The organism is Serratia bockelmannii (genome assembly GCF_008011855.1).
GTDB lineage: Bacteria > Pseudomonadota > Gammaproteobacteria > Enterobacterales > Enterobacteriaceae > Serratia > Serratia bockelmannii.
The window spans coordinates 228,403-277,478 of sequence record NZ_VOUX01000004.1; the positions used below are offsets into that span (position 1 = coordinate 228,403).

The following is a 49,076-nucleotide window of genomic DNA, read 5'->3' on the forward strand; positions in this document are numbered from 1 at the left end:
TTACGGCCGGAGGCGATGAAGGTACCGTCCTGAAAATATTTTTTAAGCCAGGCGATGTGGCCTTCAAGGTGGCTGTCGACGTCGGCGATCGGGCGATGGTAGGTCAGGCTGACAATGTACATAACGGCTCCAGGGTGGGCGGCAAAGGCTTTACCATCCCACCCTCGCCGTCGATTCTCAAGAGGCGCGCAATAAAAAACCCGCCGGTGGCGGGTTGGCTTGATCAGTAGAGCGAAGGCTCGCCTTCCGGGCGGGTCTTGAAGCGGCGATGCAGCCACATATATTGGTCCGGCGCCATCAGGATCTCTTTCTCCACCACTTTGTTCATAAAGGCGGCGGCCTCGAGTTCGTTATCCAGCGGGAAGTTTTTCACCGCCGGTTGCATGATCAGCTCATACCCTTTGCCGTCCGGCAGGCGGCGCGGGGTGAACGGAACGATCGCCGGTTTACCCATCCGCACCAGCACGTAGCTGCCGGTGGTGGTGGCAGCCTTGTCCACCGCGAACAGCGGCACGAAAACGCTGCTGCGCGGGCCGTAGTCGTGATCCGGCGCATACCAGATGATATCACCCTGTTTCAGGGCGCGGATCATGCCTTTGATGTCTTTGCGGTCCAGCATCGATTTGTTGGAACGCATGCGGCCCCAGGTTTGCAGCCAGTCCATCAGCTTGTTGTCGTGCGGGCGGTAAACGCCGATGCCCGGGTTGTGAATGCCGAAGATGCGCGCGCCCAGCTCCAACGTCAAAAAGTGCAGGCCAATCAGCAACACGCCCTGCTGGTTGTCGCGCGCTTGTTGGATGTGCTCCAGGCCACTGACCTTGAACCAGCGCTCGATGCGCCAGTTGGGCCAGAACCACGCCATGCCGGTTTCAAACAGCCCCATGCCGACCGATTCGAAATTCTTTACCACCAGCGCATCGCGTTCGGCCTGCGGCATGTCGGGAAAACAGAGCTCGAGGTTGCGTTGGGCGATAGCGACGCGTCGCTTGAGAAAGCGCATGGAAAATCGCCCAATCGAGGTGCCGAGCCAGTAGATGACGGGGTAAGGCAGCAACACCAGCAGGTACAGCAAGCCGATGCCGACCCAGGTCAGCCAATAGCGCGGATGCAATAAGGAACGATTGAAAGTAGGAACTTGAGTCATGGGTTCTCTGTTTGAATACGGTTGTTTAAGTGTAATGACAGAGTCATCGCATGGTCTGGCAGCCGGGTGAGCTCGGCGGCAAGGTTCGTTTCTGCCGTTTGTTTGCGACTATTGTGGCATTTTTCTGGCGATCCGGGAAAACACAACGCATTAAAATCCCTCTTTGGGCGTTAAATATGCATCGAATGCCGAATTTTTCCACAATCTTTCCTGCCAAAGATAATGGCGATATTATTACTGGTAATTATTCAGAGGGTAAATATTTTGGCACCATGGATCAGTGCGGGGCTGCTGGTTTTGGGCGCGACGGTCGGCAGCGTTGGCGCGCATCTGCAGGTGAACGCGATATTGGCGCTCGCCGGCGTGATGATGGCGCTCGGCATAGTGGCTTCTGCGTTTACCGAAGGCGACGGACACTGAACGGGGCGCTGGCGCCAGGGCTGCGCGGCGGCGGTTTTTCGGGTATGATATGCGCCGCGCGCGGGCCGGCAGGCGGCGCGCGATAATCAGTCACCTCCCGAAAGACAGGAAAGTACACCATGCCAGTGTTACATAACCGAATTTCTAATGAGGAACTGAAGGCGCGCATGCTGGCGGAAACCGAGCCGCGCACCACAGTTTCTTTTTACAAATACTTCTCCATCGACGATCCCAAAGCGTTTCGCGACAGCCTGTACGTTCAGTTCGAAAAACTGAAGGTGTTCGGCCGCATCTACGTGGCGAAAGAGGGCATCAACGCGCAGATCAGCGTGCCGCAGCATCACTTCGACGCGTTCAAAGCCGCGCTGTTCGCCTCGCACCCGGCGCTGGATCAGGTACGCCTGAATATTGCGCTCGAAGACGATGGCAAATCCTTCTGGGTACTACGCCTCAAGGTGCGTGAGCGCATCGTGGCCGACGGCATCGATGACGAGAGCTTCGACCCAAGCAACGTCGGCGAGTATCTGCAGGCCGATCGCGTCAATCAGATGATAGACGATCCGAATACGGTATTCGTCGATATGCGCAACCACTATGAGTACGAAGTCGGCCATTTCGAAAACGCCATTGAGGTGCCGTCGGATACCTTCCGCGATCAGCTGCCGATGGCGGTGGAGATGCTGCAGGACAGTAAAGACAAGAATATTGTCATGTATTGCACCGGCGGCATTCGCTGTGAAAAAGCCAGCGCCTATATGCTGCACAAAGGCTTTAAAAACATCTACCACGTGGAAGGCGGGATTATCGAGTACACCCGCAAAGCGAAAGAACAGGGGTTGCCGCTGAAGTTTATCGGCAAAAACTTCGTGTTCGATGAGCGTATGGGTGAGCGCATCTCCGACGATGTGATCGCCAACTGCCACCAGTGTGGAGCGCCGTGCGACACCCATACCAACTGCAAGAACGACGGTTGCCATCTGCTGTTCATTCAGTGCCCGAGCTGCGCCGCCAAATTTGAAGGGTGCTGTAGCGAGATTTGCCGCGAAGAGCTGAAGCTGCCGCGCGAAGAGCAACGCGCGCGCCGTGCCGGCCGTGAAAACGGCGTCAAGATCTTCAATAAGTCAAAAGGCTTGTTGCAGACTACGATGCACATTCCGGCACCGGAAGAAGAAGGCCCAGCCCGCTGAGTCTGAGGAAATGAGAAGCCCGGCCGCCAAACCGGGCTTTTTTTTATTTATTTCTCGCGTACGCCTTCTACGGAGATAATCAGCTCAACGTCTTGCGACGCCGGGCCCAGATCGGTGGTGATGCCGAAATCTTTCAGCTTGATCTTACCGTTGGCCTCAAAGCCGGCGCGGTAGCCGCCCCACGGATCGTTGCCCTGGCCAATCAGTTTGGCGTCCAGCGTAACGGGCTTGGTCACGCCGTTCAGCGTCAGGTTGCCGACCACCGCATAACCGTCGCCGCTTTTTTTCACTTCGGTGGATTCAAACTTGGCTTGCTTGTTCTTCTCCACGTTGAGGAACTCGGCGCTGCGCAGGTGCTTGTCGCGCTCGGCGTGGTTGGTGTCGACGCTGGCGGTATTGATGGTCACGTTGACCTTGTCCTTGGACGGATCTTTTTCGTCGAAGGTGAAGCCGCCGTCGAAGTCTTTAAAGCTGCCATACAGCCAGCTGTAGCCCAGGTGCTGGATGCGGAACTCGATAAAGGCGTGCTGGCCCTGTTTGTCGATCTTGTAGTCCGCCGCCAGTGCGGAACCGGCGCTCAGCAGCAGGGCGCCTGCGGTCAGGCCCAATACGGTCTTTTTCAACATAGCAATCTCCATAAATCCAAAGGTTAATCGGCGCTGCTACCCAGCATCCGTTTCAAAGTGACATCACGATCGATAAAGTGATGTTTAAGCGCGGCCAGCCCGTGCAGTACCGAAAGCACTACCACGGCCCAGGCCAGGTAAAGGTGTATGGCGCCGGCGGTGTCGGCCTGTTCCGCCATGCCGGTGACGGTGGCGGGCACGTCGAACCAGCCGAATACGCTGATCGGTTGGCCGTCGGCGGTCGAGATCAGATAGCCGCTGATCAGAATGCCGAACAGCACGGCATACAGCGCCAGATGCGCGAGAATAGCGCTGACGCGAGTGAGGCGACCATAGCTGGCCAGCGGCTTGGGTGGCGGCGAGACAAAGCGCCAGATCACGCGGATCACCATCACGATGAACAGCAGCGTGCCAATGCTTTTGTGGATCTCCGGCGCCTGATGGTACCAGACGTCGTAATAGCCCAGCGTAACCATCCACAGACCGAGTGCGAACATGCCGTACACCGTCAGCGCCACCAGCCAGTGGATTAACACTGACACATGGCCGAAACGATCGGCGGTATTTTTCCAGAGCATCCTGTTTCCTTCGATTACCGATTGGCTGGCTGCAATAATTAAACTTTAGGAAACATAAAATCAATAATAAATTTAACTATGTTACTTCTTAGAAATATTAGTCAGTGAATTTGTTTGAGATGTTCGGGCTTCATCAGATAAATCGTTGAAGATGATATTATTTCCCTCATGGGGTGGTTGTGCTAGTTGTTGAAAATTAGGCTTATTATCTATTAATGTCAGCTTTTGTCATTTTACGTAAATCGTCCATGAGTTGCTCGGTGGAATTATTTGTTGGCAAACGTTATGACTATTTCTTGCGGCAAAGAGCAGGGCGGAAAGATTAATTTTTTCGAACGGTTAGGCGAAATCCTCTGCGGCGTGACGGTGGACTTTGCTACCATTAGCGCCAAGAGTCGGCTCTTGGTGGCCGGTTAACCCAGTGAAATAACAAGGAAACGTCATGGGCCGAACCCGTGTGACCGACAGTAGCCTGCGTCTGGCCGTCCTGCTGGCGATGTTGGTGATCATTTTGGCCGGGGTGAAAGCCGCCGCCGACATCGTGGTGCCGTTTTTGCTGGCGGTGTTCCTCGCCATGGTGCTGAACCCGCTGGTGGCGATGCTGGAACGCCGACGAGTGCCGCGTATCGTCGGGGTGACGCTGCTGGTGACGGCGGTGATCGTGGTCGTGATGCTGTTTATCGGCATGCTGGGTGCTTCGCTGAACGAGTTCGCCCGCTCGCTGCCCCAGTACCGCGGCATGATGATCGAGAAGCTGCGCGAGCTGCAGCATTACGCCGATCGCTTCAATATCAGTCTCTCCAGCGAAGCGATGCTGCAGTATGTCGATCCCAGCGCGGCGATGAATCTGGTCACCCGCATGCTGGGGCACCTGTCTGGCGCCATGACCAACGTCTTCCTGCTGCTGATGACCGTGGTGTTTATGCTGTTCGAAGTGCAACTGCTGCCGTATAAGCTGCAGCAGGCGCTGGATAAGCCGAACGAGGGGCTCGCCGCGGTGCGGCGGGCGCTGGACGGCGTGACACGTTATCTGGTGATTAAAACCATCATCAGCCTGGCCACTGGGGTGATCGTCTGGATCTTCCTGGCGGCGGTCGGCGTGCGTTTTGCCTTTATCTGGGGGCTGCTGGCGTTTCTGCTTAACTACATTCCCAACATTGGCTCGGTATTGGCCGCCATTCCGCCGCTGATTCAGGCGCTGTTGTTCAACGGATTGGGTGATGCGCTGGTGGTGGCGGGTGGCTTTATCGCTGTCAACATGGTGATCGGCAATATCCTCGAGCCGCGCGTGATGGGGCGCGGGCTGGGGCTGTCGACGCTGGTGGTGTTCCTGTCGCTGATCTTCTGGGGCTGGCTGCTCGGCCCGGTGGGCATGCTGCTGTCGGTGCCGCTGACGATCGTGGCGCGCATCGCGCTGGAGACCACCGAAGGCGGCTATCGGCTGGCGGTTATCCTGGGGGACGGTCGCCCGCCGCACCAGCCTCCGGCGGCGCCGGAGTGAGGAATATTTTGCCACTTACGCCGGGCTGGGCGGCGTGGTGCAGCGCCGCTGCGTACTGAGGCAAAGGATAAATCGCGGCGGGTGGGCGCAGCGCCAGCTGGCCGCGCCGCAGCAGCTGGAATAGCTGATAAAACGCCGTCTGCCATTGCGCCGGTGCCGCCTGTGCGTTCCATTTGCGCAAGTGGAACAGCGAAGCCCGCAGCTTTAACTCGTCCACCACGCGCTGCCAGTCTACCTGGCGGCCGCTAAGCAGGCCCAGCGCCACAAAATCGCCGCCGGTGCGGACCGCCCGCGCCAACTGCAATCCGTCTTCGCCGCCGATGCAGTCGATGGCCGCACGGGCGCCAAAATTCGTCATTTCCACCAGCTGCGACGCTTCGATAACGCGCCAGGCGCCGGCGGCCAGTAACGCCTGGCGATGAGCGGTGTTGCGCACCACGACCGCCAGACGAATGCCGCGCAGCGCCGTCATCTGCGCCAACAGCAGGCTAACGGCGGAACCGCCGCCGTTGAGCAGCAGTAAGTCGCCGGCGTTGAGCGGCAGCCATTGCGTCAACAGCACCCAGCAGGTGAGCGGGTTGATATAGATTTGCGCTGCGCAGGCGTCGTCGATGTCGTCCGGCACCCAGATCACCCGATCTTCAGGCAGCGTGACGAACGTTTGCCAACTGCCGTTACCCGCTACCGCCAGCGCGCGGCGGCCCGTTGAATGCCCATTCTGCGGGTTGACGACGACGCCCACGCCTTCATATCCCGGCACCTGAGGAAGGGCGATGCGGTGCGCGTATTGGCCGTGGATCGGGATCAGATCGGAAGGGTTGATCGGGGCATAGCGCATCTGCAATAACCGCTGTCCGGGGCGCAGCAGCGGTCTGCTCATCTGCTGCAATTCCAGCACCTGGGCGGGATCGCCGAAGCGGTTGAAGCTCAATCGGGGAAATAACGGCGGCATGGATTACATGACGAAGAAGAAATAGACATCCAACGCCAGCAGCACTAGCCACAGACACAGGTACAGCACCAGGTGCTCACGCACGTTGTTGACGATAGCCGCCAGTATTCGGTTTAACATTTCAGCTGCCTGAAGAAAGGGACCTTTGATTATAGTCCTTTTCTCGGCGTCTTTTACAGCGCGCCGCGCGTGAGTGCGGGAAGAGAGGCGATAAAAAAGCCTGCGTTATCGCAGGCTTGAGGTTACACGGCCAGCAGCGCCAGCGGCGTCGAATTTGTTGGCGTGCTCGGCGGGTAGAAATAGCGCAGCACGTTATACAGCGAGTAGAACTCCAGCCGGTTGCGCGCGTTGATCTTCTCCGTGATGTGACGCTTGTGCACGTACACCGTATGCGAGCTGATTTGCAGCTTTTTCGCGATGCGGTAGTTGGGCATCTCCGCCATCCAATATTTCATCACCGTCAGTTCCTGCGGACTGAACAAGGAACGCTCTTCGCCGTCATCGGCCAGCGCCAGCGGATTTTCGCGCAGCGTGCGTAAAGTGAGTGGCAGAATGCTTTTATTGAACAGAAAGGCGTTATCGGCGATGCGCATTGGCGTTTCGCTGTAAGGGTAAGGCGTATCGAGATAGATAAACAGCAAGGCAGACTGGCTGGCTTCCATAAACGCCAGCAGCTGCGCGTCTGCTTCGTTATAACGGCACTGGTTGCTGAGGTTCACCAGAATGTGGCTCGGCTGAAAGCTGGCCAACAGCGGCGTAGCGTATTCAATGCTGTGGCAGCACTTGATCGTCGTAATCCCACTATCAGCAAAGTAGCTGGCTATACCGACCCGGGTGAAGCAGCATTCGTCCACGACAAGTAGTTTCATGGTGACGTCCTTGTTGAAAGCCGATGGAGCATATCTTCTGTAAAATAGGACTTACACTGCAAGTGTTCAATTCGGAAATTCAAATGCTGAATATAAGAAATTTCCGTTATCAGGATTTTTACTTGGTATTTAAAAGAGTTAGCAGGTTAATAAATTGTAACCGCTAAATTTTGCTGTCCAGGGCACGACGGCAACCTGGACAGAGAAATCCTTCGCTTAGCTAAATCGTTTCAGACCAAAGCTGGAGACGTCGACCGGCGGCGCTTTGTCCTGCGCGAACAGCGCGGCAATCTCACCCAACGCGCTGGCGAACTTGAAGCCGTGGCCGCTCAATCCGCTGATGACCATCAGGCGATCGCAATCCGGCAGCGTATCGATAATAAAGTCTTCGTCGGGGCTCATATCATAACTGCAGGCTTCGCCGTGTAAACATACGCCTACACCCGGTAAAAATTGCCGCAGGAAGGAGAAAACTTCCGTGCCGTCGCTGGCGTAGCTGCCGAAGGGTTTGCGCTGCTCGGGGGCATCCATCGGCTGGCCGCCGTCGTGCTTGCCTACTTTCAGGCCGTCGTTATCCGCCGGGAAACCGTAATAGTGCGTGCCGTCTTGCGCTTCGACGGTAAAGGCCGGGAAACGATTGTTCACGCTGTAGCGGCCATCTGCCTGATGCCAGGAGAAGACTTTGCGCAGTGGCGCGACGGGTAACTGCGGCAACAGCGCTTTGACCCAGGTACCGGCGGTGATCACCGCTTTTCGCGCCGTGAAACGCCCTTCGCCGGTGATGACCTCAACGCCGCCATCGATAGGCTCCACCGCGCTGACCGGGCAGTTGAACAACTGGCTGCAGCCGGCTTCTTTTGCTAGCTTGATCAGAGTGGCTATCGCCAGCTCAGCATGCAGGAAGCCGGCGTCGGGCTCGAACACGCCGACATAACCTTCCGGGGCCCGGAATTCCGGCCAGCGTTGAGCGATCTGTTCGGCGCTGAGGGTTTGCGCATTCAGACGGAATGTTTGCGCGCTCTGCTGAGCATTGCGAATGAAGTCGGAGTGCTGCGGCCCCAAATTGAGGACGCCGCACGACTGAAACAGTTCCTCGCCGGATTGTTGAATCAGCGCATTCCACAGCGCCTGGGCGCGTAGCACCAGCGGCACGTACTTTTCGCCTTCGCCGTAAGCGTGACGGATGATGCGGGTATCGCCGTGATGGCTGCCGTTGCGGTGCGGGGGAATGGCGCTGTCGATCATCAGCACTTTCAAGCCGGCCCGCGTGGCGTAATAGCCTGCCGCTGCGCCGACGGAACCGCTGCCCACCACAATCAAATCATATTCCACGTACCCACCCTCTCTGATAGCGATTTCTTATCGCCCCATGATAAAAGGTTGGCGGGCGCAATGCACTGATTGAACGATGAAAGGCAAAGAAAAAGGCGCCGGGAATGGTCGCGGCGCCTTAGGGGGTAGGAGACGATAAATCAATGTTTTCTGCGATCAAGATCCTGGTAATCCGTAGCTTCAATCTTGGCGATGCCGGCTTCTAAGATATTGATTAATTGACGGGCGACATCTGTAGTCAGCCAAAGCGTTCGGTCTACTTGGGCTTCTTCGGGCGTTTGGTCTAGTGAAGACAGGTAATGAAGGCGTATCATCATGGCGTCGTAAACGTCGACAGTACTGATATCCCAACCGACAAGCGGGTGCGTCTGAATTACTTCATCATTTCTGTCCATAAAGACCCCTTATTGAGTAGTAACTACCGTGAGTGACTAACGAGGATCAATGCGGCTCATCATCATGAGAGCAATTACAGTATACGCATCCGCTTTCATCGGTGGAGGGGGTTGTCACCGAAATTTGCAAAATAAATATTTATTTGAACAATTATTCTACAAATTTGCAGGTGCAGCAGTGGACGAGTCAAGCGCAGCGCGTTATTCCGCGTCGGCAGGTGGCGATGCACCATGCAGACATTTTTCCAGCTCTTCGGCCAAATGGGCGAAATGCTTTTGCGTTTCGGCATCACGATTCTGGCTGTGCGATTCCAGCTTCAGGCTGTGGATCAGCCGTTGGTTGGCTTTGTCATCCAGGCTGAAGGCCAGATAAGAGAAAGCTACTTCCAGTACGTTCAAGCGCCTTTTCTGATCGGCAATCAGCGCCAGCAGTTCGCCAAACGTCATTGCGTCTTCGGATTTCACCTTGTCCGGGGCCATGCTTACTCCTTTGCGTTAAATACAGCGCTGAGGCAGATTTTGTTTCAGAGTAAGGGTAAGCGATGAATGGGCAGGGCGCCAGAAACAAAAAAGCCGGAGAGCGACCCCCGGCAAAAACAGCATTGCAGTGTTATTCTGCGCTAAACCATTCGTCCGCGCTTTCCCAGGTTTCCTGAAGGATTTCCTCGATCAGATCCCGATCGGTTTTGGCGCCCCCCAGCACGGAGAGCCCGTTGGCGCCAGCATAACGTACATGAACGACGGCGTCTGGAAACTGGCGATTGACCCGTTTGCCCAGTTCACCGGTCAGCGCCTCAATGGCGCCCGACGGCAGCGGCCGGGTTTTATCTAGAGTGACTTCAACACGCATAATTGCCCCCGAAGCGATTTACTGTTTATTTATACAGTTAACCGAGTGCGAGGGCAAGAGGGCGATGCAAAAATATCAGTCTTTCAGCGACCAGTTCAGGGTTTCACCCGCCAGGAAGGGGATCACGGATTCATTGCCGAGGGTAATCTCTTCCGGTTGGGTGGTTGGCACGCGCTGCAGTTCGATGAAGTCTTCGTTGAGCGGCAGGCCATAGAAGCGTGGGCCGTTGAGCGAGCAGAAAGCCTCGAAGTGCTCCAGTGCGCCGAGCTGTTCGAAGACCGCTGCGTAAGCCGGGATGGCATTCGGCGCATTGAAGCAGCCGGCACAGCCGCAGCTGGACTCTTTGCGATGCTTGAGGTGCGGCGCGGAGTCGGTGCCGAGGAAGAAACGGTCCGAGCCGCTGGCAACCGCCTGACGCAGCGCTTCCTGATGGACGTTGCGCTTGAGGATCGGTAGGCAGAACAGGTGTGGGCGAATGCCGCCGACCAGCATGTGGTTGCGGTTGAACATCAGGTGTTGCGGCGTGATGGTGGCGCCGAGGAAACGGTTGCCTGCCTGCACGTACTGTGCCGCTTCTTTGGTGGTGATGTGCTCGAAGACGATTTTCAGCTCCGGGAAGTGACGGCGGATAGGCTCCATCACCTGTTCGATAAAGCGCGCCTCGCGGTCGAAAATATCGACGGCAGGATCGGTCACTTCGCCGTGGATAAGCAAAGGCATGCCGATTTTTTGCATCTGTTCGAACAGCGGATAAATGCCGGTCACGTCGCTGACGCCGTGGCTGGAGTTGGTGGTGGCGTTGGCCGGATACAGCTTGGCGGCGGTAAACACCCCTTGCTCGAAACCGCTGACCAGTTCACTGGCCGCCAAGGAGTTGGTCAGGTAACAGGTCATCAGCGGAGTGAAGTTGTGACCCTGCGGCACCGCCGCCAGAATTCGATCGCGGTAGGCGCGCGCGGCGGCCACGGTCGTCACGGGCGGAACCAGGTTCGGCATCACGATCGCCCGGCCAAATACCTGGCTGGTATAGGGCACCACCGTTTTCAGCATCTCATCGTCACGCAGGTGGATATGCCAGTCGTCTGGGCGGCGGATTTTCAGAACTTGAGGTTGTGCGGTCATCTAGCTAGGCTCCGGCGGTCAAATACGTCTAATGAAAAGCGAATAATGGGTTTATTCACGCCGGGGTGTAAGGATAAGCGGAAAGTGCCGCAGATGCATCTGTTTGTTGGCGACAAGTTGAAATCAACGGCGCAGCAGGCGCATAGTGACAAGGATTTCAACGATGCCGACGCCAATACCGTCGACTTTCATCAAGTGGAAAGGGAGAAAACAATGGAAGTACGCGTTATCGCCACCCTGCAAGCGAAAGCGGGATTTGAGGCCGCAGTCAGTGAAGCGGTGCACGACATTCTCGAGCCGAGCCGCCAGGAGCTGGGCAACCTGCAATATGATTTGCATCGCGATCTGGAAAAGCCGGGCACCTTCGTGTTCTTTGAGCGTTGGGCCAGCAGCGAAGCGCTGGATAAGCATAATGAGACGGCGCATTTTCAGCAGTTCGTCAGTCGACTTGACGGCAAGTTGGATGTTCTGGACATCAAGAAACTGAAAAAGATCGCCTGAGCTTTTTACAGGCAAGAAAAAACCCGCCGATGGCGGGTTTTTTTAGGGTTGCAGATTAACTTATTCGTTAACCGGCTGCGGCTTTGTGGCAGGCGCGGTGGCCTGGCTCACTGCCGAGTGACCACCGGCTGAACCTTTGCCTTCAAAGTTGAAGGAAGGGCGCTGCCAGTTGCTGTGCTTGCGTTCTTCCGGCACGTAGGCTGGCGCAGGCGCTTTAGTCATCGGCGCAGTGGCGATGTGTTTGTACAGCGCGTCCTGCACGGCTTTCACCGGCGCCGGCTGCTGCGCAACTGCAGGTGCAGGTTCTGCGGCGATTGGCGCTGGGGCTTTTTCGACCGGAGCAGCTTCCACGGAGGTTGCCGCAGGTGCGGCTTCTACCACTGGCGTTTCTTCCGCTGGCGTGGCTTCTACCACCGGTACAACTTCGACCACAGGCTCGTCTTCCGTTGGCGCAGGTTCAACCACTGGCTCTACAGCTACGGTTTCAGCTACCGGCTCGGCTTCCACTGCAGGGGCAGTCTCTTCCACTTTCGGCTGTTCAACTGCAACAGTTGCCGGGGTGGTTTCCACCGGCGCCGGGATTTCCTCGGCCGGAGTGGCTACAACCGGTGCTACGACTGCAGCTTCTTCCGTTACGGTAACGCTAGCAGTTTCAACGGCGGCTTCGGGTGCCGGTCCGTTGACGCTGGCCGCGGTCTGAGTGTCTTCCACGGTAACGCTGTGCTGTTCAACCGCTGCGGCGACAACCGGCGCCTGCTCTACGGCTTCGGTTTGCACTTCGGCTTCTTCAACCTGAGCGACCGGGTAGCTTACCCATACTTTGCCTGATGCCATTTCCGGCGAAGCGAACGCGCCCGCCAACGGCATTGGGGATTGCAGCGGGTAACGCTCATCGCGGTAACGACGGCGACGCTGGCCGCTGACGCGCAGGTGACGCGGTGAACGACGGGAACGACGCGGCATGCCTTCGCCGTTGCCGCGGCTTTCGCCCTGGGCATCGTCTTCCGGCTGTGCGGCAACGGTTTCCGGCAACAGCTTGACGCTATCGTCGGCGGTCGGCTGCGCGTCTTCGGCTTTCGCTACCGGCGCTTTCGGCGCCAACAGCTCTTCCGCTGCACGCTGCAGCTCTTCTTCCGCAGACAGGATACGCACTTTCTGCGACAGAGGGCGGCGCTGACGGCGCTGCATGTTCTGCTGCTGGCGCTCTTCCCGCTCTTCGTCGGTACTCTCGACTGCGTCAACGCTTTCCAGCGCTTTCACTTCCTGCTGAGCCTGACGTTTCTCTTCCTGACGACGACGCTGGCGTTCAGCACGCTGCTCACGGCGTTGCTGCTGATCTTCGCGCGGCGCTTTAGCACCTTCTTCCGAAGCGGTTTCCTCCGCTACCGGCGCGTTCTGCTGCTGGTTGCGGCGGTTACGGCGCTGTTCATCGCGGGATTCACGCGATTCACGGCCTTCACGGTTCTCACGCGGTTCACGGTTATCGCGCTCGCGATTGTCACGGCCTTCACCGCGCTCTTTACGCTCGCCGCGTTCCGGGCGATCGCCACGGTCGCTACGCTCACCGCGCTCTTTACGGCCGGTGCCTTGACGGCGCTGACCGCGACGATCCTGACGACGGTTCTCACCGTTGCCTTCCGCCTTCGGCGTTTCGGCCGGTTTGGCTTCTTCGACGGCAGGTTGTTCTTCACCGGCGAACAAGTTCTTCAGACCACCGAACAGGCGGCCCAGGAAGCCCGGTTTAGCGGCGGCCGGCGCTGCGGCTTTAGCCTTGGCGGCTGCAGCGACAGGTTTGGCAACGGCGACGGGTTCTTCAGCCGGCGGCGGCACATCGGCGGACAGGGAGAAGGAAGCCAGGGCCGGTTGCTCCGGACGCTTGCGTTCCATCGGCGCATCTTCCAGCGGACGCTCCATGTCTTCTTCGTGCAGTTTCGGCAGCAGGTAGCTGAGGGTAGAGGTTTCCTCGCCCTTGCGCACGCGCAGCACCGAGTAGTGCGGGGTTTGCATTTCATCGTTCGGCACGATGACGGCTTTCACGCCACCCTGACGTTTTTCGATCGCGCTGACGGATTCGCGCTTTTCGTTCAGCAGGTACGAAGCGACCTGAACCGGCACGATAGCGTGAACTTCTTTGGTGTTTTCCTTCAGCGCTTCTTCTTCGATCAGGCGCAGGATGGACAGCGCCAGCGATTCGTTGTCGCGGATGGTACCGGTGCCGTTACAGCGTGGGCACACGTGGTGGCTGGACTCACCCAGCGACGGGCTGAGGCGCTGGCGTGACATTTCCAGCAGGCCGAAGCGGGAGATGCGGCCGATTTGGATGCGCGCGCGGTCTTGACGCACGGCGTCGCGCAAGCGGTTTTCCACTTCGCGCTGGTGGCGTACCGGCGTCATGTCGATGAAGTCGATGACGATCAGGCCGCCGAGGTCGCGCAGGCGCAGCTGGCGAGCGATCTCGTCCGCCGCTTCCAGGTTGGTGTTGAACGCCGTCTCTTCGATGTCGCCGCCGCGGGTTGCGCGTGCGGAGTTGATGTCGATGGCGGTCAGCGCTTCGGTGCTGTCGATGACGATCGAGCCGCCGGACGGCAGGCGCACTTCGCGCTGGAAGGCGGATTCGATCTGCGATTCGATCTGATAGTGGCTGAACAGAGGAATTTCACCGCTGTACAGTTTGATTTTGCTGCTGAAATCCGGGCGGCCCAGCGCAGCGATGTGCTCTTTGGCCAGATCGAGAATTTTCGGGTTGTCGATCAGGATTTCGCCGATGTCCGGGCGCAGATAATCGCGGAAGGCACGCACGATAACGTTGCTTTCCTGGTGGATCAGGAACGGTGCAGGGCGGCCTTCGGCGGCTTTTTTAATCGCTTCCCAGTGCTTCAGACGGAAGGAGAGATCCCACTGCAGCGCGTCGGCGGATTTGCCTACGCCCGCGGTGCGAACGATCAGGCCCATGCCGTCTGGCAGTTGCAGCGAAGAGAGCGCTTCTTTCAGCTCGGTACGATCGTCACCCTCGATGCGGCGAGAAATACCGCCGGCGCGCGGGTTGTTCGGCATCAGCACCAGATAGCTGCCCGCCAGGCTGATGAAGGTGGTCAAGGCGGCGCCTTTGTTGCCACGTTCTTCTTTGTCTACCTGAACGATGACTTCCTGGCCTTCGCGCAGCACATCTTTGATGTTCGGGCGGCCATGGGAAGAGTAATTGCTAGGGAAGTATTCGCGGGCGATTTCTTTAAGAGGGAGGAAACCATGTCGTTCTGCGCCGTAGTCCACGAACGCTGCTTCAAGACTTGGTTCAATGCGGGTGATTTTGCCTTTGTAAATATTCGCTTTTTTCTGCTCATGACCCGGACTTTCGATATCCAAATCATACAGCCGCTGTCCATCTACGAGGGCAACACGCAACTCTTCCTGCTGAGTTGCGTTAATCAACATTCTTTTCATCTTAACTTACTCGTTATTTTTACATTATCGACAAAGCTGCGGGCAAAATAACCTCATGGCCGGAGTTAAACCGAAAGCCCCGTGTCTTCTCGCAAAGCCGTCAACCTCACGGTTGTCGCCTGCATAGGGGCGCATTATCTCGGTAAGCCTGCTTTTCTTTGTGAAAGACAGCACTTTTACTAGGGGAATAGCCTCTGATTTACGTCGACAGATCTGATTCCATTTGCCGGCCAAGCTGCAACCCGCAGCCCGCTAATTGTTTGATTTCGCATTACGTCTTACGCCATTGCTGCGTTTTTGCGCAATCAGACAAATTTTATAATTCCACCGTTTTCCCTGTTTAACGAGAATCAACGCGGAAAGTGACTGCATTATTCCACTGCTGATGCCGTTATAGCAAGGTGACTTTTCCTTAACTGCGGAAGAAATCGCAAACGTTCAAATCGGCTTGCTGCCTTATTGTCCGCTGGTGTTTCGCCCGCCGTCAGAGAGACAGTTAAGCACAGAAAAAGATGTGGCGCTATTCACGCGCTCTATTTAGAATCCCGCACCATGAAAACGAACAATCCAGCAGTACAATTCATCACGATTTCCGACGACGAAGCCGGTCAGAGAATCGACAACTTTCTGCTCGCTCGCCTGAAAGGCGTGCCGAAGAGCATGATTTATCGCATCGTGCGTAAAGGCGAGGTGCGGGTTAATAAAGGGCGCATCAAGGTCGAATACAAATTGGCGGCCGGCGACGTGGTGCGCGTACCACCGGTGCGCGTAGCCGAGCGCGAAGAGGCGCCGGTGTCGGCGAAGCTGGATAAAGTGGCCGCATTGGCAGACTGCATCCTGTATGAAGACGATCATCTGTTGATCCTTAACAAACCTTCCGGCACCGCGGTGCACGGCGGCAGCGGCCTGAGCTTCGGCGTGATTGAAGGGCTGCGCGCGCTGCGCCCGGAAGCCCGCTTCCTGGAACTGGTGCATCGCCTGGATCGCGACACCTCCGGCGTGTTGTTGGTCGCCAAAAAACGTTCCGCGCTGCGTTCGCTGCATGAGCAACTGCGCCTGAAAGGCATGCAGAAAGATTATCTGGCGCTGGTGCGCGGCCAATGGCAGTCCCACTGCAAGGCCGTACAGGCGCCGCTGTTGAAAAATATTCTGCAAAGCGGCGAACGTATCGTGCGTGTCAACAGCGAAGGCAAGCCTTCGGAAACCCGCTTCAAGGTGGAGGAGCGTTACGAATTCGCCACCCTGGTGAAGGCCAGCCCGATCACCGGGCGAACTCACCAGATCCGCGTGCACACGCTGCATGCCGGGCATCCGATCGCTTTTGACGATCGCTATGGCGACCGCGAGTTCGATCGTCAGCTGGCGGGTACCGGCCTGAAGCGGCTGTTCCTGCACGCTGCGGCGCTGCGCTTCGAGCATCCGGCCACCGGCGAAACGATGCGTATCGAAGCGCCGATGGATGAAGAACTGCGTCACTGCCTGCAGGTGCTGCGCCAGCAGGCGACCAAATAATCCGTGTCAGACCAGCGGGTTGATGCCTTCAGCCCGCAACATCTCCAACAGCGCGATCAACGGCAGGCCGATCAGGGTGTTCGGATCCCGGCCTTCCAGCCTGTCGAACAACGCGATCCCCAATCCCTCGCTCTTGAAACTGCCCGCGCAGTTCAGCGGTTGCTCTAGACGCACATAGGCGGCGATCTCCGCCTCGCTCAGCGCGCGAAAATGCACGTGGAAAGGCTCGCACAGGGCCTGCAGCTGCTTGCTGCGGCTGTTGTACAGCGCCAGGCCGGTATAGAAGGTCACGGCCTGGCCGCTGGCCTGGCGCAGCTGCGCCCGGGCGTTCACCTCGGTATGGGGCTTGCCGGTGATGCTGCCATCGATCACGCAGACCTGATCGGAACCGATGATCAGATGCTCGGGGTAGGCGAGGGCCAGCGCCTGAGCCTTCGCTGTCGCCAGGCGCAGCACCAACGCTTCGGCGCTTTCACCCGGCAGTGGGGTTTCATCCACCTGCGGCGCGGCGCAGTCGAACGGCAGTTGCAGCTTCTCCAGCAGCATTTTTCGATAGGGGGAGGTGGAGGCTAAAAGCAATCTCTGCATAATTTTTTTCGCAAACCGTAGCGTAAATGGGTACGGCATTTTAAACTGTCGGCCGCTGTGGAAGCGAATATTGGTGAAAGGAGCCGTTTTACGGCCTTTTTCTTTGACTCTATGTCGTTACAAAGTTAATATGCGCGCCCTATGCAAAAGGTAAAATTACCCTTGACCATTGATGCGGTACGTACCGCTCAGAAACGCCTGGACTATGCTGGTGTCTATGCGCCTGAGCAGGTTACTCGTGTTGCCGACTCCGTGGTCAGTGTGGACAGTGATGTTGAGGTGTCGTTGTCGTTTAATATCGACAATCAGCGCCTCGCGGTGATAACAGGGCATGCGGACGTCACGGTAACGTTGATGTGCCAACGCTGTGGAGTCCCGTTCGAACATCAGGTTCACACAACATATTGTTTTAGCCCGGTCGTCAATGATGAGCAGGCTGAGGCATTACCGGAAGCGTACGAACCGATCGAAGTTGACGAGTTTGGCGAAGTCGATCTGTTGGCAATGATTGAAGACGAAATTATTCTTTCACTGCCTGTCGTTCCGGTACATGAATCTGAACACTGTGAAGTGTCCGAAGCGGACATGGTATTTGGCCAACTGCCTCCCGAGGCGGAGAAACCGAATCCGTTTGCCGTATTAGCCAGTTTAAAGCGTAAGTAATTGAGGAGTAAGGTCCATGGCCGTACAACAGAATAAACCAACCCGTTCCAAGCGTGGCATGCGTCGTTCGCACGATGCTCTGACCACGACTACTCTGTCTGTAGACAAAGTATCCGGTGAAACTCACCGTCGTCACCACATCACTGCCGACGGTTTCTACCGCGGTCGCAAGGTTATCGGCTAAGTAGCGATACCTTGACTCGTCTAACCCTGGCGTTAGATGCAATGGGCGGGGACTTCGGTCCCTGCGTCACAGTGCCTGCTTCGTTGCAGGCACTGGCCTCTAATTTACAGCTTCATCTCCTGCTGGTCGGCAATCCCGACGTCATCTCCCCTTTGCTTGCCCATGCCGATCCGGTTCTTCTGGAGCGTCTGCAAGTCGTGCCCGCCGAGTCTGTGATCGCCGGCGACGCAAAACCTTCACAAGCGATACGCGCCAGCCGCGGCACGTCGATGCGCATTGCGCTCGAACAGCTCAGCAGCGGCAATGCGCAGGGCTGCGTCAGCGCCGGTAATACCGGTGCGCTGATGGGATTGGCGAAGCTGTTGGTCAAGCCGCTGGACGGCATCGAGCGCCCGGCGCTGATGACGGCGATCCCGAATCAGCAACGCAGTAAAACCGTGGTGCTGGATCTGGGCGCCAACGTTGAGTGTGACAGTACCATGCTGGTGCAGTTTGCCGTGATGGGCGCGGTGATGGCGGAAGAGGTGATCGGCATTGCGCAACCGCGGGTGGCGCTGCTGAATATTGGCGAAGAAGAGACCAAAGGCCTGGATAATATCCGCGAAGCGGCCGCTGTGCTAAAAAATACTCCGGCAATCAACTATATTGGTTACCTGGAAGGAAACGAACTGCTCACCGGCAAGACCGACGTGTTGGTCTGCGATGGCTTCGTGGGCAACGTCACCCTGAAAACCATGGAAGGGGTGGTCAGGGTATTCTTATCGCTGCTGAAATCGTCCGGCGACGGAAACAAGCAAGCGTGGTGGCTGAAATTGTTGGGCCGTTGGTTGCAAAAACGGGTGGTTAAGCGGTTCGGCCACCTGAACCCCGACCAGTATAATGGCGCATGTCTGTTAGGATTGCGCAGCACCGTAGTCAAGAGCCACGGCGCTGCGAACCCTCACGCGTTTGCAGTCGCAATCGAACAGGCTGTGCAGGCGGTGCAGCGGCAAGTCCCGGAAAGGATTGCTGCGCGCCTTGAGGCTGTATTACCTAAGAGTGACTGATCGTACATGTATACAAAGATTCTCGGTACGGGGAGTTATTTGCCCGTACAAGTGCGCACCAATGCTGATTTGGAAAAAATGGTGGATACCTCTGACGAATGGATCGTCACGCGTACCGGTATCCGCGAACGTCGCATCGCCGCTGCGGATGAAACCGTCGCGACGATGAGCTTCCAGGCCGCTGAGAAAGCGCTGGAAATGGCAGGTGTGGCTAAAGAAGACATTGGGCTTATCGTCGTGGCGACCACCACCACGACTCACGCATTCCCGAGCGCGGCGTGCCTGGTGCAGCAAATGCTGGGCATCAAAGACTGCGCGGCGTTCGATCTGGCTGCGGCCTGCGCCGGCTTTACTTATGCGCTCAGCGTGGCCGATCAGTACGTGAAAAACGGCGCGGTCAAACATGCGCTGGTTATCGGCGCGGACGTCTTGTCGCGCACGCTGGATCCTGAAGATCGCGGCACCATCATTCTGTTTGGCGATGGTGCGGGTGCGGTGGTGCTGGGGGCGTCTGAAGCGCCGGGCATTCTGTCTACCCATCTGCATGCCGACGGCAGCTACGGCAACCTGCTGACGCTGCCGTACAAGGATCGTCAGAATCAAGACAAGCCGGCCTATGTCACCATGGCGGGCAACGAAGTCTTCAAGGTTGCGGTTACCGAGCTGGCGCGCATCGTCGACGAGACGCTGCAGGCCAACAACCTGGATCGCAGCGAGCTGGATTGGCTGGTGCCGCACCAGGCCAACCTGCGCATCATCAGCGCAACGGCGAAAAAGCTGGGCATGGGGATGGACAAAGTGGTGGTGACGCTCGATCGTCACGGCAACACGTCTGCCGCCTCGGTGCCTTCCGCACTGGACGAAGCGGTGCGTGACGGGCGAATTCAGCGTGGCCAACTGGTGCTGCTGGAAGCCTTTGGCGGCGGCTTTACCTGGGGCTCGGCGCTGGTTCGTTTCTGATTTGGACAGGAAGAAAAAATGACGCAATTTGCTTTTGTTTTCCCGGGCCAGGGGTCGCAGACCGTTGGCATGCTGGCCGAGTTGGCCGCACAGTTCCCGATCGTCGAAGAAACCTTCGGCGAGGCTTCCTCCGCCCTGGGTTACGACCTGTGGCAGCTGGTGCAGCAAGGCCCGGCGGAAGAACTGAACAAAACCTGGCAGACCCAACCGGCTCTGCTGGCTGCCTCGGTGGCGATTTTCCGCGTTTGGCAGCAGCAGGGCGGTAAAGCGCCTGCGCTGATGGCGGGTCACAGCCTGGGCGAATACTCGGCGCTGGTCTGCGCCGGCGTGCTGGACTTCAAGGCGGCGATCCGTCTGGTCGAGCTGCGCGGCAAGCTGATGCAGGAAGCAGTGCCGGAAGGTACCGGCGCGATGTACGCCATCATCGGTCTGGACAACGACGCGATCGCCAAGGCGTGCGAAGAGTCTGCGCAGGGGCAGGTGGTTTCTCCGGTCAACTTCAACTCGCCGGGCCAGGTGGTCATCGCCGGCAACAAAGAAGCGGTTGAACGCGCAGGCGCCGCCTGTAAAGCTGCCGGCGCCAAACGTGCGCTGCCGCTGCCGGTGAGCGTGCCTTCGCACTGTGCGCTGATGAAGCCGGCCGCCGACAAGCTGGCCGTGGCGCTGCAGGACATCACCTTCAACGCGCCGCAGGTGCCGGTGGTGAACAACGTCGACGTGCGCACCGAAAACGATCCGGAAGCGATCCGCAGCGCGCTGGTGCGTCAGCTGTACAGCCCGGTGCGTTGGACCGAAAGCGTAGAGTTTATCGCAGCACAGGGAGTGACGTCGCTGCTGGAAGTGGGGCCGGGCAAAGTGCTGACCGGTCTGACTAAACGTATTGTTGACACCCTGACGGCTGCGGCGGTGAACGACACCGCCAGCCTGTCGGCGGCGCTTGAACAATAAAGAGGAAAATGATGAGCTTCGAAGGTAAAATCGTTCTGGTCACCGGCGCAAGCCGCGGTATTGGCCGAGCTATTGCAGAAACGTTTGTGGCACGCGGCGCCAAAGTGATCGGTACCGCGACCAGCGAGAGCGGCGCTGAAGCGATCAGCAGCTACCTGGGCGCAAACGGCAAAGGGTTTATGTTGAACGTTGTTGATGCGCAATCTATCGACAGCGTGCTGGCATCGATTCGCGCCGAATTTGGCGAAATCGACATTTTAGTGAATAATGCCGGCATTACGCGTGATAACCTGCTGATGCGTATGAAGGATGACGAGTGGGAGGATATCCTCGACACCAACCTGACTTCCGTATTCCGCCTGTCAAAAGCGGTAATGCGCGCTATGATGAAAAAGCGGTTTGGCCGTATCATCACCATCGGTTCTGTAGTCGGCACCATGGGGAACGCAGGGCAGGCGAACTACGCGGCGGCTAAAGCCGGCCTGATTGGTTTTAGCAAATCTTTGGCACGTGAAGTTGCTTCACGTGGCATTACGGTCAACGTCGTGGCACCTGGCTTTATTGAGACGGACATGACACGGGCGTTGACAGATGATCAACGCGCAGGCATTTTGTCATCAGTTCCAGCCAACCGGCTGGGCGATGCTAAAGAAATCGCCAGCGCTGTTGCATTTTTGGCCTCTGATGAGGCCGGCTACATCACCGGTGAAACGTTACATGTCAATGGCGGCATGTACATGATTTAAAAAATGTGAAAACCATTTGCGTTATTTGAGGCAAAAACCGCAAAATAGCGTAAAATCGTGGTTTGACCAGCCGGGATTTAGTTGCATCTTTTTCAGCATTTTATACACTACGAAAACCATCGCGAAAGCGAGTTTTGATAGGAAATTTAAGAGTATGAGCACTATCGAAGAACGCGTTAAGAAAATCATTGTTGAGCAACTGGGTGTTAAACAGGAAGAAGTTTTGAACAACGCTTCTTTCGTTGAAGATCTGGGCGCTGATTCTCTTGACACCGTTGAGCTGGTAATGGCACTGGAAGAAGAATTCGACACCGAGATTCCAGACGAAGAAGCTGAGAAGATCACTACTGTTCAGGCAGCTATTGATTTCATCAACGCCAGCCAGCAGTAAGAGAACATATCTAGGCGGTCGTTCGACCGCCTAAGTTTTTTCTATCCCTAGTGTCATATTTTTCCCTCCCTGGAGGACAAACGTGTCTAAGCGTCGAGTAGTTGTGACCGGACTGGGCATGTTGTCTCCTGTCGGCAATACGGTAGAGTCCACGTGGAACGCTCTTCTTGCCGGTCAGAGTGGCATCAGCCTGATCGACCATTTCGATACCACTGCCTATGCGACCAAGTTTGCTGGCCTGGTAAAGAATTTTAATTCTGAGGATTTCATCTCCCGCAAAGATGCGCGCAAGATGGATGCCTTTATCCAGTACGGTATCGCTGCCGGCATGCAAGCCATGCAGGATGCAGGTCTGGACATCACCGAGGCTAACGCCAGCCGTATTGGAGCCGCGATCGGTTCCGGCATCGGCGGCCTGGGTTTGATCGAAGAAAACCACAGTTCACTGGTTAACGGTGGCCCACGGAAAATCAGTCCGTTCTTCGTGCCCTCCACCATCGTGAATATGATTGCAGGCCACCTGACAATCATGTACGGCATGCGTGGCCCAAGCATTTCCATCGCCACCGCCTGTACTTCAGGTGTGCACAACATCGGCCATGCAGCGCGTATCATTGCTTACAATGATGCTGACGTGATGCTGGCCGGTGGGGCAGAGAAAGCCAGCACCCCATTGGGCGTCGGCGGCTTTGGCGCAGCGCGCGCCCTGTCCACCCGTAATGACAACCCGCAGGCGGCGAGCCGTCCGTGGGATAAAGACCGCGACGGCTTCGTGCTGGGCGACGGCGCCGGCATGATGGTGCTGGAAGAGTACGAACACGCGAAAAAACGCGGCGCGAAAATCTATGCCGAAGTGGTTGGCTTTGGGATGAGCAGCGATGCTTATCACATGACGTCACCACCGGAAAACGGCGCAGGCGCTGCGCTGGCGATGGAAAATGCCCTGCTTGACGCCGGTGTGACCCCGTCACAAATCGGTTACATCAACGCGCACGGCACCTCTACGCCGGCGGGCGATCAGGCGGAAGCGCAGGCGGTGAAATCCGTCTTCGGCGCTGATGCCCAGCGCGTGCTGGTGAGCTCGACCAAATCGATGACCGGCCACCTGTTGGGTGCGGCGGGCGCGATCGAGTCCATCTTTACCGTGCTGGCGCTGCGCGATCAGGCGGTACCGCCAACCATCAACCTGGATAACCCGGATGAAGGTTGCGATCTGGACTTCGTGCCTCACGAAGCGCGCCAGGTCAGCAATATGGAGTTCACCCTGTGCAACTCCTTCGGCTTCGGCGGCACCAATGGCTCGCTGATCTTCCGCCGAGTGTAACTCGCGCGGTTGTTCGCTGATGAAAAGCCCGGTTTTTTAACCGGGCTTTTTTACGCCTGGCGTCCGGCCGTCAGCAGGGCTGCGTATTGCCTCGTCGCCTGCTATTCTGCGAGCGTAATGAAATCACCCGGCAACAGGAGGAAGCATGTACTGGATCAACGGACAACGCCACGATGCGCTGGCGCCGAGCGATCGTGGCCTGCAGTTCGGCGATGGCTGCTTTACTACCGCCCGGGTTATCGACGGTAAAATCGAGCTGTTGCCCTGGCACCTGGAGCGGCTGCAGCAAACGGCACAGAGGCTGATGCTGCCCACTACCGATTGGGCTGCTTTCGAGCGCGAGATGGCTCAGGCGGCCGAATCAATTCCGCTCGGCGTGGTCAAAGCGATACTGACGCGCGGCAGCGGCGGGCGGGGCTACAGCCCGACGGGGTGCGAAAATCCAACGCGCATCGTCGCCCGCAGCAGCTACCCTGCGCACTATTTGCAGTGGCGCGAGCAGGGCATCACGCTTGCGCTCAGCCCGGTGGCGCTGGCGCGCAATCCGCTGCTGGCGGGGTTGAAGCATTTGAACCGCCTGGAGCAGGTGCTGATCCGCGCGCATCTTGACCAGACGGCCGCCGACGAGGCACTGGTGCTTGACACTGCCGGTATGCTGGTGGAATGCTGTGCGGCTAATTTGTTCTGGCGTAAGGGAAAAGCGGTGTTTACCCCGGACCTGAGCCAGGCGGGCGTCGCGGGCCTGATGCGGCGGCGGGTGATCGCGCTGCTGGCGGGCTCGGAATACCGTCTGCACTGCGTCAGCGAACCGCTGGAGACGCTGGCCGATGCCGACGAAGTCCTGGTGAGCAACGCGCTGATGCCGCTGCTGCCGGTAAACGTTGCTCAATCATGGCGTTATCATTCGCGCCAGCTGTATGATTTTTTGCGTCCACACTGTTAACCATGGCTGATTGATGAAGAAAAGAAAGCTGAAGGTCCTGTCTGTTATTGTTGTTCTGGTATTGGCGCTGCTGTTTTGGGGCTACCAGAAGATCGAACGCTTTGCCGATACGCCGCTGGCTATCCAGCAAGAAACCATCTTCAAACTGCCTGCCGGCACCGGCCGGGTGGCGCTGGAAGGATTACTGGTGCGCGATAAACTGGTGCGCAACGGCCGCTGGTTCCAGTGGCTGCTGAAACTGGAGCCGGAGCTGGCGGAGTTTAAAGCCGGTACCTACCGGTTCACGCCGGGCATGACGGTGCGCCAGATGCTGAAACTGTTGGCCAGTGGCAAAGAGGCGCAGTTCACCGCACGCTTTATTGAAGGCTCACGACTGCGTGATTGGCAGCAGGTGCTGCAGCAGTCCAAATACCTGAAACACACCCTGGCGGGCAAGAGCGAAGTGGAGATCGCTACAGCGCTCGGCATTCCTGCGGGAGAAACCCCGGAAGGGCATTTGTACCCGGATACCTATCAGTATACCGCCGGCATGAGCGATATCGCGCTGCTCAAACGCGCACATGTTCGTATGAACAAAGCGCTGCAGGCCGCCTGGGACGGCCGCGACACCAGCCTGCCGTATAAAACGCCGGAAGAGTTGCTGACCATGGCCTCGATCGTCGAGAAAGAGACCGCGGTGCCGGAAGAGCGTAGCAAGGTGGCGTCGGTGTTCGTCAACCGTTTGCGCATCGGCATGCGCCTGCAGACCGATCCGACGGTGATCTACGGCATGGGCGAAAGCTATAATGGCAACATCACGCGCAAGGATCTGGAGACGCCGACGCCTTACAACACCTATGTGATCGCCGGCCTGCCGCCAACGCCGATCGCCATGCCGGGCGAGGCCTCGCTGCAAGCGGCCGCCAATCCGGCCAAAACGCCATATCTCTATTTTGTCGCCGACGGCAAGGGTGGGCATACCTTCACCACCAATCTGGCGAGCCATAACCAGGCGGTGCGCGTGTACCGTCAGGCGTTAAAGGAAAAGAATGAAAAGTAAATTCGTTGTAATCGAAGGGCTGGAAGGCGCGGGCAAAACCACAGCGCGTGACACGGTAGTCAATGTGCTGCGCGAACATGGCATCAACGACATCGTTTTCACCCGCGAACCGGGCGGCACACCGCTGGCGGAGAAGCTGCGCGAACTGTTCAAACGCGGCATCGACGGCGAATTGCCGACCATCAAGGCCGAAGTCTTGATGCTGTACGCTGCGCGCGTGCAGCTGGTGGAAACCGTGATCAAACCCGCCCTCGCGCGTGGTGCCTGGGTGGTGGGCGACCGCCACGATCTCTCTTCACAGGCTTACCAGGGCGGCGGCCGCGGTGTGGACCCACAGCTGATGAGCTCGCTGCGCGACACCGTACTGGGGGATTTCCGCCCGGATTTGACGGTTTATCTCGATCTGCCTCCGCTGGTCGGCTTGCAACGCGCGCAGGCGCGCGGCCAGCTGGATCGCATCGAACAGGAGGCGCTGCCGTTCTTCGAACGCACCCGCGCTCGCTATCTTGAGCTGGCGGCGCAGGATGAAACGATCGTTACCGTTGACGCCGCCCAGCCGCTGGAACAGGTGACCGCGGCGATCCGCGACTGCGTCGGCCACTGGCTGCGGCAGCAGGAAGGCGCATAATGAACTGGTACCCGTGGCTGAATGGCCCTTATCGCCAGCTGATTGGGCAGTACGCCGACGGTCGCGGCCACCATGCGCTGCTGCTGCATGCGGCGGCGGGCAATGGTGACGATGCGCTGGCCTACGGCCTGAGCCGTTGGTTGATCTGCCAACAGCGCAACGGCGAAAAAAGCTGCGGCGAGTGCCACAGCTGCCGGCTGATGCTGGCGGGGAATCACCCGGATTATCACGTGCTGGCGCCGGAAAAGGGCAAGAGCAACCTGGGTATCGAACCGATCCGCCAGGTGATTGAAACGCTGTACGCCCACGCGCAGCAGGGCGGCGCCAAGGTGATTTGGCTGCCGCAGGCGGAACAGTTGACCGAGGCGGCGGCCAACGCACTGCTTAAAACGCTGGAAGAGCCGCTGGAGAAAACCTATTTTCTGCTGGGTTGCCGTGAGCCGTCGCGGCTGATGGCGACGCTGCGCAGCCGCTGTCTTTATTGGCATTTGGCCAGCCCGGATGAGCAGCTCAGCCTGCAGTGGCTGGGCCGGCAGGCGGCCGGTTCTCAGACAGACCGCCTCACGGCGCTGCGCCTGCACGACGGCGCGCCGCTGGCCGCCGAACAGCTGTTGCAGCCGCAGCAGTGGCAACAGCGCAGCGCCCTGTGCACCGCGTTGAGCGCCGCGCTGCCGCAGCGCGATATGCTGTCGCTGTTGCCGGTGCTGAACCATGAAGATGTCGCCGAGCGCCTGCACTGGTTGTGCGCGCTGCTGGTGGACGCGATGAAGTGGCAGCAGGGCGCGCATCACTATGTATTGAATCAGGATCAGCAACCACTGGTGCATCAGCTGGCCAGCGTGCTGAGCAGCGCCTCGCTGCAGCAGATCGTGCAGCAGTGGCTGACCTGCCGCCATCAGCTGCTCATCGTGGTGGGTGTCAATCGCGAGCTGCTGCTGACCGAACAGTTACTTCGCTGGGAACAGATGCTTGGCGCCGCCGGCTATTCCCACCCTCATTCGCTGTAAAGTAAAAGAGTTAAAAATTATGTTGTTAGTCGATTCTCATTGCCACCTTGACAGTCTGGATTATCAAACGCTGCATCAGAATGTGGACGATGCGCTGGCCAAAGCCAAAGCGCGCGACGTCGGCTATGTGCTGGCGGTCGCCACCACGTTGCCGGGTTACCGTTCCATGACCGAACTGATCGGCGAGCGCAACGATGTGGCTTTCTCCTGCGGGGTGCATCCGCTCAATCTGGAAGAGGGGTATGATTACGCCGAGCTGCGTCGCCTGGCGGCGGCGGAGCAGGTGGTAGCGCTGGGAGAGACCGGGCTCGATTACTTCTACCAGAAAGACAATCTTGAGCTGCAGCAGGACTCTTTCCGCGAACATATCCGCATTGGCCGGGATCTGAACAAGCCGGTGATCGTCCACACCCGCGAGGCGCGCGCGGACACGCTGGCGATCCTGCGTGAAGAGAACGCACAGGACTGCGGCGGCGTGCTGCACTGCTTCACTGAAGATTTGACCACGGCCGAAGCTTTGCTGGATCTGGGCTTCTACATCTCCTTCTCCGGCATCGTCACCTTCCGCAATGCCGAACAGCTGCGCGAAGTGGCACGCTATGTGCCGCTGGATCGCATCCTGGTGGAAACCGATTCGCCTTATCTGGCGCCGGTGCCGCATCGCGGCAAAGAAAACCAACCTGCCTATGTGCGTGATGTGGCTGAATACATGGCAGTATTGAAGGGCGTCAGCCTGGAACAACTGGCCGAAGCCACCACCGCCAACTTTTCACGCTTATTTCACCTCGATCTGTGATCTTTGACCTAGGCTATAGCTGTAGGTCATTGTCTGCGTAATTTTTTTTAAGCTCGTAATTAATCACTGAAACGGGTAAGGTTCCCTCCCGTTTCAGGGGGATTGATGCGTGTTTTTTGGCCTGTTTTGCCAAAAAACAGCCGGTTTATGCAAAGTTACCGCGGCTCGATCATCGAAACGTGATTGTCATCAAACATTGCGCAGGCTATTTATTTTACTCTGCGTAATAAATTCAAGGGGTGCTCAGACACCCTGAATTGCAGGGGTTTTTCTCCCCCCCTTGCAGCGCGAATCATCGCGACAAGAAGTAGCAAAGCATTATTACTCAGGAGCACACTCAACTATGTTCAAGAACGCATTTGCAAACCTGCAAAAAGTAGGTAAATCGCTCATGCTGCCGGTGTCCGTGTTGCCTATCGCAGGTATCCTGCTGGGCGTCGGCTCCGCCAACTTTAGCTGGCTACCTGCGGTAGTCTCCCACGTGATGGCGGAGGCGGGCGGTTCGGTCTTCGCCAACATGCCGCTGATTTTCGCCATCGGCGTTGCTCTGGGCTTCACCAACAACGACGGCGTTTCCGCGCTGGCGGCGGTGGTGGCCTACGGCATCATGGTGAAAACCATGGCGGTGGTTGCGCCGCTGGTGCTGCACCTGCCGGCTGAAGAGATTGCGGCCAAACACCTGGCGGATACCGGTGTGCTCGGGGGGATTATCTCCGGCGCCATCGCGGCCTATATGTTCAACCGCTTCTTCCGCATTCAACTGCCGGAATACCTGGGCTTCTTTGCCGGTAAGCGCTTCGTGCCGATCATTTCCGGTCTGGCGGCGATCGTTCTGGGCGTAGTGCTGTCCTTCATCTGGCCGCCGATCGGTACGGCTATCCAGACCTTCTCGCAGTGGGCGGCTTATCAGAACCCGGTCGTGGCCTTCGGCATTTACGGCGTGGTTGAGCGTGCTCTGGTGCCGTTCGGTCTGCACCACATCTGGAACGTACCGTTCCAAATGCAAATTGGTGAGTTCACCAACGCGGCGGGCCAGGTATTCCACGGTGACATCCCTCGCTACATGGCGGGTGACCCAACCGCGGGCAAACTGTCCGGCGGCTTCCTGTTCAAAATGTACGGTCTGCCTGCTGCGGCCATCGCCATCTGGCACTCGGCCAAGCCGGAAAACCGTGCGAAAGTCGGCGGCATCATGATCTCCGCCGCGCTGACCTCGTTCCTGACCGGTATCACCGAGCCGATCGAGTTCTCCTTCATGTTCGTCGCGCCGATCCTGTACGTGATCCACGCTATCCTGGCCGGCCTGGCGTTCCCAATCTGTATCCTGTTGGGCATGCGTGACGGCACCAGCTTCTCGCACGGCCTGATCGACTTTATCGTACTGAGCGGCAACAGCAGCAAAATCTGGCTGTTCCCAATCGTCGGTATCATCTACGGTCTGGTGTACTACACCATCTTCCGCGTGCTGATCGCCAAACTGGATCTGAAAACCCCTGGCCGTGAAGACAGCGCTGCCGAGCAGACTGCGCAGGGCGGTTCCGAAATGTCCGCCGCGCTGGTTCAGGCCTTCGGCGGTAAAGAAAATATCACTAACCTGGATGCTTGCATCACCCGTCTGCGCGTCAGTGTGGCCGACGTGTCCAAAGTTGACCAGGCGGGCCTGAAGAAACTGGGCGCAGCCGGCGTAGTCGTCGCTGGCTCCGGCGTGCAGGCCATCTTCGGCACCAAGTCCGACAACCTGAAAACCGATATGGACGAATACATCCGTAATCACTGATTCAGGCAGGGGAGTTATCAAGGGAGGCGAAAGCCTCCCTTTTTTATTGCCTGCCGTCAGGTACCAAGCCGCTGTTCGAGCTCGGCGAGAGAAGGAAGGAACCGGATCTGTTCGCCGCGATTGGCGTCACGCGCAGGCGGTAGTTGATGAATTTCTGCAATACGGCGCCGGCCACGCCGCTTCTTAGCTGGAAGAAGGCGGCGTCGAGGCGGTTGACGGGGAGGGCAATCATCCCGGCCTCGTGTTCAAAAGCGGGCGCGATAAACAGGCTGACGTCGTTTTCGTCTTTCAACAGCGGCCCGGCTTCGGCGAAAACCACCAGGCGCAGGCCATGAACGTGCTGCACGGCGTAGCTCATCGGCGCCCCGGGAGTCAGGGTTTGACGTGTTGCTGCAAGTAATGCTCGAACACCGCCAGCGTTTCGTCCGAGATATGGTGTTCAATCCCTTCGCTGTCCAGCTCGGCAGTTTCACTCGGCACCCCGAGGCACATCAGCAGATCGACCACGATGCGGTGACGGCGGCGCACCTTCTGCGCCAGCAGCTCGCCTTCCTCGGTTAAAAACACCCCGCGATAAGGGCGCGATTCCACCAGCCCGGCGCTTTTCAACCGCGCGATATTTTTGATCGCCGTCGGGTGAGAGACGCCGAAGCGGCGCGCGATATCGGTGGTTCTGGCTTCACGGGTGCTTTGCAGCAAATCGGCGATCAGCTCAACGTAATCTTCGATCAGCGCATTGGACTGCGCTTCGCGGGCGCGGCTAAAACGCAGGGCGTGCTCGGCCTCGTCCGGCATGTCGGTCTGGGCGGGGCGGTCGGCGTTATCTGGCGCGCGGGTAACCATAGCGTGGGGCGTCCTGTAAGCATAAAAATGGCATCTCCCGGCAATGCGGGAAGGGTTGCCCTAAGTTAGTCCAAATAGCACACATTATCAATTCGATGCCACGCATTGTGGTAGTTAGAAATATCTCTACACAAAGCCCATTAATTTCGCCTGTTGCATAAAGTGTAGCCGATGCTACATTGTCAGCATGATCGGTGGAAAAATAACCAGCAAAAGATTAAGGGTACTTCATGCGAGACGCGGCAACTCCCTCATCGTTAACCGAACGGACCAACATTGCGATTGGTGCCGCCCTTGCCGGGCGCAAGCGCGGCGCCTTTACGCCGCTGCTGTTCGCCGGCCCGGCGGTGATTGCCTCTATTGCCTATATGGACCCCGGTAACTTCGCCACCAACATCCAGGCCGGGGCGAAATACGGCTACAGCCTGCTGTGGGTGGTGGTGATGGCCAACCTGATCGCCATGCTGTTCCAGGCGCTGTCGGCCAAGCTCGGCATCGTCACCAACCGCAATCTGGCGGAGATGTGCCGCGATCAGTTTTCGCGGCCGGTAGTGATCGGCATGTGGCTGCTTAGCGAAGTGGCGGCGATGGCCACCGATCTGGCGGAGTTTCTCGGCGGGGCGATCGCGCTGGCGCTGCTGTTCCACATGCCGCTGCTGGCGGGGATGGGGGTGACGGCGGTGATCACCTATGCGCTGTTGATGGTGGAAAAGAAAGGTTTCCGCCCGGTCGAGCTGATGATCGGCGGCCTGGTAGGCATCATCGCGCTGTGCTACCTGGTGGAGATGTTCATTGTGCCGGTGGACTGGCAGGCGGCCGGGATCGGCATGGTGACGCCGCAACTGCCGGATGCCCAGGCGCTGACCATCGCCGTCGGCATTATCGGCGCCACCGTGATGCCGCACGCCATTTTCCTGCACTCGGGGCTGACCCAGCACCGCAGCCCGGCCAGCGACAACGGCGAGCGGCGCAAACTGCTGCGTTTCTCCAATATTGAAGTGGTGATCGCGCTGGCGCTGGCAGGGCTGGTGAATATCGCGATGGTGATCATGGCCTCGAGCGCTTTCCACGCCGGTAACAGCGACGTGGCCGAAATTGGCACCGCCTACCATACGCTGACGCCGCTGTTCGGCGCGGCCGCCGCCGGTATCTTCCTGGCGTCGCTGATCGCCTCTGGCATTTCCAGTTCGGTGGTGGGCACCATGGCCGGGCAAATGATCATGCAGGGCTTCGTCGGTTTCCGTATTCCGGTGTGGGTGCGCCGCCTGGTCACCATGGTGCCGGCGTTTATCGTGGTGGCGATGGGCGTCAACGCCACCGACGCGCTGGTCTACAGCCAGGTGGTGCTGAGCCTGGCGCTGCCGGCGCCGATGATCGCGCTGGTGATGTTCACCCGTCGCCGTGACATCATGGGCGAGTTTGCCAACGGCCGCTGGACCAGCCTGGCGGCAGTGGTCGGCACGGTGGTGATCGTGCTGCTTAACGTGGTGTTGCTGTTGCAGACTTTCGGCGTCGATATCCCTGGGTTAGGGTGAGACGCGGGATCGGGGCCCGGCGAATTTGTTGGCGAACAGTTCGCTGATGAAGTCGACGAAAACCCGAATTTTATGGCTGCGATCCCGCAGGCGTGGATAGAGAATATTGATCGGTGCCCCTGTGGGCGCCCACTCCTGCAGTATCGGTTCCAGTTCGCCTGCCTTCAGATAGTTTTCCAGCGTGCAGTCCAGCAAGTAAACCAGGCCGAGGTGGTTCCTGGCCACCTCGCACAGCGATTGTGAATGGTTGAAACTCAGCAGCGGGCTGGGCGCCAGACGGTAGCGCTCGTCACCACGAATGAACTGCCAGTCGTCCGCCGCCGCCGCGCCTGAACGGATAAATCCCAGCCGCTGATGCTGTTGCAGCTGTTCCGGGTGTTCCGGCCGGCCATGGCGCGCAAAATAATCGGGAGACGCACAGCACAAATAGCGTGGTTGCAGCAATTGACGGCTGACCATCTCGGGTATGTGGCCGGCGCCGATGCGAATAAATACGTCGGCGCGATCTTCCGCCGGATTGACCAGGCGATCGCTAACCGACACGCTGAGCTGCAATTCCGGGTATTGCGCCAAAAAAGCCGGGAGCGCCGGAGCGATATGCATGCTGCTGAGCATCGTGGCTATCTCGACCCGCAGCGGTCCTCGCGGTTGTTCAAAATCGCCCGACATGTCGTTTTTCAGCCGGTCAAACTGCTGCAGGATGTCTTGTGCGGTGCGATAGCAACGCTCCCCGGCGCTGGTCAGCGAGAAGCGCCGGGTTGAACGCTTGAACAGGGGTTGCCCGAACTGTTTTTCAAGCTGATTGATGCTGTATGTGACGCTGGCCGGGGAGAGCCCCATTTTGGTTGCCGCCTGGCTGAACTCCTCCATTTCCACCACCTGGCAGAATACGCGCAGCGCGTGCAGTTCATTCATGTTAACGGCTTCCATTATTTAAATTATTAAAAGAGTATTTTTAAATATGCCGGCTGTCAATTTGACGCAGCATTGGATAATTTATTTTCAGCGTTTTTATTTATCTGAAATCGCATCCTGTATTGCCATAATGAAATAATGCCGAAGAGGATATTTATATGAAAAAATTAACTGCCGTATTGTTATTGGCGGGCGCGGGCTTGTGCGGCCAAACTTATGCCGCAAGCAGCGAGGCCGCATCGCAAAGTTACAGGGTTTCCGCAGAGGCGGGCGTCGCGGCCGAACAGAAGGCGGTGTATGAGCTGATAAACCGCTACCAGACAGCGCTTAACGCCGGCGATACGCAAACGATTTTGTCACTTTTTGCGCCAGAAAGTTACTCACAATGGAACGAAAAACCGACGGCGGACAGCAATGAAAAGCGCCGCCAACAATATGATGACTTATTTAAAAACGAGAAATTTGAAACCGAGTTTGCTTATGACAGCGTCAGCGTCAGCGTGAACGGGAATATGGCCTATGTGCGCACGCACCATCATCGCGGCGCAACGGTTACCCGAATAAGCGACGGTGCTACCCTGATCGATTTAAACCGTGAAGTATTTGTATTGGAGAAACAGCAGGGCCAATGGAAGATCGTGGTCTACACCTTTAATACCAACCCGATTCAAGGGGTGAGCTGAGAGGGACAGATAAAGGCCGCGCAAGCGGCCTTCTTAGGGTGTCGCGCGCGGTTACAGGTTCCCCACGCCGCCATCCATCTGCAGCTCCGCGCCGACCATAAACGCCGACTCATCCGCCGCCAGAAACACCGCCGCTTTGGCCAGCTCCAGTGCGCTGCCCATGCGGCCGATCGGCACTAGCGCGCGGATATCGTCGCGCAATGCCCGTTCATCCGCTTCCGTCAGCCCCAATTTTCCCAGCGCCGGGGTTTCGGTCGGGCCGGGGCTGAGGCCGTTGACGCGAATGCCGCGCGCGTGCAGCTCGCCGGAGAGCGTTCTGGCCAGAGATAACAAACCGGCTTTGCTGGCGGCGTAGGCGCTGCTTTGCGGCAGACCGATATGGGCGCTGACCGAACCACACAGGATCACCGAGGAAGGGGTGGCCAGCAGCGGTAGCAGCGCCTGGATCAGAAAGAACGGCCCCTTCAGGTTGATGTCCATCAGCCGCTGGTAGCTCTGCTCATCCCACTCCTGCAGCGGGCGGTGCGTGACGTCGCCGGCGTTAACGTACAGCACGTCCAGCCGTGGCCACCGTTGCTCCAACTGCTGCGCCAGCGCACGTTGCTGTGGGATGTCGCCGGCGTCGCTCAGCAGCAACAGCGCGTTGCCCGCCAATGCCTGGCCCGCCGCGTCCAGGGCACGTTGGCTGCGGCCGGTGATCGCCACCGTTGCGCCCTCGGCGATGAATTGGCGGGCGGTTTCCAGCCCGATGCCGCTGGTGCCGCCGGTGATCAATGCGTATTTGCCTTGCAGTCGTGACATAACCGATTCCTCTTTAATGTCTGTTACGGCATTATTTGCGCTATAGTTCCTTTTGCATAGTAGGCACCTTTTGGATACTAAAGGACGAGGTGGGATGAAATGACGGCGCGCGCGCCCTTAGCGGCGAAAAATAATTTGTCGGCGTTGCCGACGGCGGGCGAATCCTGCCCGATGGTGGACTTCGTCAATCTGGTGTCGGGCAAATGGGCGATACCCATCCTGTACCGGCTGATTATGATCGATGGCCCGGTGCGATTCAGCGAGCTGCAGCGGGCGGTGGCGCCCATTGCGCAAAAAGAGCTGACGCGCCAGCTGCGGCTGTTCGAGCAGCGCGGCCTGGTGACGCGGCAGGTGTATCCCGAAGTGCCGCCGCGGGTGGAGTACCAGGTCACCACGCTCGGCAAATCGCTGCGGCCGACGCTGGACTCGCTGGCCGAGTGGATGCGCCGACATGCCCCGCAGCTGATCGGTAGCTAGTCGCCGATGCCCGGCGGGTTGATGGTTGAGCGCTCGACCTTTTCGTCGCCTTCGCCCCAGCGTTCCAGCACCTGCGCATATTCGCCGCTGACGATCGCGCCATTGATCGCGGCGTTGACGGCGTTCACCAACCCGTTGCCTTTTTTGGTGGTGACCGCGACGTAGGCCACGTTGGGGCCGATGCCGACCATTTTGGTTTTGCCGGTCAGCGCCGCCTTGTAGGCGCCGGTGGAGTGGGGGCCGAAGAACGCATCGGCGCGCCCGGACTGAATGCTGAGGTTGGTGGCGGCGTCGTCGGTCACGTAGATCGGCTGCACCGGCGGCAGCCCGGCGGCGCGATTCTGCTTATCCCATCCCAGCAGAATGTTTTCCTGATTGGTGCCGGATCCGACGATGATCCGCAGCCCGGCCACGTCCTGCGGGCGGTTGATCGAGGTGATGTGGCTGGTGGATTTGACGTAAAAGCCCAGCGTGTCCACCCGGTAAGTGGCGAAGTCGAATTTGGTTTTACGCTGTTTGGTGACGGCGATGTTGAAGATCGCCGCATCGTATTTGCCCGCGCTGATGCCCAAGGGCCAATCTTCCCAGGAGGTGGGCACCAGATTCAGCTCCAGCCCGAGGCTGTCGGCCACCAGGCGGGCGATGTCCGGATCGCTGCCGATCAGCGTTTTATTGTCTTCGGCGAACAGCGCCAGCGGCGGGGAGTTCTCGAATGCTACCGCCACCGTCAGCTTGCCGGGCACCGCGAAGTGAAAGTTCGCCGGGATCAGCGCGATAGCCGCCGGGTTTTTCTCCGTGCGTATCGGCTCTCGGTTAGCCTGCAGGTCGATACCGCCCGTCGTGGCCGCCTGCACGGCAGCGCTCAGCAACAGCGCGCACAGCGCCGCAATCTTCAGTGGCATAGTGCCCTCTATCCTTTGTTAATCATGGGGTTACTATTGGCGGCGGCGCGGGGCAAGTAAAGCAACAATAGTGAATAACCAAAGTGAAAAGATGCACAAGCGGGGCGACGGCCTGCGCGAATCTGCAGCACTCGACGTGGAAAGTGCGCAATCAGGTTGAAAGCAGTAGAATTTGTCACTCATACTGCGTACAGCTAATTGTGTAAAACAAGGAACGCCAGATGGCCGAAGAAACGATTTTCAGTAAAATTATCCGCCGCGAAATCCCTGCTGATGTGGTTTACCAGGATGAACTGGTCACCGCTTTCCGTGACATCTCCCCCCAGGCGCCTACCCATGTGCTGATCGTTCCCAACGTGCTGATCCCAACCGTCAACGACGTGACCGTCGAGCACGAAGCTGCGCTGGGCCGCATGATCACCGCCGCGGCGAAGATCGCCGAACAGGAAGGCATCGCCGAGGACGGCTACCGCCTGATCGTCAACTGTAACCGCCACGCCGGTCAGGAGGTCTATCATATTCATATGCACCTGGTCGGTGGCCGCTCGCTGGGGCCGCTGCTGTCACGTTAAGCGAGGAAATCATGCGCGGTAAAAAAACTCTGCGTTGTCTGATGGCGTTGGCGCTGCCCGCCGCGTTGCTGATGGGGTGCAGTTCGCCATCCGGCATCGCGGTTAACCGGGGGCAAACGGTGGTGATGGATCCTTCGGTGCTGACCGCCGGCATTTTTGCCGATACGCCCTCTGTCTCGAACGCTTCCGGCCGGGTGATGGCGACTTCGGTGCTCAATAACAGCCAACCGACGCCGGTCACCGTGCATTATCGTTTCTATTGGTACGACGCGCAGGGGCTGGATATTCGCCCCTTCGAGAAACCGCGTGAGATCGTCGTGGCGCCTAACTCGGACGCCAAAATCTACTCGATTAACGGTAATCTGGAAGCTAAAAGCGCGCGTCTGTATCTGTACCTGTAAGCGCTTGCCAGGTTTGGAGAAAAAGCATGAAAAAGTACGTCTTAGTGGCGCTGGCCGCATTCACCCTGAGCGGCTGTCTGTCGCGTCCGCCTGAGCCGGATCAGCCGTTGCCGCCGGTCACCGTCGAACCAGAACAGCCGACGCCGCCGGTCGAGCAGCCACAGCCGCCAACTACCGAGCCGGTGCCGCAGCCGCCGAAAATCCAGCAGCTCGACTGGCTGGGCAGCGTTCAGCCGCTGGTGAATCAGATGTTGAAGGCCGATGGCGTCACGGCCGGCAGCGTGCTGCTGCTGGACAGCGTCAAGAACAACACCAACGGCTCGCTGCAGATGGGCAAAGCCACCGCGGCGCTGTATAAGGCGCTGGCGTCGAACTCCACCTTCAGCGTGGTGCCGGAAGCGAAGCTGACCAGCGCCAGACAAACGCTGGGCCTGTCGGCGGATGACAGCTTCGGCTCGCGCAGCAAGGCGATTGGCCTGGCGCGCATCGTCGGTGCGCAGTACGTGCTGTACAGCGACGTCAGCGGCGACGTGAAGTCGCCGGCGTTGGATATGCAGCTGATGCTGGTGCAAACCGGCGAGATCGTCTGGTCGGGCAATGGCGCCGTTAAACGCTGAGGCCGCGCTGCGACGATTGATGGAAACCAGACTGCCGGCGGTGAATACCGCCGGTTGTCATTTCAGCCCGGTGCAGGGGCTGACCGGCGAGAGCTGGCGTATCGACGGTTCGGGCATCACGCTGCTGGCGCGACAAAACAGCGCGGAGAAACGCGCGCTGGGCGTGAGCAGGCGGCGGGAGGCGCAGGTCCTGAGGCGCTGCGCGCCGGGGCTGGGGCCACGGGTTTTCGCGCAGAATAATCAGTGGCTTGTCCTCGAATGGCTCGAAGGTGACGTCGTCACAGAAGCTGAGTTTGACAGGCTGAATCAGCGCGGCGAGCTGGCGGCGATGGCGGCGACGCTGCACCGGCGGCCGCTCAGTGGTTACCGGTTGGATCTGCGGCGGCAGTTCCGCCGCTACTGGCAGCAGCTGGATACGCGGCGTTTAACCCCCGCCTGGCTGAGTTGGCAGCGTCATTTCTTACGCTGCGCGCCGCCGCGGCCATTACGCCTGGCGCCGCTACACATGGACATTCATCCGGGCAATTTGCTCGCGACCGGCGAGGGGCTGCGGCTGATCGACTGGGAGTATGCCGCCGACGGTGATGTGGCGTTGGATATCGCCGCGCTGTTTCGCGGCAACGGCTGGGTGGCCAAGCCGCAGCAGCGTTTTTTGCAGCACTACGCGTGTCAGGGCTATCACGACGTCGCCCGGCTGCAGGTGCAGGTGCAGCGCTGGCTGCCGTGGGTGGATTATCTGATGCTGCTGTGGTTTGAAGTGCGCTGGCAGCAGAGCGGCGACGCCGAATTTTTGCGCTGGGGCGCGGCGCTGCGCCGGCGATTCTGTTTATCATCATCCGAATTCTGAACGAACAATAATGAAGTGAGGTGCCCGTGGGCCCAGTAATGCTAGATGTCGCCGGCTACGAGCTGGATGCAGAAGAACGCGAGATTTTGAAACACCCGCTGGTTGGCGGATTGATCCTGTTCACCCGTAATTTCCACGATGCGGAGCAGCTGCGTGAGCTGGTGCGCCAGATCCGCGCCGAATCGCACGATCGGCTGGTGGTGGCGGTAGATCAGGAAGGCGGGCGCGTGCAGCGCTTCCGCGAGGGCTTCACCCGTCTGCCGGCGGCGCAGTCGTTTGCCGCGTTGCACGATGCGCAGGAAGGCGGCCGTCTGGCGCAGGAGGCCGGCTGGCTGATGGCGGCGGAAATGATCGCGCAGGATATCGACATCAGCTTTGCGCCGGTGCTGGATATCGGCCACGGCAGTGCGGCGATCGGCGAACGTTCGTTCCACAGCGATCCGCAGCAGGCGTTGGCGATGGCGGAACGCTTCATCCTCGGCATGCACAGCGCCGGCATGAAAACCACCGGTAAACACTTCCCGGGGCACGGCGCCGTCAGCGCCGATTCGCACAAGGAAACGCCGCGCGATCCGCGACCGCTGGCGCAGATCCGCGAGCACGACATGGCGATCTTCCGCGAGCTGATCAACCGTCAGCTGTTGGACGCCGTCATGCCGGCTCACGTCATCTATACTGAAGCGGACCCGCGTCCGGCCAGCGGCTCGCCTTACTGGCTGCAGCAGATCCTGCGTCAGGAGTTGGGCTTCGACGGCGTGATTTTCTCCGACGATCTGTCGATGGAAGGCGCTGCGATCATGGGCAGCTACGCCGAGCGCGGCCAGGCGGCGCTGGATGCCGGTTGCGACATGATCCTGGTGTGCAACCACCGCGAAGGTGCGGTCAGCGTGTTGGATAACCTGTCCCCGGTCAAAGCAGAGAAGGTGAAGCGGTTATATCATCGCGGTCAGTTCACCCGTCAGGAACTGCGCGACTCCGAGCGCTGGCAGCAGGCGCACAAGGCGCTCAGCGCGCTGAGCGAACGCTGGGAGGAGCACAAGCAGCGTTCGCAAGGGTGAATCCAGGCGCCGCACCGCGGCGCAGAGCGGAAATGATGAGGGCCGCGCCCGCGGCCCTTGGCTTGTTGCGAGGATCCACATGATTATCTATTTGCACGGCTTCGATTCCACCAGCCCCGGCAATCATGAAAAGGTGTTACAGCTGCAGTTTATCGATCCGGACGTGCGCTTTATCAGCTACAGCACGCTGCATCCGCGTCACGACATGCAGCATCTGTTGAAAGAGGTGGACAAGGCGGTGCAGCAGGGTGGCGACACGCACCCGTTGATCTGCGGGGTCGGCCTCGGCGGCTTCTGGGCGGAGCGCATCGGCTTCCTGTGCGGCATTCGCCAGGCGATGTTCAATCCCAATCTGTACCCGGAAGAACACATGCACGGCAAGATAGACCGGCCGGAAGAGTATCGCGATATCGCCACCAAGTGCGTGGAGGATTTCCGCGAGAAAAATCGCGATCGCTGTCTGGTGGTGCTGTCGCGCCACGACGAGGTGCTGGATAACCGGCGCAGTGCCGAATTGCTGCATCACTACTACGAAATCGTCTGGGATGAACAGCAGACGCACAAGTTCAAAAACATCTCGCCGCATCTGCAGCGGCTCAAGGCGTTCAAGGCGCTGGGTTAACAGTTTCATAACGCTGCCGCGAGCCGCGCTCCCCGTTTTTCACCGACGGAAAGTGCGGCTTTTTTGTGCGTCAAAGCCAGATTTTGCGTGGCAATCGGCAAAATTTAAAACTGTGACTCAGCGCTAACTATTTGAATCGCAATCCCCAAAAAATCCCCTCGTCCAGCCTTTAACCAAAAAAAATTGATGTACGTCAATTTTGGTATGACCAAATAACCTCACATGCTATTCTGGCTTCAGAGAGCCGATTTATTTTACGCGAACCCTATGTATTCTAAGGATATTATTTATTTACCCTGGGATAACAAATGGTTCACATTTAGGGGGTTATTTTGACAACGCCAAAGAAGAAAATCGTTATTGTTGGCGGCGGCGCCGGTGGTCTGGAGCTGGCGACCAGCCTGGGCCATAAACTTGGCCGCAAGAACAAAGCGGAGATCACGCTGGTGGATCGCAACCACAGCCATTTGTGGAAACCGCTGTTGCACGAAGTGGCAACCGGTTCCCTCGATGACGGCGTGGATGCGCTCAGCTACCTGGCGCACGCGCGCAATCACCATTTCAGCTTCCAGCTGGGGTCGTTGACCAACATCAACCGCGAGACGCAAACGCTGCAGCTGGCGCAGATCTGCGACGAGCAGGGCGGCGAGTTGGTGCCGGCGCGCGAATTGCCGTACGACATCCTGGTGATGGCGCTGGGCAGCACCTCGAACGATTTCGGTACGCCGGGCGTGAAAGAGCACTGCATCTTCCTGGATAACCCACATCAGGCACGTCGTTTCCACAACGAAATGCTCAACCTGTTCCTGAAGTTCTCGGCGCAGCCGGGGCAAAAAGAGCGAGTCAACATCGCCATCGTCGGCGGCGGCGCCACCGGCGTTGAGCTGTCCGCCGAACTGCACAACGCGGTGAAGCAGCTGCACAGCTACGGTTTCGAAGGCCTGGACAACAGCGCGCTCAACGTGACGCTGGTGGAAGCCGGCGAGCGCATTCTGCCGGCGCTGCCGCCGCGCATTTCCGCTGCTGCGCACCAGGAACTGATCAAACTTGGCGTGCGCGTGCTGACCAACACCATGGTGACCAGCGCGGACGCCAAAGGCCTGAACACCAAGGGCGGCGAGTTCATCGACGCCGATCTGATGGTGTGGGCGGCCGGCATCAAGGCGCCGGACTTCATGAAAGACATCGGTGGCCTGGAAACCAACCGCATCAACCAGCTGGTGGTGGAGCCGACGCTGCAGACCACGCGCGATCCGAACATCTTCGCCATCGGCGACTGCGCCTCTTGCCCGAAAGAGGGCGGCGGTTTCGTGCCGCCGCGCGCCCAGTCGGCGCACCAGATGGCCTCGCGCTGCGCCACCAATATCCTGGCGCTGATGAATGGTCAGACGCTAAAGCCATACGTGTATAAAGACCACGGTTCGCTGGTGTCGCTGTCGCGCTTCAGCACCGTCGGCAGCCTGATGGGCAACCTGATGCGCGGCTCGATGATGGTGGAAGGGCGCATCGCGCGCTTCGTTTACATCTCGCTGTACCGCATGCACCAGGTGGCGCTGCATGGCTACATCAAAACCGGCCTGATGATGCTGGTGGGCGGCATCAACCGGGTGATCCGCCCGCGTTTGAAGATGCATTGATCCTGCCTTTGTCGACCAACCCGCGCCGGTTCGCCCGCGCGGGTTTTTTTATGGCGGCGCGAGGCGATCGGCGGCGGTTGTTTGATTCTTCAGCATAAGCTGTCGCCGATATGGGTAAAATTCTTAAGATTCCTCCTAAACAACGGGAAAACAGCCGTTTTCCCGCATTTTTGGTCCTCTTGTCTTATTGCGGGTCCTCAGATCATTGTGCAGACTTTATCTCGTTTACAGACGGCGCGTCGCGCACGCCGTAAACCGGGATACCGCAAGCCGCCCATGCGCAAAATAATAAGCGCGGTGCCATGCCGGTAACAGACCCCGGAAAAAATGCGTGGTAACACTTTCAGGAGGTTTCCTGTGAACAAGTCAATGTTAGCCGGTGTTGGAATTGGTGTCGCTGCCGCTCTGGGGATTGCCGCGGTAGCCAGCCTCGACGTCTTTTCTGCCGGTCCGCAATATGCGCAGGTGCTCGCCGCAACGCCGATTAAAGAAACCATCAAAACGCCGCGTCAGGAATGCCGCAACGTCACCGTTACGCACCGTGCACCGGTGCAGGATGAAAACCGCATCGCCGGTTCTGTGTTGGGCGCAGTGGCGGGCGGCGTGATTGGCCACCAGTTCGGCGGCGGTCGCGGACGCGATGTGGCGACCGTGGTCGGCGCACTGGGTGGCGGCTATGCCGGTAACCAGGTGCAAGGGGCGATGCAGAACAACGACGTCAGCACCAGCGTTCAGCAGCGTTGCAAAACGGTCTACGACAAGTCCCAGAAAATGCTGGGCTATGACGTGACCTACAAGATCGGCAATCAGCAGGGCAAGATCCGCATGGATCACGATCCGGGCACGCAAATCCCGTTGGACAAAAACGGTCAGCTGGTGCTGAACAGAGCCTGATCGCCACATTCAAATTAAACCCGCGGGCAGTGTTAGTTCTGATCGTTTAACCCGGTTAAGCGAGCGGCGTTAACATTGACGCGGGTTTCTGTTTTTTGCCTGTCTAAGAATTTGCGATCGTTCTAATGTCTGCGTGCGATATCACTGGGCAAAACTTCAAAAAAGCCCCCGCGTTTGTTATATTATTGTGCAATTAAGCGGTGTTATCGGCGCCAATCGCCACACCGGTCAAACCCGAGTATTTCGTCTCGCAGAGATAACGACATGTTAGATTTTCGCTTTCCGACAGCGTTGCAAATGGTCCTTAGCGTCGCCGTAGCTGAGAAGCAGGGCATGCGTTCGACAAGCGCCACCCTCGCCGCCGCTCTGGAAGCCAACCCCAGCTTTATCCGCAAACTGATGGTCCCGCTGACCAAAGACGGCATCATCGTTTCCACCCTGGGCCGAAACGGCTCTATCCACCTCGGCCGCCCGGCGGAAGAGATCACCCTGCGGGACATCTACCTGGCGGTGATCGACGACAAGCGCATCTGGGCTTCCCGTCCTGAAGTGCCGGCTCGCTGCCTGGTGAGCGCCAACGCCTGCTGGTATTTCAAGTCGGTGGTAAACGAGGCCGAACAGGCTTCGCTTGCGGTGCTGGCGCGCCACACCGTGGCCGATTCGCTGGCCGAACTGGAGCGGGGCGACAAGCGCGCCTGTGCGGAGTACGCCGCTGCGCAAGAGGCTGAAACCGCCGATAAATAATCGCGGTTCGCATGCATAAAAAAAGGTCGGGCAATGCCCGACTTTTTTGCATGTTAAGACGATGATTACGCCGTTTGCGGCTGTGCCTTGCGTGCCACCAGGCGGCGCAGGGTGACGTAGAACACCGGCGTCAGGAACAGCCCGAACAGCGTGACCCCCAGCATGCCGGAGAACACCGTGATGCCGGTGACGCCGCGCACTTCGGCGCCGGCGCCGTGGCCGAGGATCAGCGGGATGGTGCCGGCGATGAAGGCGATGGAGGTCATCACGATCGGGCGCAACCGCAGGCGACAGGCTTCCAACGCCGCTTCGACGATGCCTTTGCCCTGCATTTCCAGCTCGCGGGCGAACTCGACGATAAGAATGGCGTTCTTACAGGCCAGCCCCATCAGAACGACCAGACCGACCTGCACGAACACGTTGTTGTCGCCGCCGGTCAGCCACACGCCGAACAGCGCCGACAGCATGGTCATCGGCACGATCAGGATCACCGCCAGCGGCAGCGTCCAGCTTTCATACAGCGCCGCCAGCGCGAGGAACGCCAGCAGCACCGCTACCGGGAACACCACCAGCGCGGCGTTGCCCTGGGTCGATTGCTGATAGCTCAGATCGGTCCACTGAATGTTCATGCCGTTCGGCAACAGCTTATCGGCCATCTGCGTCAGCGCACCCATCGCCTGGGTAGAGGAGAGCACGCGCGGGTCGGCATCGCCGATCAGGTCCGCCGCCGGGAAGCCGTTATAACGGATCACCGGATCCGGGCCGTAGGTGGTGCCGATGCTGACCATGCTGCCGATCGGCACCATTTCGCCTTTGTCGTTGCGGGTACGCAGGTTGGCGATGTCTTCCACGCTGTCGCGGAACTGGCCGTCGGCCTGCGCCATCACCTTCCAGGTGCGGCCGTAACGGTTAAAGTCGTTGATGTAAGACGAACCGAGGTAGGTCTGCAGCGTGCTGAACAGCGCATTGAGCGGCACCCCCTGGGCCTTGGCCTTGTCGCGATCGATTTTGGCGTCCAGCTGCGGCACGTTGGCCTGATAGGAGGAGATCGGGAACCCCATGCCTGGCGTTTGCATAATGGCGCCGGACATCGTGTTGATCGCGGTCTGCAGCGCGCCGTAACCCAGCCCGCCGCGATCCTGCACGTACAGCGAATAGCCGGAACCCTGGCCGATGCCGAGGATCGGCGGCGGCATGATCGAGAAGGCGAAACCTTCCTGGATCTGCGAAATGCGCGCGTTGATCTCGGCGTTGATCTGCGCCGCGGTGCGAGTACGGGTGCTCAATGACTCCAGCGCGAAGAATACCGTGCCGGTATTCGGCGTATTGGTGAACTGCAGCGCGTTCAGGCCGGGGAAGGCCACCGCATCGGTGACGCCGTCCACGCTCATACCGATGGCGCTCATCTTGCGGATCACCGCATCGGTGCGCTCCAGCGAGGCGCCTTCCGGCATCTTCACGCCGCCAATCAGATACAGCTTGTCCTGCGTCGGGATAAAGCCGCCGGGCACGGTCTTAAACATCACCCCGGCGGCGGCCAGCAGCAGCAGGTAAACGACGAACACCGCGCCGCGTCGGCCCAGCACGCGGGACACCCCGTGCTGGTAACGCTGCGAACCGCTGGCGAAGAAGCGGTTGAACGGCCGGAACAGCCAGCCGAACAGCCGGTCGATCAGGCGCGACGGCATATCTTTCGGCGCGCCGTGCGGTTTCAGCAAGCGCGCCGCCAGCGCCGGCGACAGGGTCAGCGAGTTGATGGCGGAGATCACCGTCGAGATGGCGATGGTGACGGCGAACTGCTTGTAGAACTGGCCGGTGACGCCGGAAAGGAACGCCATCGGTACGAACACCGCGCACAGCACCACGGCGATGGCGATGATCGGGCCGGAGACCTCGCGCATCGCCTGGTGCGCCGCCGCCAGCGGCGACAGCCCCTCTTCGATATTGCGCTCGACGTTCTCCACCACCACGATGGCGTCATCCACCACAATACCGATCGCCAGCACCAGCCCGAACAGGCTGAGGGTGTTGAGCGAGAAGCCGAGCAGATACAGTGCGGCGAAGGTGCCGACCACGGAGATCGGGACCGCCAACAGCGGAATGATCGACGCGCGCCAGGTCTGCAGGAACAGAATGACCACCAGCACCACCAGGATCACCGCTTCCAGCAGGGTATCCACCACCGCGCGGATCGAATCGCGCACGAACACCGTCGGATCGTATGGCGCTTTCCAGCTCATGCCGTCCGGGAAGCGGGTTGCCAGCTCGGCCATCTTGCCGCGCACCGCGTCCGACAGCTCGATGGCGTTGGCGCCCGGCGACTGGAAGATGCCGATACCAACCGCATCCTTGTTATTGAGCTGGGCGCGCAGCGCGTAGCTGCCGGAACCCATTTCGATGCGCGCCACGTCGCGCAGCCGCACAATCTCGCCGTTGTCGCCGCTTTTGAGGATGATGTTGCCGAACTCTTCTTCGGTTTGCAGGCGGCCCTGGGCGTTGATAGACAGCAGATAGTCGCTGCGCGTCGGCATCGGTTCCGCGCCCAGCTGGCCGGCGGAGACCTGCACGTTCTGCTCCTGCATGGCGCTCACCACGTCGGAGGCGGTCAGCCCGCGCGCGGCAATCTTGTTCGGATCGAGCCAGATGCGCATCGCGTATTCACCGGCGCCGAAGATCTGCACCTGGCCGACGCCCGGCAGACGGGCCAGCTCGTCCTTGACCTTCAGGGTGGCGTAGTTGCGCAGGTAGAGCGAATCGTACTTGCCGGAAGGCGAGACCAGATGCACCACCAGCGTCAGCGCCGGAGACTGTTTCTGAGTGGTGATGCCCTGGCGGCGTACGTCTTCCGGCAGGCGCGCTTCGGCCTGCGCCACGCGGTTTTGCACCTGCACCTGCGCCTGATCGGGATCGGTGCCGGGGCGGAAGGTGACGGTGGTCACCAGCACGCCGTCGGAGCCGGCGACCGATTTCATGTACATCATGTTTTCGACGCCGTTGATCGCTTCTTCCAGCGGCGTGGCCACCGTTTCAGCGATCTCTTTCGGGTTGGCGCCCGGGTATTCTGCGCGCACCTGCACGCTGGGCGGCACCACGTCCGGGTATTCGCTGATCGGCAGCAGCGGGATGGCGATCGCCCCGGCGACAAAAATCAGTATCGACAGCACCGCGGCAAAGATCGGTCGGTCGATGAAAAAACGGGAAAAGTCCATGGGTCAGAAGTCTCGGCTGGGAGCTTAGTTAAGTGCGGAAGCGGTGGTGGTCATCGCGACGCTTTTCGCGTCGACCGGCATGCCCGGCATAAACACTTTCTGCATGCCGTCGACGATCACCCGATCGCCGTTTGCCAACCCTTTCTGCACGATGCGCAATCCTTCGGCCATGCGGCCCACGTCGATGTCGCGGCGCTGTGCCTTACCGTCTTTATCGACGATGTAAACGAACTTGCGGTTTTGGTCGGTCATCACCGCTTTATCGTCGATCAGCATGGCGTTGAACTCAGCGCTGCCGGGCATCTGCACGCGGGCGAACAGCCCCGGCGTGAAGCGACGATCGCGGTTGTCGAGCAGGGCGCGCATACGGATGGTGCCGGTACCGGCGTTCAGTTGGTTATCGGTGAAATCCACCAGCCCTTGATGCGGGGTGCCGTCTTCGCCCACCAGGCCAACTTTCACCGGCAGGCGGGCATCGTGCCGGCCCTGCTGCTGATAGCGCAGGAAGGTGGCTTCATCCACGTCGAAATAGACGTAAACCTTATCGAGCGACACCAGCGTCGTCAGCACGCTGGCGCTGTCGCCAGCGGTGACCAGGTTGCCGGCGGTGATCATCGCGCGGCTGGCGCGTCCGTCGATCGGCGCGGTGACGCGAGTAAAGTCGAGATTAAGCTGCGCCATATCGAGCTGAGCCTGCGCCGCCAGCACGTTGCTTTGCGCCTGTGCGGCGGACGAACGACGCTGTTCCCACACCTCTTGCGAGATGGCCTGGGTGCCGATCAGCTTCTCGGTGCGCGAAGATTCGCTGCGCGCCAGGGTTGCCTGATTGCGCGCTCGCACCAGCTCGGCCTGCGCCTGTTCGCGCGCGGCGCGGTAGGTGCGATCGTCAATGGTGAACAGCACCTGGCCTTTCTTCACCTCGTCGCCTTCGGTGTAGTTGACCCGCTCGATGTAGCCGGAAACTCGCGGGCGCAGCTGTACGCTTTGCACTGCTTCGACCCGGCCATTGAACGCATCCCACTGGCTGATCGGTTTGACCACCACGCTGGCGGCGCTGACCACCGGCGGCGGTGGCGGGGCGTTGTGCGCGACGCTGTTGTCACACCCGGCGAGCAGGGCGGCCAGCAGCGCCACCCCGGAGAGCCGCTGGCCCAGAGCGAAGGCGCGCGTGCGGCCGCCGGCGTTGAACGATGAGTTTGGTTGATTTGCCATTATTTTTATTCCGATAAGTAAGCGCTGTCTGGCCCCATACCCAGCCCTGTTTTCCGGGCTTTCCCTTCATGTATGCCTGCGTTCGGCGGAAGGGGCGTTGTGTCTTGTTATGGCCCAACGTTAGGTTTTGAAACATATTGGTGTCACATTAATGTATCAATATCGGTTACATTAATTGGGTGGAGTATAGAGGCGGCTTTCTGGTAAATGCAATAATAAAAATTGCATTTAAAGCGAAACTGTTGCAACGTATGTGCATCGGGCAGAGGGGGACCCTGCCGAATGATGGGAGCATCAGCATGAACACGACGGGTTTCATTACCGATTTGAAGACGTGGATCGACAACAATCTGGAAGAAAAACTGGATATCAACACCGTAGCGGACCGCGCGGGCTACTCCAAATGGCATCTGCAGCGCATGTTCAAGCGCCAGACCGGCTACGCGTTGGGGGAGTATATCCGTATGCAAAAATTGAAGGTGTCGGCGGAGCGTTTGGCCAACAGCGGCGAACCGATCGTCAGCGTGGCGATCTCACTCGGCTTCGACTCACAGCAGTCATTCAACCGCAGCTTCAAACGCCAGTTTGGCCAAACGCCGGGCGACTGGCGCCGTGCGTTGGCGCAGCCAACGTCGGTGAGATGCACGCACCACTGATCGGCTGGGCAGTGGGGATAAAAAAGCCTGAATTTGCGTTCGGGCTTTTTTGTCTTTACCTGTGGGGGATTCAAAAGTTGTCGCAACTGCCTGACTTTGCCACCGTGTCGCTGTCGCGGCAGAATATACGAATCGCCTCGTTGAGAGAGTTTGAACGTGAAGGCGTCCAGTAGTTCTCAATGACCAGGTAGCGAACGGTGTGCTGGCGGGTGTGGAGACCCAGGACGTTAAATACGCTTTCAATAGCGGCAAGCACAGGGTTTGACGAGTCGATTTCATAGCGAATGTCGACGATGGCTGCCTCCGGCGCCATCCAGGTGCGATTGGAAAGCGGCGGCACGCGAAACTTGAATGAGGAGTTCGCGGATAAGCGCTGGCCATCAAGCTCTTTAAATTCTGCGGCAGGAACATAACTCTGGTTACCGCCCGGCAAGGTGATCTGCCCTTTTTCGTCGCGGGTGGCATAGACATCCTCGGTGACTTTGTAGATCACTTGCTGGACGTCGGGGGGAATGATGCGAAAGGAGGCTACGGTACGATCCGAAGGCGTGTCATTCGTCAGTTGGAACTCATAGGCTCTTCCGACAGGTTGAACGAAAGCTAATGAAACGCTGCCGGCGAAGTACTGATAGGTGGCGCCCAATATTGCCATGAGAATCCCTGAGCCTACCAAAAATGCCGATACTTTCGCCAAACGGTTATTCGATTTTTCTTTAACGGGGCCTGTCTTTGGCCGCGGGGCATTGCCTTTCTTCTTACGCGCCACGTTTCTCCCTTGCATTACGCATTGGCCTACCTTTATGAGGGCATTATGGTCGACAGCTTATGCCGCTGTCGAGGGGGCGCTCTCTGGCCGGTGCGCTATGCATACAAAAAAGCCTGAACGCGAGTTCAGGCTTCTTCGTAGAATATGGCGGTGAGGGAGGGATAGATTCGCTGCGCTCACCCTGCGGGCCACCGTTGGCGGTCCAAAACGCAGGC

Annotated in this window: 54 protein-coding genes (1 of these 54 running past the window's edge); 32 read left to right on the forward strand and 22 right to left on the reverse strand. The window is 58.8% G+C overall.

The annotated features are described in order from the left end of the window. Window positions 1-122, reverse strand: the 5' end (the start) of a protein-coding gene (locus tag FOT55_RS08455) for a YciI family protein (protein WP_025302396.1). Its footprint begins 163 nt before the window's first position; only the first 122 of its 285 coding nucleotides appear in the window; it begins with the start codon at window positions 120-122; its stop codon lies off the left edge, out of view. Window positions 123-223: 101 nt separating this feature from the next. Continuing rightward, window positions 224-1,144 carry a Kdo(2)-lipid IV(A) acyltransferase gene (locus FOT55_RS08460; RefSeq protein ID WP_147823360.1) on the reverse strand — a complete coding sequence of 307 codons (921 nt, stop codon included), beginning with the start codon at window positions 1,142-1,144 and terminating at the stop codon, window positions 224-226. Window positions 1,145-1,408: 264 nt separating this feature from the next. Between FOT55_RS08460 and FOT55_RS08465 the strand changes: the two genes are divergently transcribed. Beyond that, on the forward strand, window positions 1,409-1,564 hold the full coding sequence (locus FOT55_RS08465; RefSeq protein WP_225735595.1) for a histidine kinase: 156 nt from the start codon (window positions 1,409-1,411) through the stop codon (window positions 1,562-1,564). Between the two features lie 119 nt (window positions 1,565-1,683). Beyond that, entirely contained in the window at window positions 1,684-2,751 is a 1,068-nt protein-coding gene (gene trhO, locus FOT55_RS08470; RefSeq protein ID WP_025302399.1) for an oxygen-dependent tRNA uridine(34) hydroxylase TrhO, read from the forward strand. Window positions 2,752-2,798: 47 nt separating this feature from the next. Here trhO and FOT55_RS08475 read toward each other — a convergent pair whose 3' ends face one another. Both FOT55_RS08475 and FOT55_RS08480 read right to left on the reverse strand, forming a co-directional pair. Beyond that, a complete protein-coding gene (locus FOT55_RS08475; protein ID WP_016928208.1) occupies window positions 2,799-3,377 on the reverse strand; it encodes a YceI family protein in 579 nt (192 codons plus the stop codon). A 23-nt stretch (window positions 3,378-3,400) separates the two neighbouring features. Continuing rightward, window positions 3,401-3,955 (reverse strand): cytochrome b, encoded by a 555-nt coding sequence (locus FOT55_RS08480; protein WP_004927830.1) that lies wholly within the window; start codon window positions 3,953-3,955, stop codon window positions 3,401-3,403. A gap of 442 nt (window positions 3,956-4,397) precedes the next feature. On the opposite strand from FOT55_RS08480, the gene FOT55_RS08485 reads away from it, so the two are divergent. Then, a complete protein-coding gene (locus FOT55_RS08485; protein ID WP_147823361.1) occupies window positions 4,398-5,456 on the forward strand; it encodes an AI-2E family transporter in 1,059 nt (352 codons plus the stop codon). Here FOT55_RS08485 and FOT55_RS08490 read toward each other — a convergent pair. From FOT55_RS08490 to pyrC, 8 genes are all read right to left on the reverse strand, one after another. Further along, entirely contained in the window at window positions 5,404-6,408 is a 1,005-nt protein-coding gene (locus FOT55_RS08490; RefSeq protein ID WP_147823362.1) for a zinc-dependent alcohol dehydrogenase family protein, read from the reverse strand. The genes FOT55_RS08485 and FOT55_RS08490 overlap by 53 nt on opposite strands. A gap of 3 nt (window positions 6,409-6,411) precedes the next feature. After that, on the reverse strand, window positions 6,412-6,528 hold the full coding sequence (locus tag FOT55_RS08495) for a DUF2770 family protein (protein ID WP_004927822.1): 117 nt from the start codon (window positions 6,526-6,528) through the stop codon (window positions 6,412-6,414). Window positions 6,529-6,650: 122 nt separating this feature from the next. After that, a complete protein-coding gene (locus FOT55_RS08500) occupies window positions 6,651-7,277 on the reverse strand; it encodes a LuxR C-terminal-related transcriptional regulator (protein WP_025302402.1) in 627 nt (208 codons plus the stop codon). Window positions 7,278-7,493: 216 nt separating this feature from the next. Beyond that, on the reverse strand, window positions 7,494-8,609 hold the full coding sequence (gene solA, locus FOT55_RS08505) for an N-methyl-L-tryptophan oxidase (RefSeq protein ID WP_049205124.1): 1,116 nt from the start codon (window positions 8,607-8,609) through the stop codon (window positions 7,494-7,496). A 140-nt stretch (window positions 8,610-8,749) separates the two neighbouring features. Then, window positions 8,750-9,004: a biofilm formation regulator BssS gene (bssS, locus tag FOT55_RS08510; protein WP_004927812.1), complete on the reverse strand. Its 255-nt coding sequence runs from the start codon at window positions 9,002-9,004 to the stop codon at window positions 8,750-8,752. 201 nt (window positions 9,005-9,205) lie between these two features. Then, window positions 9,206-9,484, reverse strand: a complete 279-nt coding sequence (locus tag FOT55_RS08515) for a hypothetical protein (protein ID WP_004927809.1) — start codon at window positions 9,482-9,484, stop codon at window positions 9,206-9,208. Window positions 9,485-9,614: 130 nt separating this feature from the next. Further along, a complete protein-coding gene (gene dinI / locus FOT55_RS08520; RefSeq protein ID WP_043141722.1) occupies window positions 9,615-9,854 on the reverse strand; it encodes a DNA damage-inducible protein I in 240 nt (79 codons plus the stop codon). Between the two features lie 75 nt (window positions 9,855-9,929). Continuing rightward, on the reverse strand, window positions 9,930-10,976 hold the full coding sequence (gene pyrC / locus FOT55_RS08525) for a dihydroorotase (RefSeq protein WP_043141719.1): 1,047 nt from the start codon (window positions 10,974-10,976) through the stop codon (window positions 9,930-9,932). 213 nt (window positions 10,977-11,189) lie between these two features. Here pyrC and FOT55_RS08530 point away from each other — a divergent pair, with 213 nt between their 5' ends. Then, on the forward strand, window positions 11,190-11,477 hold the full coding sequence (locus tag FOT55_RS08530) for a putative quinol monooxygenase (RefSeq protein WP_025302406.1): 288 nt from the start codon (window positions 11,190-11,192) through the stop codon (window positions 11,475-11,477). Window positions 11,478-11,537: 60 nt separating this feature from the next. Here the strand turns inward: FOT55_RS08530 and rne are convergent, their stop codons facing one another. After that, window positions 11,538-14,918, reverse strand: a complete 3,381-nt coding sequence (rne, locus tag FOT55_RS08535; protein ID WP_147823363.1) for a ribonuclease E — start codon at window positions 14,916-14,918, stop codon at window positions 11,538-11,540. 552 nt (window positions 14,919-15,470) lie between these two features. Here rne and rluC point away from each other — a divergent pair. Further along, window positions 15,471-16,430 (forward strand): 23S rRNA pseudouridine(955/2504/2580) synthase RluC, encoded by a 960-nt coding sequence (rluC, locus tag FOT55_RS08540; RefSeq protein ID WP_141997758.1) that lies wholly within the window; start codon window positions 15,471-15,473, stop codon window positions 16,428-16,430. A 6-nt stretch (window positions 16,431-16,436) separates the two neighbouring features. Here rluC and FOT55_RS08545 read toward each other — a convergent pair whose 3' ends face one another. Then, complete coding sequence (locus FOT55_RS08545) at window positions 16,437-17,018, reverse strand: Maf family protein (protein ID WP_141997760.1); 582 nt, start codon at window positions 17,016-17,018, stop codon at window positions 16,437-16,439. A gap of 141 nt (window positions 17,019-17,159) precedes the next feature. Between FOT55_RS08545 and yceD the strand changes: the two genes are divergently transcribed. The 14 genes from yceD to ptsG all read left to right on the forward strand — a co-directional run bounded on the left by yceD (window position 17,160) and on the right by ptsG (window position 29,470). Continuing rightward, entirely contained in the window at window positions 17,160-17,681 is a 522-nt protein-coding gene (gene yceD / locus FOT55_RS08550) for a 23S rRNA accumulation protein YceD (RefSeq protein WP_004927780.1), read from the forward strand. Window positions 17,682-17,697: 16 nt separating this feature from the next. Further along, window positions 17,698-17,865 carry a 50S ribosomal protein L32 gene (gene rpmF, locus FOT55_RS08555; RefSeq protein ID WP_004927778.1) on the forward strand — a complete coding sequence of 56 codons (168 nt, stop codon included), beginning with the start codon at window positions 17,698-17,700 and terminating at the stop codon, window positions 17,863-17,865. 11 nt (window positions 17,866-17,876) lie between these two features. Then, complete coding sequence (gene plsX, locus FOT55_RS08560; protein WP_025302410.1) at window positions 17,877-18,911, forward strand: phosphate acyltransferase PlsX; 1,035 nt, start codon at window positions 17,877-17,879, stop codon at window positions 18,909-18,911. 6 nt (window positions 18,912-18,917) lie between these two features. Continuing rightward, on the forward strand, window positions 18,918-19,871 hold the full coding sequence (locus FOT55_RS08565) for a beta-ketoacyl-ACP synthase III (RefSeq protein ID WP_060418432.1): 954 nt from the start codon (window positions 18,918-18,920) through the stop codon (window positions 19,869-19,871). An 18-nt stretch (window positions 19,872-19,889) separates the two neighbouring features. Continuing rightward, window positions 19,890-20,819 (forward strand): ACP S-malonyltransferase, encoded by a 930-nt coding sequence (gene fabD / locus FOT55_RS08570; protein ID WP_015377451.1) that lies wholly within the window; start codon window positions 19,890-19,892, stop codon window positions 20,817-20,819. A gap of 11 nt (window positions 20,820-20,830) precedes the next feature. Next, entirely contained in the window at window positions 20,831-21,565 is a 735-nt protein-coding gene (gene fabG / locus FOT55_RS08575; protein WP_016928193.1) for a 3-oxoacyl-ACP reductase FabG, read from the forward strand. Window positions 21,566-21,719: 154 nt separating this feature from the next. Beyond that, window positions 21,720-21,956 carry an acyl carrier protein gene (gene acpP / locus FOT55_RS08580; RefSeq protein ID WP_004719003.1) on the forward strand — a complete coding sequence of 79 codons (237 nt, stop codon included), beginning with the start codon at window positions 21,720-21,722 and terminating at the stop codon, window positions 21,954-21,956. A gap of 82 nt (window positions 21,957-22,038) precedes the next feature. Then, on the forward strand, window positions 22,039-23,280 hold the full coding sequence (gene fabF, locus FOT55_RS08585) for a beta-ketoacyl-ACP synthase II (protein ID WP_060432867.1): 1,242 nt from the start codon (window positions 22,039-22,041) through the stop codon (window positions 23,278-23,280). Between the two features lie 145 nt (window positions 23,281-23,425). Next, complete coding sequence (gene pabC, locus FOT55_RS08590; RefSeq protein WP_060432868.1) at window positions 23,426-24,223, forward strand: aminodeoxychorismate lyase; 798 nt, start codon at window positions 23,426-23,428, stop codon at window positions 24,221-24,223. 13 nt (window positions 24,224-24,236) lie between these two features. Continuing rightward, window positions 24,237-25,262, forward strand: a complete 1,026-nt coding sequence (gene mltG / locus FOT55_RS08595) for an endolytic transglycosylase MltG (protein WP_099817324.1) — start codon at window positions 24,237-24,239, stop codon at window positions 25,260-25,262. Further along, the gene (gene tmk, locus FOT55_RS08600; RefSeq protein ID WP_025302415.1) at window positions 25,252-25,890 is read left to right on the forward strand and encodes a dTMP kinase; all 639 of its coding nucleotides are present in this window, start codon (window positions 25,252-25,254) and stop codon (window positions 25,888-25,890) included. The genes mltG and tmk overlap by 11 nt, the downstream gene beginning before the upstream one ends. After that, on the forward strand, window positions 25,890-26,897 hold the full coding sequence (gene holB / locus FOT55_RS08605) for a DNA polymerase III subunit delta' (RefSeq protein ID WP_147823364.1): 1,008 nt from the start codon (window positions 25,890-25,892) through the stop codon (window positions 26,895-26,897). Before tmk ends, holB begins: the two co-directional genes overlap by 1 nt. A 19-nt stretch (window positions 26,898-26,916) precedes the next feature. After that, on the forward strand, window positions 26,917-27,693 hold the full coding sequence (locus tag FOT55_RS08610; RefSeq protein ID WP_043141693.1) for a metal-dependent hydrolase: 777 nt from the start codon (window positions 26,917-26,919) through the stop codon (window positions 27,691-27,693). A 343-nt stretch (window positions 27,694-28,036) separates the two neighbouring features. Continuing rightward, complete coding sequence (ptsG, locus tag FOT55_RS08615; protein WP_049205136.1) at window positions 28,037-29,470, forward strand: PTS glucose transporter subunit IIBC; 1,434 nt, start codon at window positions 28,037-28,039, stop codon at window positions 29,468-29,470. Window positions 29,471-29,513: 43 nt separating this feature from the next. On the opposite strand, the gene FOT55_RS08620 is transcribed toward ptsG, so the two are convergent. Next, window positions 29,514-29,828, reverse strand: coding sequence for a DUF4180 domain-containing protein (locus tag FOT55_RS08620; protein ID WP_238476095.1), 315 nt, complete (start codon window positions 29,826-29,828; stop codon window positions 29,514-29,516). A gap of 14 nt (window positions 29,829-29,842) precedes the next feature. Beyond that, a complete protein-coding gene (gene mntR, locus FOT55_RS08625) occupies window positions 29,843-30,313 on the reverse strand; it encodes a manganese-binding transcriptional regulator MntR (RefSeq protein WP_060447392.1) in 471 nt (156 codons plus the stop codon). Between the two features lie 230 nt (window positions 30,314-30,543). On the opposite strand from mntR, the gene FOT55_RS08630 reads away from it, so the two are divergent. Further along, on the forward strand, window positions 30,544-31,848 hold the full coding sequence (locus FOT55_RS08630) for an Nramp family divalent metal transporter (protein WP_033642695.1): 1,305 nt from the start codon (window positions 30,544-30,546) through the stop codon (window positions 31,846-31,848). Here FOT55_RS08630 and FOT55_RS08635 read toward each other — a convergent pair. Then, on the reverse strand, window positions 31,840-32,763 hold the full coding sequence (locus tag FOT55_RS08635) for a LysR family transcriptional regulator (RefSeq protein WP_147823365.1): 924 nt from the start codon (window positions 32,761-32,763) through the stop codon (window positions 31,840-31,842). The two genes, FOT55_RS08630 and FOT55_RS08635, sit on opposite strands and share 9 nt — an antisense overlap. Window positions 32,764-32,921: 158 nt before the next feature. Between FOT55_RS08635 and FOT55_RS08640 the strand changes: the two genes are divergently transcribed. Then, window positions 32,922-33,446 carry a YybH family protein gene (locus FOT55_RS08640; RefSeq protein WP_147823366.1) on the forward strand — a complete coding sequence of 175 codons (525 nt, stop codon included), beginning with the start codon at window positions 32,922-32,924 and terminating at the stop codon, window positions 33,444-33,446. 51 nt (window positions 33,447-33,497) lie between these two features. On the opposite strand, the gene FOT55_RS08645 is transcribed toward FOT55_RS08640, so the two are convergent. After that, window positions 33,498-34,247, reverse strand: coding sequence for an SDR family oxidoreductase (locus tag FOT55_RS08645; protein WP_127146653.1), 750 nt, complete (start codon window positions 34,245-34,247; stop codon window positions 33,498-33,500). 99 nt (window positions 34,248-34,346) lie between these two features. On the opposite strand from FOT55_RS08645, the gene FOT55_RS08650 reads away from it, so the two are divergent. Next, complete coding sequence (locus FOT55_RS08650; RefSeq protein WP_072271517.1) at window positions 34,347-34,724, forward strand: winged helix-turn-helix transcriptional regulator; 378 nt, start codon at window positions 34,347-34,349, stop codon at window positions 34,722-34,724. Here the strand turns inward: FOT55_RS08650 and FOT55_RS08655 are convergent. Next, the gene (locus FOT55_RS08655) at window positions 34,721-35,626 is read right to left on the reverse strand and encodes a transporter substrate-binding domain-containing protein (RefSeq protein ID WP_025302427.1); all 906 of its coding nucleotides are present in this window, start codon (window positions 35,624-35,626) and stop codon (window positions 34,721-34,723) included. The genes FOT55_RS08650 and FOT55_RS08655 overlap by 4 nt on opposite strands. 221 nt (window positions 35,627-35,847) lie before the next feature. Between FOT55_RS08655 and hinT the strand changes: the two genes are divergently transcribed. From hinT to FOT55_RS08700, 9 genes are all read left to right on the forward strand, one after another. After that, the gene (gene hinT / locus FOT55_RS08660) at window positions 35,848-36,198 is read left to right on the forward strand and encodes a purine nucleoside phosphoramidase (protein ID WP_004928776.1); all 351 of its coding nucleotides are present in this window, start codon (window positions 35,848-35,850) and stop codon (window positions 36,196-36,198) included. A gap of 11 nt (window positions 36,199-36,209) precedes the next feature. After that, window positions 36,210-36,599 (forward strand): YcfL family protein, encoded by a 390-nt coding sequence (locus FOT55_RS08665; protein ID WP_025302428.1) that lies wholly within the window; start codon window positions 36,210-36,212, stop codon window positions 36,597-36,599. Window positions 36,600-36,625: 26 nt separating this feature from the next. Beyond that, a complete protein-coding gene (gene lpoB / locus FOT55_RS08670) occupies window positions 36,626-37,216 on the forward strand; it encodes a penicillin-binding protein activator LpoB (RefSeq protein ID WP_025302429.1) in 591 nt (196 codons plus the stop codon). Continuing rightward, on the forward strand, window positions 37,197-38,063 hold the full coding sequence (locus tag FOT55_RS08675) for a phosphotransferase (protein ID WP_147823367.1): 867 nt from the start codon (window positions 37,197-37,199) through the stop codon (window positions 38,061-38,063). The genes lpoB and FOT55_RS08675 overlap by 20 nt, the downstream gene beginning before the upstream one ends. Window positions 38,064-38,101: 38 nt before the next feature. Then, window positions 38,102-39,121 carry a beta-N-acetylhexosaminidase gene (gene nagZ / locus FOT55_RS08680; protein ID WP_049207136.1) on the forward strand — a complete coding sequence of 340 codons (1,020 nt, stop codon included), beginning with the start codon at window positions 38,102-38,104 and terminating at the stop codon, window positions 39,119-39,121. 79 nt (window positions 39,122-39,200) lie between these two features. Then, window positions 39,201-39,743, forward strand: a complete 543-nt coding sequence (gene ycfP, locus FOT55_RS08685; RefSeq protein ID WP_049207138.1) for an alpha/beta hydrolase YcfP — start codon at window positions 39,201-39,203, stop codon at window positions 39,741-39,743. A gap of 332 nt (window positions 39,744-40,075) precedes the next feature. Continuing rightward, window positions 40,076-41,380, forward strand: coding sequence for an NAD(P)/FAD-dependent oxidoreductase (locus FOT55_RS08690; protein ID WP_004928794.1), 1,305 nt, complete (start codon window positions 40,076-40,078; stop codon window positions 41,378-41,380). A 357-nt stretch (window positions 41,381-41,737) separates the two neighbouring features. Further along, a complete protein-coding gene (locus tag FOT55_RS08695; RefSeq protein ID WP_167325016.1) occupies window positions 41,738-42,274 on the forward strand; it encodes a glycine zipper 2TM domain-containing protein in 537 nt (178 codons plus the stop codon). 264 nt (window positions 42,275-42,538) lie between these two features. Further along, entirely contained in the window at window positions 42,539-43,018 is a 480-nt protein-coding gene (locus FOT55_RS08700) for an RrF2 family transcriptional regulator (RefSeq protein WP_025302433.1), read from the forward strand. 65 nt (window positions 43,019-43,083) lie between these two features. Here FOT55_RS08700 and sdeB read toward each other — a convergent pair whose 3' ends face one another. Together sdeB and sdeA are read right to left on the reverse strand one after the other, a co-directional pair. Further along, complete coding sequence (sdeB, locus tag FOT55_RS08705) at window positions 43,084-46,227, reverse strand: multidrug efflux RND transporter permease subunit SdeB (protein WP_147823368.1); 3,144 nt, start codon at window positions 46,225-46,227, stop codon at window positions 43,084-43,086. Window positions 46,228-46,251: 24 nt separating this feature from the next. Next, the gene (gene sdeA / locus FOT55_RS08710; protein WP_043141656.1) at window positions 46,252-47,439 is read right to left on the reverse strand and encodes a multidrug efflux RND transporter periplasmic adaptor subunit SdeA; all 1,188 of its coding nucleotides are present in this window, start codon (window positions 47,437-47,439) and stop codon (window positions 46,252-46,254) included. Between the two features lie 299 nt (window positions 47,440-47,738). Here sdeA and FOT55_RS08715 point away from each other — a divergent pair, with 299 nt between their 5' ends. Then, entirely contained in the window at window positions 47,739-48,095 is a 357-nt protein-coding gene (locus tag FOT55_RS08715) for a helix-turn-helix domain-containing protein (protein WP_025302436.1), read from the forward strand. A 70-nt stretch (window positions 48,096-48,165) separates the two neighbouring features. Here the strand turns inward: FOT55_RS08715 and FOT55_RS08720 are convergent, their stop codons facing one another. Then, on the reverse strand, window positions 48,166-48,861 hold the full coding sequence (locus tag FOT55_RS08720; protein ID WP_127146234.1) for a hypothetical protein: 696 nt from the start codon (window positions 48,859-48,861) through the stop codon (window positions 48,166-48,168). Window positions 48,862-49,076: the final 215 nt, after the last annotated feature.

Coding starts and splice junctions, on each gene's coding strand:
- FOT55_RS08630 (WP_033642695.1), top strand. CDS start 30,544: ATGCGAGACGCGGCAACTCCCTCATCGTTAACCGAACGGACCAACATT.
- FOT55_RS08640 (WP_147823366.1), top strand. CDS start 32,922: ATGAAAAAATTAACTGCCGTATTGTTATTGGCGGGCGCGGGCTTGTGC.
- sdeB (WP_147823368.1), bottom strand. CDS start 46,227: ATGGACTTTTCCCGTTTTTTCATCGACCGACCGATCTTTGCCGCGGTG.
- FOT55_RS08480 (WP_004927830.1), bottom strand. CDS start 3,955: ATGCTCTGGAAAAATACCGCCGATCGTTTCGGCCATGTGTCAGTGTTA.
- trhO (WP_025302399.1), top strand. CDS start 1,684: ATGCCAGTGTTACATAACCGAATTTCTAATGAGGAACTGAAGGCGCGC.
- acpP (WP_004719003.1), top strand. CDS start 21,720: ATGAGCACTATCGAAGAACGCGTTAAGAAAATCATTGTTGAGCAACTG.
- fabD (WP_015377451.1), top strand. CDS start 19,890: ATGACGCAATTTGCTTTTGTTTTCCCGGGCCAGGGGTCGCAGACCGTT.
- FOT55_RS08460 (WP_147823360.1), bottom strand. CDS start 1,144: ATGACTCAAGTTCCTACTTTCAATCGTTCCTTATTGCATCCGCGCTAT.
- dinI (WP_043141722.1), bottom strand. CDS start 9,854: ATGCGTGTTGAAGTCACTCTAGATAAAACCCGGCCGCTGCCGTCGGGC.
- ycfP (WP_049207138.1), top strand. CDS start 39,201: ATGATTATCTATTTGCACGGCTTCGATTCCACCAGCCCCGGCAATCAT.
- FOT55_RS08475 (WP_016928208.1), bottom strand. CDS start 3,377: ATGTTGAAAAAGACCGTATTGGGCCTGACCGCAGGCGCCCTGCTGCTG.
- FOT55_RS08565 (WP_060418432.1), top strand. CDS start 18,918: ATGTATACAAAGATTCTCGGTACGGGGAGTTATTTGCCCGTACAAGTG.
- FOT55_RS08610 (WP_043141693.1), top strand. CDS start 26,917: ATGTTGTTAGTCGATTCTCATTGCCACCTTGACAGTCTGGATTATCAA.
- fabG (WP_016928193.1), top strand. CDS start 20,831: ATGAGCTTCGAAGGTAAAATCGTTCTGGTCACCGGCGCAAGCCGCGGT.
- FOT55_RS08635 (WP_147823365.1), bottom strand. CDS start 32,763: ATGAATGAACTGCACGCGCTGCGCGTATTCTGCCAGGTGGTGGAAATG.
- rpmF (WP_004927778.1), top strand. CDS start 17,698: ATGGCCGTACAACAGAATAAACCAACCCGTTCCAAGCGTGGCATGCGT.
- FOT55_RS08675 (WP_147823367.1), top strand. CDS start 37,197: ATGGCGCCGTTAAACGCTGAGGCCGCGCTGCGACGATTGATGGAAACC.
- FOT55_RS08700 (WP_025302433.1), top strand. CDS start 42,539: ATGTTAGATTTTCGCTTTCCGACAGCGTTGCAAATGGTCCTTAGCGTC.
- nagZ (WP_049207136.1), top strand. CDS start 38,102: ATGCTAGATGTCGCCGGCTACGAGCTGGATGCAGAAGAACGCGAGATT.
- ptsG (WP_049205136.1), top strand. CDS start 28,037: ATGTTCAAGAACGCATTTGCAAACCTGCAAAAAGTAGGTAAATCGCTC.
- mntR (WP_060447392.1), bottom strand. CDS start 30,313: ATGGTTACCCGCGCGCCAGATAACGCCGACCGCCCCGCCCAGACCGAC.
- FOT55_RS08545 (WP_141997760.1), bottom strand. CDS start 17,018: ATGCAGAGATTGCTTTTAGCCTCCACCTCCCCCTATCGAAAAATGCTG.
- rluC (WP_141997758.1), top strand. CDS start 15,471: ATGAAAACGAACAATCCAGCAGTACAATTCATCACGATTTCCGACGAC.
- FOT55_RS08650 (WP_072271517.1), top strand. CDS start 34,347: ATGACGGCGCGCGCGCCCTTAGCGGCGAAAAATAATTTGTCGGCGTTG.
- holB (WP_147823364.1), top strand. CDS start 25,890: ATGAACTGGTACCCGTGGCTGAATGGCCCTTATCGCCAGCTGATTGGG.
- FOT55_RS08665 (WP_025302428.1), top strand. CDS start 36,210: ATGCGCGGTAAAAAAACTCTGCGTTGTCTGATGGCGTTGGCGCTGCCC.
- FOT55_RS08495 (WP_004927822.1), bottom strand. CDS start 6,528: ATGTTAAACCGAATACTGGCGGCTATCGTCAACAACGTGCGTGAGCAC.
- rne (WP_147823363.1), bottom strand. CDS start 14,918: ATGAAAAGAATGTTGATTAACGCAACTCAGCAGGAAGAGTTGCGTGTT.
- mltG (WP_099817324.1), top strand. CDS start 24,237: ATGAAGAAAAGAAAGCTGAAGGTCCTGTCTGTTATTGTTGTTCTGGTA.
- FOT55_RS08645 (WP_127146653.1), bottom strand. CDS start 34,247: ATGTCACGACTGCAAGGCAAATACGCATTGATCACCGGCGGCACCAGC.
- FOT55_RS08530 (WP_025302406.1), top strand. CDS start 11,190: ATGGAAGTACGCGTTATCGCCACCCTGCAAGCGAAAGCGGGATTTGAG.
- lpoB (WP_025302429.1), top strand. CDS start 36,626: ATGAAAAAGTACGTCTTAGTGGCGCTGGCCGCATTCACCCTGAGCGGC.
- FOT55_RS08515 (WP_004927809.1), bottom strand. CDS start 9,484: ATGGCCCCGGACAAGGTGAAATCCGAAGACGCAATGACGTTTGGCGAA.
- sdeA (WP_043141656.1), bottom strand. CDS start 47,439: ATGGCAAATCAACCAAACTCATCGTTCAACGCCGGCGGCCGCACGCGC.
- FOT55_RS08715 (WP_025302436.1), top strand. CDS start 47,739: ATGAACACGACGGGTTTCATTACCGATTTGAAGACGTGGATCGACAAC.
- pabC (WP_060432868.1), top strand. CDS start 23,426: ATGTACTGGATCAACGGACAACGCCACGATGCGCTGGCGCCGAGCGAT.
- FOT55_RS08490 (WP_147823362.1), bottom strand. CDS start 6,408: ATGCCGCCGTTATTTCCCCGATTGAGCTTCAACCGCTTCGGCGATCCC.
- FOT55_RS08500 (WP_025302402.1), bottom strand. CDS start 7,277: ATGAAACTACTTGTCGTGGACGAATGCTGCTTCACCCGGGTCGGTATA.
- hinT (WP_004928776.1), top strand. CDS start 35,848: ATGGCCGAAGAAACGATTTTCAGTAAAATTATCCGCCGCGAAATCCCT.
- FOT55_RS08620 (WP_238476095.1), bottom strand. CDS start 29,828: ATGAGCTACGCCGTGCAGCACGTTCATGGCCTGCGCCTGGTGGTTTTC.
- yceD (WP_004927780.1), top strand. CDS start 17,160: ATGCAAAAGGTAAAATTACCCTTGACCATTGATGCGGTACGTACCGCT.
- pyrC (WP_043141719.1), bottom strand. CDS start 10,976: ATGACCGCACAACCTCAAGTTCTGAAAATCCGCCGCCCAGACGACTGG.
- FOT55_RS08485 (WP_147823361.1), top strand. CDS start 4,398: ATGGGCCGAACCCGTGTGACCGACAGTAGCCTGCGTCTGGCCGTCCTG.
- tmk (WP_025302415.1), top strand. CDS start 25,252: ATGAAAAGTAAATTCGTTGTAATCGAAGGGCTGGAAGGCGCGGGCAAA.
- FOT55_RS08655 (WP_025302427.1), bottom strand. CDS start 35,626: ATGCCACTGAAGATTGCGGCGCTGTGCGCGCTGTTGCTGAGCGCTGCC.
- bssS (WP_004927812.1), bottom strand. CDS start 9,004: ATGGACAGAAATGATGAAGTAATTCAGACGCACCCGCTTGTCGGTTGG.